This is a genomic window from Methylobacter sp. (genome assembly GCF_023227905.1).
Taxonomy (GTDB): Bacteria; Pseudomonadota; Gammaproteobacteria; order Methylococcales; family Methylomonadaceae; genus Methylobacter_A.
In genome coordinates, this window is the sequence record NZ_JALOCF010000026.1 from 1 (window position 1) to 54,267 (window position 54,267).

Genomic DNA, 54,267 nt, shown 5'->3' on the forward strand with positions numbered 1-54,267 from the left:
GGGTATTTTGCGTGGATTGTCCGCCAACTTGGCGAAGATTCTGATACATCAGGTCTTCAAAGACAGCCCGGCCTCTCTTAAACCCTGTGGTATTGACGTTTGCCAAGTTATTGGAAATAACCGCCATTCTTGTTTGCTGGGCATCCAGACCGGATTTAGCCACCCATAATGCACGTTCTGTCATGATAATCTCCTCAGTGCCAATTTATTGTCTTGCTTAAACTAAAGCATGATCCATGCCAGATTTAATTGAACCTCAGATACCCTCTCAATTTCCAAAAAAAAAGCCGAGCTAGGCTCGGCTTTGTTAGCAATCTTGCGGCAATTGCTATCACATCTGCATCAGCTTGGCTCCTGCCGCAGAGTTTTCATCGACGCTCTTCATCACCTTGGTTTGCATTTCGAAATTCCTTGCCAGCTCAATCATGTCCACCATGGCGCTGATCGCATTGACGTTGCTGCCTTCCAATACGCCCTGCGCCAGTCTGACATCTGCATTGACCGCCACCGGCTGGCCATTTTTAGCGCGCAGCAAGCCATCAGTGGATTTTTCCAGATCCTCTGAGGCCGATTTAACCAGCTTAATCCGACCGACCTCCACCTGGGTTGTCGCATTACCGGAACCCAGCGGGATAATGCTGATAGTGCCGTCACTGCCTATGGTGACTTTTTCCGCCGGTTGAATGGTGATCGGACCATCCTGCCCCAGCACCGGCAAACCAGCGCCGGTCTGCAAAAAGCCTTCCGGAGTAATGTGCAAATCACCGGCACGCGTATAAGCTTCCTTGCCATCCGCGCCCTGTACGGCAAGATAACCTTCGCCGTTAATCGCCACATCCAGGTCTCCGCCCGTTGTCTGCATCGCGCCGGTGGAAAAATCTACTCCCGGCTTGTCGTTCATGGCATAAACCCGGGTAGGAAAACCCGCACCGTAAACAGGTCTACTGCGGAATTGCTCTAAGTCTGATTTAAATCCGGTGGTCTGGGTATTCGCCAAATTATTGGCGTTTGCCGTTTGCGCCAACAACGTTTGCTTGGCGCCGCTCATTGCGATATATAAACTACGATCCATAACAGCTCCCCTTAAACCAGAACTTTAAAACAAAATTAAAGCAAACATCATTCCAACAGCTTCAAGCTATCAAACTATGCATTCAGGATAGTTTGTATCAGGGTTTTTTCGGTAGTAATGGTTTGGGAATTAGCCTGATACGCCTGCTGGGCAATAATCAATTTAACCAACTGTTCGGATAAATCCACGTTGGAGCCTTCCAGAGCTGATGACTGAATGCCGCCAAAATTATTATCGCCGGCCGCACCATAAATAGGCGCCCCTGAAGTGGAAGTCTTCGCCCAGGAAGTATCGCCTAATTTGGCCAAGGATTGATTGCTTTGAAACCGCGCCAGCGCCACCTGCCCTAAAGCCTTGGAACCGCCGTTACTGTACCTGGCAAACACCACCCCTGTGTCATCGACATCGATGCCGGTCAAATTTCCGGCAGGCAAACCATCCTGGTCCAGACCATTGACGCTAAAAGGCGTAGCGAACTGGGTACTGCCAAAAAAGTCTATATCGAACGCCATCGGATCAACACTGATATTAGGATCAATGGACGCTAAGTTAATAGACCCAAAATCCACCTTGGTTGTTTGCGAAGAGCCGGCGGCGGCAGCCGCAACTGCCGCATTATAATTATTGGCCGCAGTCTGGGCGGCAGTTGCCGCTGCTGCCGCAGCAGCGGCAAGAGTGGCAGCACTGTCAGCCGTGGCACCATCAACAACAAGCGCCGCTGCAGTGGCATAGGCTGACGCCGCAGCAGCGGCAGCCGCCGCAGTCGTTTTAGCGGTAGTAGCCAGCCCAGCGGCGGCGCCAGAAGTACTATTAATAGTTGCAGCTGCCGCTGCCGAAGCTGTAGCAGATGCCGATGCCACCAAGGCTTTGGAAAGAGCTGCTGCAGCAAGCGGCGCGGTATATGCTCCGCCATTCGCTGGCGATACAGCGTTAGCTGATACTGTTGCAGCCGCCGTATCGGTAACCGTCGTATTCGCCGTCGTTACAATCGCCGCAGACTTAACAGCGGCAGCACGAGCCCCCACTTCATCAAGCAATCCGGATTCGGTAAAAGACATCGGTATGGGTAAGCCGGGAGTATTAACTGTTGCTGACACTGTCGATGCCGGCGCTGTTGCGGGCGGCACAGCCTGCCCACCCGTCGTAATGCCAAAACCATCGAGAAACAGATAGGCATCCCATACGTTAGCCACCGGTGTTTTCACATAATAAGTCGATGCGATATGCGCATTACCCTGAGTATCATAGGTAGTGACTGATGTTGTATTGTTATAGGACAAAGGATTGGTAGGATCAAATATTGTCGTTGACGGCTGATTGGCAGCTCCGTTGATATTCAATTTCATATTGATATTTTCGGTGGCGTTAGGCAAGCCTTGAGCAGTATCGATCGTCAATGGCCTGAAAACGCCGACGCTGAAGCCCTCCGCGGCGGTCGTGCCGTTTGGCGCAAAAGCCAATAAATACTGGCCCTTGTCATTAACCACATTACCTGAGCTGTTTAACTGAAACGCACCGTTGCGGGTATAGGCGCTGGGAACCGAAGGATCTACCGGTGCGGTTGGGTTGGCAGGATCGGGAAGATTCACGTCGTCGGCCAATACAAAAAAACCATTGCCGCTGACGGCAAGATCGAGGCTGTTCTGGGTAGACTCGATATTGCCTTGATTAAATTGTTGAGCCACTTCGGTGACTTTCACGCCGGAGCCCGGTTGAGTCTTGCTAACGCCACCAATACTGGTGGCATACACGTCCGCGAATTCCGCCCGCGACTCTTTAAAACCGGTGGTTTGCGAGTTGGCAATATTATTACCGGTTACCTGTAAATTTGTTGAGGCAGCTTTTAAGCCGCTTAATGCTGTTGCAAAACCCATGTTACACCCCCAATTCTAAAGAATTTGTTTAATCTCATTAAAATTGACACTGCCCAATCCGGTCAGATCAACCTTTATACCACTTGCGCCACTACCCATGGTTACACCTTCAACGCGCGAGAAAACTTCTGTTTCCAACGCGGTATTTTTTCCATCAATAGCTGTTGTGGCTTGAATTTTGTATACACCTGGGCTAACCATGACCTCATTTGAATTCAGGCCATCCCAAACAAAAGGCAATTTGCCCGCGGCATGAGCCCCCATATCCTTAGTTAAAACAACTGCACCTGTAGCCGCATCGGTTATCGTGACCTTAACGTTGGCTGCGCTGCTCGATAAATTAATATTGCCTGCTATATTGCCTCCGACTTCTAAGTTTCCCTGAGAGCTCGGCACAGATACATGTCGCCCTACTAAACTCGTTGCCTGCAATGCCTGACTAGAGTTGATTGAACTGGCAAAATCACCAAATGATTTTTGCAAATCCTGAATACCGGATACCGTCCCGAACTGCGCCATTTGTGTTATAAACTCACCATTTTGCATGGGTTGCGAAGGGTCTTGATGGGTCATCTGGGCAGTCATTAATTTTAAAAACTGCTCCTGTCCTAATGACGTTTTTTTAGGTGTTCCCGCCGTATCCGATTTGGGTGTGACGGTTAAGCTGCTGTAATCATTTGTTGCGCCTTGGATAGCCATTTTTATCTCCTTACTGCCCCATTTTTAATGTCTGAAGCATCATCTGCTTTGCCGTATTCAACACTTCAATATTATTTTGATAGGAACGCGATGCTGACATCATATTGGCCATCTCTTCGACGGTATTAACGTTCGATTTAAAAATGTAACCGTCGCTATTGGCCATCGGATGGTGCGGGGCATATTCCATCACAGGAGCGTCCTGGCTCTCGACCACGCCCAGCACGTTCACCTTACTGGTAGCGTTCTGCGTATTCATGGCCTTATCTAATTCAGCGGCAAACACCGGCTGTCTGGATTTATAAACCTCCGCCGCGCTACTGGCGACACTGTTCGCATTGGATATGTTGCTTGCGACCAGATTAAGCCTTAAGTTCTGTGCATTCATGCCGCTGCCGGCAATATCAAATATACTTAAACCCGCCATGACTATTGCCCCTTCAGCGCGGTCATCAGACCGGAAAACTTGTTATTGATGAACTGCAAACTGGCCTGGTACTGCACCGCATTTTCAGCGTACTTGGCTTGCTCGACATGCGCTTCGACGGTATTACCGTCCAATGAAACCTGATTGGGGTTCCGATACATGACATTTGCGCCAAATACTGGTTGCTGCTGTGGCGCAATATGTCCCGCATGGGTCCGCTCTATGCTCACGCCAGGAGCCATGCTTTGTTTTAGCACCGACTTAAAGTCCATATCTCGCGCTTTAAAGTTCGGTGTATCGGCGTTTGCCAAGTTAGCGGCCAGTATCTCGCCCCGCTTTTCCCGAAAAGCCAGAGCTTTAGGCTCAATGCCAAGTGCTGCGTCAAAGTTAATAGCCATGATGTACCTCCTGATTATTTATGCAAATACCAAAGCATGTGATATGCCAAATATATATATTCCATAAAGAATCAATAAGATATATTTTTTACAATTATTTATCTCTCCTCCACAGCTGATTATGCTTAAAATACTTTTGAATAATCCGGCAAAAAATAGCCGCTAATAAATAATCGATAAACAGACCGGCAAAAATACAAAGCAGCATGTCAATAAATTGACTGGCACCTAAAAATAACAGCGCATCAATCATGTGTCGCAATATATAAGCCATACAAAGGTCTTAACGATGATAAAAAACATCCTACTCATTTTGGTATTGACCTTTATTTTTTTTACCAAGGCTCATGCGGAACAAGGTTGGCAATCACACGAATCCATTGCTGAGGCCGTTAAAGCTTATATTGCGCAAAATATAAACCTGCTGGGTGAATATGAAGTAAATCTAACTCCGTTGGACAGTCGATTAAATTTGCCTCAATGCGCCGAACCGGTGGAGGTGTTTACAACAACCGGCTTAATTAAGGCGGGCAGAACGACTATCGGCGTGCGGTGTAATACAGAAAAAAAGTGGTCGATTTTTACTTCAGCCATCATCAAGACTTACCAAATGGTCGTGGTCTTATCTCAACCGATACAGCGAGGAGAAACCTTTACCCGACAACATCTTGCAATCGAAAAAAGAGAGGTGTCTAATCTCAGGGAAGATTTTGTCACTCAGCCAGAACAAATCGAAAATAAACAGGCCACACGCCAACTCAATACCGGAGCCATTCTCAGCCTAAAAAATCTTGTCATACCAAGACTTGTCAAAAGAGGAGATAAGGTCGTTATCAGCACGACAAAACCGGATTTTTCTATCAGAATGAGTGGGGTAGCGATGATGGATGGCGCCAAGGGGGAGCTTATCACGGTTAAAAACCAGAACTCGGGACGCGTCATTAATGCAACCGTTATAGAGCCTGGATTGGTCTCTGTTGATTATTGAACTCTCCAACTAACCTATTAAATAAAAGCTAAAGTTTCTTGCCGCACTGCCGATAAAGATTGCAAATGAAGAACACATTGAGGAATCTAACATGGCCATCGAAATAACCGGCAGAACGAACAGCCCAACGCCCATCAAAACGCCCCCAAAAGCTAGCGTTGAGGGTGAAAAAAAAGTAGCTGTTACAACCACCCCTGAAAAAGACGACGTTGTTGCTCTTACGACAACAACTCAGGAAATAAAAAAGGCCTTTGGCTCATCCCCTGCATCGCTCGTGGATATTGACAGGGTCAACTCCATTAAAAAAGCGCTTGCTGATGGAAGTTACCAAGTCGATGCCGAAAAAGTTGCCAAGAAATTAATTGATTTTGAGAAATTAATGCCATAAGTGCATAGCCATGATAAAACAGACCTATCCCATTACAGAGCAACTCATCCTCAATGCGCTACAACTGGCGCAGCAGCTTTACCAGGAGCTCAATCGGGAGGCTGATGCCTTAAAAAACCTGCACCAGGCTGAACTGATCAGCAGTATCGCCGCGAATAAAAAGCAACTGGTTGTGCAACTGGAGCAGTTCAACACGCAAATCGCCCAAGTTTTGGCAACGGAGAAATTGCCTAACGATCAGGACAGTATCAAGGAATATTTTAACCGGGCTGAAACAGCCGGTCTGTCAACCGCCGAATCAGCCGGCAACTGGACTCAACTCATGCTCGTCTGCGCGGAATGCAGAAACCTGAATGAGCAAAACGGTGCGGGCATTGATCTTTTATCTCGTCACACCAAGCGCTCACTGGACATTTTGAAAGGCAAGCCGGAGTTTGCAAATACTTACGGCTCTGACGGTTCAGCCCAAAGCGACCGGTATAGTCGTACCCTGATTTCGGTATAACCACTTCTTCGTGCTCGGCACATTATTAGAATAAATCCTACCGATTTTGACTGAAACAGCCATCCTTGCGCCCAGTCGGCGCACATTAATTTAAGTAACTGTTTAATAACCTCATTATTTAACGACACATCCCGACTGATGTGTTTTCTGGCAATAAAACATCTTCTTTCAACTCATCGATGCACTTCGAAGAGAACAAATGAATTAAATACCCATCTATGGTACAATCTTCTCTGTTTTTGCCCCGATAGCTCAGCTGGATAGAGCGGTCCCCTCCTAAGGGACAGGCCGGTGGTTCAAATCCGCCTCGGGGCACCATTAATATCAACAACTTAAAAACACTCCAGCTTACACCTACCCGCGACAAGAGACCGCACCTAACGCCATACTTAATAAAACGCCAATATTCCAGCAATTAACTAACCCTGTTTTTTGCCGCGTTTTTATTTAATTTTCAACACCCTTTTCACAATGCTGTAAGACGCTTGTCATCAGCAACCTTTTATTGAGACTCTAACTAATATGCCATTTACCACCCTCGGTTTATCTGACCCACTGCTGCGCGCCATTGCCGACGCCGGTTATACCACGCCATCCCCGATCCAGTCGCAAGCTATTCCCGCCGTTTTAAAAGGCCATGATGTCCTGGCTGCGGCACAAACTGGGACAGGGAAGACAGCGGGATTCACCCTACCGATCCTGCACCGCTTATCACAAAAGTCTTATAACAATAACCGGCCGGTCAGGGTATTAATCCTGACCCCAACCAGAGAACTTGCTGCGCAAATAGGCGAATCGGTCAGTAAGTATGGGGCGCATTTGCATCCCCGTTTAAAATCCGAAGTCGTGTTTGGCGGGGTAAAAATCAACCCGCAGATGATGAGATTAAGAGGCGGCGTCGATATACTGGTCGCCACGCCAGGTCGACTTTTAGATTTGGTCAACCAAAATGCGGTCAAGCTCGATCAGGTAGAAACACTGATACTTGATGAAGCCGACCGCATGCTGGACATGGGCTTCATCCGGGACATCCGTAAAATTATCGCCTTACTGCCGAAAAAGCGCCAAAACCTGTTGTTTTCGGCGACCTTTTCAGAAGACATTCGTAAACTCACCACAGGGCTTCTGGTTAATCCGATAAAAATCGAAGTTGCTCCGCGCAACACCGCCGCGGAACTGGTCGAGCAAATCGCTTATCTGGTTAATAAAGCCAACAAAACCGAGCTGCTCTGTCACTTGATAAAACAAAATAACTGGCAGCAGGTTTTGGTATTCACTACCACTAAGCACGGCGCAAACCGGCTCACCGAAAAACTCAACAAAATCGATATCAAGGCCGCCGCAATACACGGCAATAAAAGCCAGGGCGCCAGAACCAGTGCATTGGCTGGCTTTAAGGCCGGTGAAATCAGAGTGTTGGTAGCAACCGATGTGGCGGCTCGCGGCATTGATATTAACCTGTTGCCTCATGTGGTCAATTTTGAATTGCCCCGCGCTGCGGAAGATTACGTGCATAGAATCGGCCGCACCGGACGCGCAGGCGAGGAAGGCCAAGCCATCTCATTGGTATCGCATGATGAATACAGTAGTTTGAGATTGGTTGAAAAACTGATCGGCAAGGAAATTAAACGCGAACAAATTACCGGTTTTGAGGCGTCCGCAATTGCACCGCCGATGCCTCCGGAACCGCCACGAGGCCCGCGTCCTGCCAGAAACTCAAGCCAGCGCCGCAAACCCGCCGGCAACCAAGCCAGTCAAAAGCCTAGAGCAAAAAGCGCTTAGCTTCTTGCTCAAGTCGGGTTACGTTGTGCTAACCCGACAACCTCATCCCCATTGGGATTTGCGAACGTTAAAATTGCGTCCCTTTATTTTGCCGTTCCTTAAGCAAGCCAAGGCCTTGTCGACGCTATCACGTTTGATAGCCACGTAGGCATGGGCATCAAAAATATCAATTTTGCCCACTTCACTGCCTTCGATTCCCGCTTCGCCGGTTAACGCGCCCAATATATCTCCCGGACGTACTTTATTCTTGCGCCCGCCGTCTATCCATAAGGTCACCATCGGCGCTTCGAAGCGCAGCTCTAAGCTCATCTGGAACGGCGCAACTTCATCCCATTTAGCGGGAGTATTTTGATACTCTTCAATCGTCTTAACCCGGTTTAATTCCTTTTCCGTGCATAAGCTTAACGCCAAACCTTTTTTACCGGCGCGGCCGGTGCGCCCGACTCGATGTACGTAAATTTCAGGATCCCAAGGCAATTCATAATTAATCACCGCCTGCATATCCTTAATATCAAGGCCCCGCGCAGCAACGTCTGTCGCCACCAGCACCGAGCAGCTCTTGTTGGCAAAACGCACCAACACCTGATCCCGATGCTTTTGCTCTAAATCGCCATGCAGCGCCTGGACCGAGAAGCCGCTGTTTTCAAGCGCACTCGCCACGTCTTGGCAATCTCTTTTGGTATTGCAAAAGACCACGGTTGATTCAGGGCGGTAATAGGATAAAAGATAGCCCAGCGCGTTTGTCCTTTTCGACTTTTCTACCTGATAAAAACGCTGCTCGATATCGCTGTCGTGATGGCTGGTTTCGATGCTGACGGAAACCGGCTTAAACTGGAATTTTTGACTCATCTCCCGAATAGGATCGGCGTAAGTCGCCGAGAACAGCAAGGTTTGCCGATGTGTCGGTGCGTATGAGATCACGTCGGTAATGGCCTCTTCAAAGCCCATATCCAGCATTCGGTCCGCCTCATCCAGCACCAATACTTTGAGATTACTCAAGCGTAAACTGCGTTTGCGCAGATGTTCCTGTAACCGTCCAGGGGTACCAACAACAACATGGACACCATGCTCCAACGAACCCAGTTGTGGCCCGAAAGGCACGCCGCCACATAAGGTCAGTACCTTAATGTTTTGCGTAAATCGGGCCAATCTACGAATCTCCTTGCAAACCTGATCGGCAAGCTCCCGGGTCGGGCAAACCACCATCGCCTGAACCCTGAAACTGTTCAAGTCCAGCTTGGACAACAGTCCAATGCCAAAAGCGGCGGTTTTGCCGCTGCCGGTTTTGGCTTGCGCTATCACATCCCGGCCCTCAAGAATATGCGGCAGGCTTTCCGCCTGGATAGGCGTTAAATGGGTGTATCCCAGGGATTCGATGTTTTCAAGCAGGGCGGGTTTTAAAGCTAGGGAGGAAAATTTGGCAGTGTTCACAAAGACTCTTTATGTTGACGCAAATGGCGGCGAACTGCCGTCATTCAATCGCTTATGATACCAGATACGGGACATTTAAGCCGGACAAGGTTGATTTTTCAGTATAAATTCAATCTGGGGGATGCAGAGACGGCATTCCCATGCCGAAGAGATTGTGAAAGTATTATCCAAATCAGGCTGAAAGGGTTATTTACCACAGAGAACACGAACGACTGCACGGACGCAGGAGGTAGAGCAACGCATGGAGCAGTTGCCGAGGACACAGAGAAAATAATCTCATTAATTGAATATATTAAAAACTCCGTGTTCTCGGCAATTGCTCCTGCATTGCCTACACGGATGTAGGTACTTAGCGTGAGCACGACTGCACGGATGCAGGAGGTAGAGCAACGCAGGAGCAGTTGCCGAGGAGCGAAAGCTGCGCCTAGAGCGCCTACTGTTGGTGCTCTCGATTGCTGTTCCCGACGCAATTCTACCTCCCCCATCCTTGGGGTCGTACCTCCTGCATAACCCACAGGGATGTGGGGAATGCAGAGAAATGACAGGATCATTTCCTGTCCGTGCAGTCGTCTGTGCCCTCCGTGGTTAGTCTCTTTAATCGAATACTTTCACAGCCTCCGAAACATGGGAATAAAACACAACAATTATTCTAATGATAGCTGGCTAACCCGACACATCGACAAAGCCATGCAAGCCGCGTTTGGACTTAACCGCCAGCCAGTCCTTCAATTGCTTTAACTCTTCGGTTTCTTCCAGACCATCCAGGCTTTGTTTGTTTTTCAACAACCGGAATGCCGACGACAGCACTTTATAGCGCTCACCGGTAATGCCTGCTCGCCTTAGCCCGACGGTATTTAACTTGTAATGCCGGGCGGGGCGTCCGCCAATCAGCATAAAGGGAATGACGTCCATATTCAGGCCGGTTGTACCTTGCACTATCGCATACGAACCGATCCGACAAAACTGGTGTGCGACCACAGCCCCGCCGATGAAAACATTATTGCCGACCTCGACGAAGCCGCCGATCGCGACATTATTGGCAAATATCGTGTTATTCCCAACTATGCAGTCATGCGCGACATGGCTGTTGTTCATAAAAAAACAGCCTGAGCCGATACGCGTCTCGGCATGTTCTTTGGAGGCTCGGTGAGCGGTAAAACCTTCCCTGAAAACATTATTGTCGCCGCAGATAAGCCAGGAAACCGTTTCCGGCTTAAAGCTGGTATCTTGCGGCAATCCGCCCAATACGGCATGCGGATGTAAAATATTGCCGTCACCCATTTTCACATGACTGTGCACTACGGCATGAGCGCCTACTTGACAATTAGCACCCAGCTGCGCACCTGTTTCAATAACGGCAAAAGGCCCTACCGTAATATTGTCCCCCAGTAATGCATCCGGTGCTATATATGCGGTCGGGTGAATATTTTGAGCCATCTTTTATCCTCTTGGATGATATTTTGAATGTAGTTCTTTTAGTCTTTCGCGGGCAATATGGGTATAGATTTGTGTGGTCGATAAATCCGAATGTCCCAACAATAGCTGTACTACGCGCAAGTCGGCACCATGGTTTAACAAATGCGTGGCAAAAGCATGCCTTAAGGTATGCGGCGACAACTCTTTGTTGATCCCGGCTTTTTTCGCATGACGTTTGATAATATGCCAGAAAGCCTGCCTTGTCATACTGTCGGCCCGGTTGGTGACGAACAAATAGTCGCATTGATGTTCGCCTAGAATGGTCTTTCTAGCCTGGCTCATATAACTCTCCAGCCAGCTCATGGCTTCCTCGCCGACCGGCACTAACCGTTCCTTGTTGCCCTTGCCGATGATTCTGACCACGCCTTGCCGGAAGCTGATCTGTTCAAACTTTAAATTGACCAGTTCCGATACTCTAAGCCCTGTAGCATAAAGCATTTCCAACATGGTTCTATCCCTGAAGCCCAGCGCATTGGTAATCTCAGGTGCATCCAGCAATAATTCAACATCCTGTTCAGATAGCGATGTCGGCAATGGTTGACCGATGTGGGGCGATTCTATCAATGCGGTTGGATCGATTTTGATGTTGTTTTCGCGGATGTAATAGCCATAAAATCGCCGCAAGCTGGACAAAATACGCGCTGAAGACCTATTGCCTATGCCTTCTTTATAACGACTGGCAAGAAAGCTTGATAATTCTGCGCCATCAACTTCCAGCATGGATTTTCCGGCCAACCATTTGGCAAAAATCCTTAAATCACTACCGTAGGCCGAGAGCGTATTCTCACTCAAACCCTGCTCTACCCAGACTGCGTCTAGAAACTGGTCTATCAAAACGGTTGCGTTCATTTCTTATGGCTTGCTTCAAATTCCAGTAATTTGCATTTTATTGCCATCAAATCGCCTTCGGTTTTTCCGCAATAGCCGCCCATACCTGAAGCGGAAACCACTCGGTGACAAGGAATGATGAGCGCAAATGGATTGTCTCTACATGCATTACCGACTGCCCGAGCTGATGAGCCTATTTTTTTTGCCAATTCAGAATAAGTTACAGTCTCACCCAAAGGTATTTGGCAAAGCGCAGCCCAAACCCGGTTTCTGTAGTTACTACCTTGCTTTAACAGTTTAACGTTAATGGGTTTATCGACATCCCGCCAATACTGATTTAATTCATGCTCATCGGATTGATTCGAATAATCATCCAGCACCCAGTCCGTTTTGGTAATTACACCTTGCTGGCTATATAACACAAGCTGTCCTGCCGGCGTCTGAAGCCTTGCAATCTCTTCAACTCCCGAGCATTTTTCTACCCATTGAATTACAAATGACATCGAGCGAATCCTGAATGAGTTTAAGCATTCGGTAAGTATAAAATAAATCTGTAATTTTAAGCTTAAGCAATCAAACTATAAACCGCCAGCCATAAAAAAAGGCAGCTTAAGCTGCCTTTTTTATTTCATGTAAATCAGCTTGATTAAAGTTTTTCTTTAATACGAGCCGCTTTACCAGTCAAATCACGCAAGTAATATAGCTTGGCACGACGAACATCGCCGCGGCGCTTAACATTAATCTCGCTAATCATTGGACTGTGCGTTTGAAATACACGCTCAACACCGGTACCGTGAGAAATTTTTCTTACTGTGAAAGCTGAGTTTAATCCGCGATTACGTTTTGCAATTACGATTCCTTCAAAAGCCTGAATTCTTTCACGCTCGCCTTCTTTTACCTTAACTTGCACGACAACTGTGTCACCTGGACCAAAGTCAGGAATCTGTTTCAGTTGTTCCGCTTCCAATTCATCAATAATATTGCTCATACCACACCTTAATTTAAACCAACTCCACAATAAATTCTTTAAGCAAATTTTCCTGCTCTGCGCTCAAATTCTTTTCTTTCAATAAATCCGGCCGTCTCTGCCAAGTTCGCCCCAAAGCCTGCTTCATTCGCCAGCGGTCTATATCAGCGTGGTTGCCACCTAATAAAACCTCCGGCACCGAATGACTATCAACCTGTTCCGGCCGGGTATAGTGCGGGCAATCCAGCAAACCATCGCTGTGCGAATCCTGCTGGGCTGAATCCTCATCACCAAGTACGCCTGGCAGTAACCGCGTCACCGCATCAATCACTATCAACGCTGCAAGTTCACCACCGCTGATTACATAGTCGCCGATAGACCATTCCTCGTCGCAATCCAGCTCAACAAAGCGCTCATCAATGCCTTCGTATCGGCCCGCAACTAAAATTATCTGCGATACTTTACAAGCTTCGGCTAACAATGCCTGCGTAATCGGCTTGCCTTGTGGACTCAAATAAACCACTTTAGTGGTCTCAGAGTCTGCCTGTTTTGCATCACTAACCGCATCGTGCAACGGTTGATACTTCATGACCATGCCTGGACCGCCGCCATAGGGACGATCATCAACAGTTCTGTGTCTGTCATGGGTATAATCCCGAGGGTTCCATACCGACAAACTGACTATCCCGCGTTCAATTGCTCTTCCAGTTACACCGTAACCCGCAGCCGCTGTCACCATTTCCGGAAATAATGTTACAACGTCAAAACGCATGCTGTTAATTAAAACTCAGGATCCCAATCGACAATAATTTTACCGACATTCAGATCAACGTTAATTATCGTTTGTCCCTGTAAAAACGGAATGACCCGCTCTCGCTCTCCCTGGACAATGATCACATCATTAGCGCCTGTTTCCAGAAGGCTATCAACCACACCCAACTGAACGCCATCAATGGTTTCAACATTCAAACCAATCAAATCGGACCAGTAATATTCGCCTTTAGCAGCTTTGGGCAACTGGTCTTGGGAGATAAAAATGTCCCAGCCCGTCAGGCTTGCAGCTTGATCCCTATCATTAACACCAGCCAGTTGAGCGACTATCGTCTTGCCCTGCAGCTGTCCGTCAACAACATTAATTGTTTTCGTCTCGTCGTCTTTTTTCAACAACCAAGGAGAATAGGTTAAAATATTTTCCCTAGGATCAGTGAAGGAAAATACCTTAACCCATCCTTTTACACCAAAAACGCCGGAAATCTTTCCAACGCTTACATGCTGTTGCTTTGACAACGTAGTTTATGCTGCCGCTTTACGTGCGTCTTTAATTAATTTTGCAACGCGTTCAGAAGCCTGTGCGCCATTGGCCTTCCAATAATCAACGCGGTCGCTATCTAAACGCAATTTTTCTTCATTGCCACGCGCCAACGGATTAAAAAAACCAAGACGTTCAATATAACGACCGTCACGACCGCTTCTGCTATCGGTTACTACAACATGGTAGAAAGGACGATTTTTCGCGCCACCTCTAGAAAGACGAATGGTTACCATCTAAGTTCCTCAAAAAACATTTAGTCAAAATTTAATCGGCCTATTTTACTCGATTTTCTCTATAAGTAAAGAACAACACACATCCCATTGAATAAGCCGCCATTAACGCAACAATAATTATCTTCTCATGCCCATGCCGCGCACATTATTTTTTATGCCCCGCATCATATTTGCCATATTACCCGCTTTGAAGCGCTTCATCATTTTCTGCATCATCATAAACTGCTTCAAAATACGATTGACATCCGATAACTGCTGTCCGCAACCATCGGCAATACGCTTTTTCCGATTCCCTTTAATCAAATCAGGATAACGCCTTTCTTTCATAGTCATGGAGTTAATCACCGCGATCTGACGCGATAATTCCTTGTCATTAACCTTATCTTTCATTTCTTGGGGGATGCTACTCATGCCAGGCAATTTATCCAACATAGAGCCGACCCCGCCCATATTTTGCATTTGCAGCAATTGTTCCCGAAAATCTTCCAGATCGAATGACTTGCCTTTTTGCAGTTTTTTGACCAGCTTCTCAGCCTTAACCTTATCAACCTTCTGCTCGATCTCTTCAATCAAACCCAGTACGTCACCCATACCCAAAATACGGGAGGCAATACGGTCGGGATAGAAGGGCTCCAAAGCATCGGTTTTCTCGCCCATACCGATGAACTTGATCGGCTTGCCGGTAATGTGACGTATAGACAACGCCGCACCGCCTCGCGCATCGCCATCTGCCTTGGTCAGGATAATCCCGGTCAACGGCAAGGCATCATTAAAGGCTTTTGCAGTAATCGCGGCATCCTGCCCGGTCATGCTGTCAACAACAAACAAGGTTTCGACAGGATTGATTGCCGCATGCAACTCTTTAATCTCGCCCATCATCTCCTCATCAATATGAAGACGACCTGCGGTATCAATAATAATTACATCAAGAAATTTTTTCTTAGCGGCTTCAATCGCATTTTTAGCGATATCAACCGGTTTTTGGGAAATATCACTTTCAAAAAACTCTAACGAAAGATCATTTGCCAACATCTGCAACTGCTTAATAGCCGCAGGACGATAAACGTCAGCACTGACTACGCCGACTTTTTTCTTTTGGTTTTCTTTTAACCATCGACCTAATTTTGCCACCGTCGTGGTTTTACCAGCACCTTGCAAACCTGCCATTAAAATAATCGCAGGCGGGACAGCATTAAGGTTCAGCTTTTCGTTTGCCTCGCCCATCACGGAAACCAGCTCAGCTTGAACGAGTTTAATCAATGATTGGCCGGGTGAAAGACTCGACTGAACCTCTTGCCCTACCGCGCCTGCTTTGATACGTTCAATGAAGTCCGTAACCACCGGCAAAGCGACATCAGCTTCAAGCAGAGCCATGCGCACTTCGCGCAGGGTGTCCTTGATATTGTCTTCAGTCAAGCGCCCCTGACCTTTAATTTTTTTAAGCGTGCTACTTAATCGATCGGCTAAATTATCAAACATATCAGTGTCTTTATTAAATCTGAAGGAAACTATTCGCTAACACAAATGCGCTAGGACTATTTAACGGGTTATATTAACATAGCCTTCAAGGCCTTTGCATTAAACTCAAGGGAATTTAGGCGCACTGAGGAAGCGGATCATCGCCTTATATGAGAACAAATACTGCTTACTTACGCCCTACAGACAATAAATGCACACCTGACAGCGGTGTTATATATTGATCACAAACCAATAAAAGCGATCCTAATGAACACCCTATTCGCCACTCTTTCAATTTGTACTTATCTGGCAAGCGCACTGTCTATCGCCAGAGATACTCACCAGAACCAAAGACAACGCAGATCGCTTTACTTGGCTTGGGTAGCCGTATGTGCACACCTTTTATATACCACTATCGCTTTCGAACAAAATAATAGCTTCAATTTTAGCTTTATCAGCACCGCGTCCTTGATTTCACTAATTGTCGCCTTGCTGCTGCTCATGGCGACACTTAACAAACCTGTCGAAAAACTGGGGCTTGTAATATTTCCCATTGCCGCCATCATGCTGACATTGGAACTTAGCCTGCCTGAAAGACCGCATCCACTACATACCCACAATTGGCAGATGAGCGTTCATATATTAACCTCGATTATCGCGTTCAGCCTGCTAAACATTGCCGCCTTGCAAGCCGTTTTGCTCGCCATCCAAGACCAACAACTTAAAAGCCATCCGCCCAAGCGCTTCATCCAGTCGCTGCCTTCACTGCAAACCATGGAATCGCTGTTATTTCAAATGCTCGGCACAGGGCTTTTTTTCCTGACCATTTCATTGGTCAGCGGCTTCATTTTTATTGAAGATTTATTTGCCCAGCATTTAGCGCACAAGACCGTTTTATCCATTATCGCCTGGATTATTTTTTCCAGTTTATTGATAGGCCGGTTGCGCTACGGGTGGCGAGGAAGAACCGCAGTCCGCTGGACGTTAACAGGTTTTATTTTACTGCTGCTGGCTTACTTCGGCAGCAAACTGGTGCTGGAATTAATTCTAAATAAGACGTGATCTTCGGTATTTAACTTTGCCGATCTCAAAAGATTGACGCAGCTGAACCGATAAACGATGCACATCTATTGAATCTACCAAATGCGTGCTGCTTATCCTGTCTACCAACCACGTATCAATCATAAACTGAACCGCTACAAAAGAGCCTGACAAAAAAGAGCGACTTTTACGCCGCTCTTTTTCTTTATCTACATATCCAAGTTTTTCTTTTCAAGCCTGCCTAGTTAAGCATGCACATCAATATGCCCTGACCCCGTCACACCAGACGCAGAGTCTATAAGTTTTAAGGCCGATTCCCCTTTTGCCTTTTCAATATCCTGAGCTTTCTTAACCAGAGAAACTTCCACATCCTGCACCGCCGTTTTCTCTTTCATAAGAGCCGTTGCCAATCCTGCCGCACCTGCGCCACCTACTGAACCTACCATAAGAACCTCCTCAATTTAAATTTCAAAACTTTATCGACCTATTTGAGCAATACTTTAATGCTATCTACTAATCTCCCAAGCATCACTCTCAGCTTTAATATAAACGCCTTATTGTCACCGGTTAGATTTAGTGGCAAAAAACTGCCACTCATTCGAAAAAACCTACCGAACCCTCCGTCAAAAAACCGACCCCAGCCATTAAATATAAAATTATTTAATTTAATTTCAACAACTTAATTTTATTCATCTAGTGTTGGCACAAAAATAGCTTATTAAATTCCGACAAATATATTTTTTCTTCCAGGAGATAACTATGAGCATGATAATTAACACAAATATTGCCGCACTCAACAGTCAACGCAAGTTAAACCAAACCAACGATAGTCTATCGACTTCCATGGAACGTTTATCATCCGGTATGCGGGTTAACTCCGCCAAAGACGATGCGGCCGGGTTGGCGATCAGTAACAAGATGACCTCACAGATCCGCGGCATGACCGTGGCGGTCCGCAATGCCAACGACGGCATTTCCTTGGCGCAAACCGCCGAATCGGCGATGGGCACCATGACCGAAACCATGCAGCGGATGCGCGACCTGGCCGTGCAATCGGCTAACGATGCCGCAGTAACAACCTCAGACAGAGAAAAGATCCAGACCGAATTCAAGCAGCTGAATGACGAACTGGCCCGGATTATTGCCAACACCGAATTCAACGGCAAGAAAATCATCAATGGCTCGTTGTCCGGCGGCGCAGTTGTTCATGTAGGCGCCAATACCGATGCGGATAACCATATCTCGATCGATATTGCCAATTTATCAACTACTATCTCTAACGTTACCGTAGCCAGTATCGGCAGTAACGCCGGTCCGGCAGGTGCTTCAGCGGCGATCGATGCTATCGATACGGCTATTAAAGCCATTGATACCGCCAGAGCGAGTTTGGGCGCGATCCAAAACCGGTTTACCACCACCATCAGCAATTTGCAGTCTTCGATAGAGAACCAGTCAGCGGCCCGCTCACGGATCACCGATGCTGACTTTGCGGCGGAAACAGCCAGCTTGAGCCGTGCGCAGATCTTGCAGCAAGCCGGTACCGCGATGTTGGCGCAAGCCAATCAATCCACTCAGTCTGTTTTGAAATTACTGCAATAACGTCTACACTGTATGACAACACAGACACTGCCTGGCGGATACGTGGTCTAGGCAGTGTGTTCTCTTAGCAACCCCGACACAAAACCCCCATGACCACAGCTAATTTCACTCAAGCATCCGCTGCAGGCGCCTTAAAAACCAATGCCTTCGGTGACAGATACCTGTATAACATTAGTCGCGGTAGTTTTGACAGGGTTAGTGCGCAAGCAATATTCGATGCTGAATTCAGCATATCGCTGTTCAAGGAAGACGTCCTTAACATTATCATCGGAACAGATTCCGGTCTGTTGCCTAAATATGTTCAACAGCGGGGCATTCCTATTGGCTCACGCTTCCTTTTTATTGAGCCCGATCCAATTCTGGAACAATTACATCAAAACCAGTTACTTGACGACCTCCCGCCGGAAATTGTTTGCACCACGGCCTCGCAGTGGGAAGAGCATGCCAACGCATTCAAAATAAAAGAATACTCTTATATTGGCGGCATTAAGTCATTCAACGCCATTTGTGCGCAGCAGGTCGTTCTTGACGACTATGCCGAGCTAAACTGGCAACTGAGAGAATCCATAAATATCTTGAACTTTCGTTACTTTACAGCCATCGGCTGCGAAAGTTTTATTGTTCGCCAACTGGAGAATATTGCCGAAAATATTTTGCCGGTCACATTGCTAGCCGATGCGTATCAAGGCAAAGCCGTCATCATCCTTGCCGGAGGTCCCTCATTAACAACAGTGTTCCCGTGGCTACTGGAAAATCGGCACAAACTGGTAGTTTTTTCGGTCTCACGTATATCCCGGCAACTTATTGCCGCCGGGATTGAGCCGGATTTTGTATTTTCAGTCGACCCACAAGAAGAAAACATAGATGTAAGCAGAGAGATGTTTTTATTTAGCGACAAAACCATTTTTATAAATGGCTATCATGTTCAAGCGACCTTGCTTAACCAATGGCACGGCCGAAGCCTATATATGGGACCAAGATTGCCGTGGCAATCGGACCTCAATATTCACAATATGGGCGGCGTCGGCCCAACGGTAACCAACGCCGCATTGTCAATAGCGCACTATTTCGGTTTTAGCAAAATATTATTGGCCGGCTTTGATGTGTGCTATACCAAAGACGGCATTACTCATGCCAAAGGTAGCGACGAACAATTGGCAGGCCCAAAATACGACTTGATTCCTTTACAGGTTGAAACCTATAGCGGCGAATTCAGACCCACAAGCCATGGCTTTGCCATGCTTCTGTCAACGTTAGAGCAACAGGCAAAAATGATTACCGCCGATCATTGCGAAATCATCAATCTTGCTCCTTATGCCGCCAAAGTCGCACATATCGCCCATATTCCACCTGCAGAAATTACTCTCTCTGATATTCAAGAAGACGACATAACCGGCATAATACAGCGCATACCTCAGTTAACCAATGCTGCATTGAACAAGCATTATCAGGCAGTGATTGATGAACTGGAAAAAGCTGACTTTCAAATGAAAGCCATTACCAAATTAGCAAAAAAAGCGTTGGACATAAATCAACGCATGTATAACTCCGAAGGCAGGATTGAAAATTACAAGGAAAAACGAGAGTTAGACGACATTGAAAAACTGCTCAAAAGAAAACATCGACACTACAGCAAATTGGTAAAAAAGATTGGTGTACGGCATTTTATAAAAATGACCTCACCGCATGACTCCGATGATTGCAATGCGGAAAAAGCAAAAAAGCTGGGCAACATCTATTACCAGGCCTACCAATCGGGTGCGACAACCCTATCGAACCTGATCAATGCTGCGATAACCCGCACTAAAACCAGGCAGCAAGAGCTGAAAGAAACGCCCGACGTTGATTTTCTTCTTGAGCAGTGGAAGCAAGACAAAAGCTATCGAAGAGCTGCAATATGGTTAAAAAAGCATCCCTCCACCCATTATTCGGAACAAACTGTCATGGCATTACAAGCCATGCAAGATCAGTTCAACCAAGTGCTGATCAATCAGGAGACAGCTTTCAAGGCCAACACGGCCAAACACTCCACGCTGCCAATTTTAAAAAGCAAAATAAGCTTATTATTTAAGCACAAAAAAATCGATGATTTGAAAGACCTGAAAACCGGTTTTATCAACGATCCCAATCACGAAAACAAAGAACCTTATCTATTGCTGATAGATGCCTATCTTGCTGAACTGGAAAATGACGTAGAAACCGCCCTGGCCCATTACGACAGCATCATCAACCTGGATCAATCACCGCTACTTGAAGAAGCGCTGCTCAGGATTACCTCGATCAGCCTTGAACAGCATAACCAGAAAAATGCCCTCTTGGCGATGGATTGCCTTAGCCAGATATCGCCTACTTACCTACCCTATAAGGCAGAATTGGCTAGAATTCTCGGCGATTTCATACTGGCCATTGACAGCTATAATGCCTACATCAATTTTTTCCCGGAAGATATCTTAAATAAACTAAAATTGACTGCCCTCTATATCGACATCAAGGTTTATGAAGCGGCAGAGTTGATGCTGGAGCATCTTTTACAAGTCGCTCCAGACCTGGAATCGGCAATCGGCTTAAAAAATAGGCTTGCACAGATAAAACAGCAGCAGCTAAATCAGTCCGTTACAAATTAATAGGCACATCAACCTCAGAATCATCTACTTCATAAGCGGCTTGAAGCCATTATTTAGCTAATTTTAGTGATAGAACATGGATGAATTGATTGGATGAGTTTAAACGGATTTTCAAAGCCAGAAAAAACAGTCCGTTGGCCTTCTTAATAGAGAATAGAACTTCTTAATCTGTTAACAGCAATATCTCGATGAAAGACTATGAAACTGTTATGCGGAAGTGCTTACATCTGAAGCTCAACATGCACTAACAAAACTGGCGATTAATATAGTCTTATTAAAATTCCTCTATCTGTGCCAATCAATCAGTCAATTCAATGCCATTGGCGTGTTATTTCCCAATCGCTGAAGAGTTACATTTTTTGGCGAGACATCCGCAAGCATGCGCCACATTATTCAATTAAATACCCAAGGATTGTAGTCAATGAATAATCATCAATCGAATCACGCAAAACCCAGAATCCTGCTGGTTCGGGTACCCGAGGTGGAACTTAACTCCAGCGACGACATGCGTGCCACTGCCGTTTCAGGATTAGCAGTACCGCTTGGCCCGGCCTATATCGCATCAACCATTCGCCATCACGGGCAATATGATGTGCAAATATTGGATCTATATCTCGATCTCTTCGAAATATATGCGCATTCGCTTGATCACGACAAATCCCACGTGTTGGAAATTACCCGTAAAACCCTTCTGGATTCGATTGAAGATTACAATCCTTTGATTGTCGGCTTTTCTGCCCTGTTTTCGTTTCAGCACAATTTTGTTCAAGAACTTGCTGATTCGGTCAAAACACATTACCCGGAAATAAGAATCTATCTGGGAGGCTATGCGACCATTTTTCCGCAAATGGTCATGGAACAAATACAGAGCTTGGATGTATTGTTTATCGGAGAAGCAGAATCGACAGTACTAAAGGTTTTGGAAGAGGAAAACAACTTAAGAGACTTCGCCCAAATTTCCGGCATAGCCTACCGCGATCGTGACAAAATCGTCATCAATAACACGCTTTCCCGGGTTATGGATTTGGAAGAGATTCCCTTGCCTGCCTTTGACTTACTGAACACTGCCAAATACCGTCAAATATTAGGGCGTAGCGAATTCCCCATTCTGACCAGCAGAAGCTGTCCCTTTTCGTGCAATTACTGCTCATCCAAATTGTATTCAGGAAGAGGACTTCGGCTACGAAACACGGACTCCATTCTGAATGAAATTTCCTATTTAAAAAAAGAATATCAACTGGATTTGCTATATATCCGGGACGAATTATTCAATGGCAACAGAAAGCACGCAAAAACTTTGCTCCGAGGCATGATCGATCGGCAACTGAACATATCATGGTTTGATACCAACGCTTTCCATGTAAACAGCCTTGATGAAGAGTTCCTTGATTTATGCAAGGCCAGTGGCTGCATCGAAGCGATCTTTGCCATAGAATCCGGCTCCCCTCGAGTTTTAAAGGAGATCATGAACAAGCGCGTCGACCTTGATCATGCAAAAAAAATGGCGGAACACTGTCGCAAGATCGATTTGCCGATTCAATGCTATTTTGTGATTGGCAACCCCGGTGAGACGAAAGAAGAAATCCATATGACCATTGATTTTGCCGCTTCACTTTCTGCTGAAGGATGCGTTTTTTCAATTGCCACGCCATTTCCCGGGACGCAGTATTACGAGCTTGCGCTCGAAAAAGGTTTCCTGGTTCATGCTCCGGAAGACATTCTGCGCATGAAGTACATGGACGTGAATATGGAAACCGATAATTTCACTGCGCAGTGGCTGAAAGATACACAATATGATGCGAATATCCGAGTCAATTTTCTGGAAAATACATGCCTTTCAAGCAACAGAGAGGGGCTTGAAAAAGCACGCATTAAGTATGGAAGAATATTCCAGCAATATGATTTCCATGTAATTGCAGCCATCATGATGGGATATATTGACATCAAACTTGGCGATGTGGAAAAAGGGTACACAATATTCGCAAAAGCAGAAACCCTCTTACAAAATGAACATGTAAAGAAAGCTTTCTACAAATACCTATCGTGGAATACTTTGCCTACCGATACATTTAATAAATGGATGCAGTCCAAGATTTCTGGTGACGTTTTTTGATCTGCTTAATGCGTTGTTTCGAAAGCTGGAACACTGGTGAGGAATCAGTCAGATTGACTTCCTCCTTCAATAGCGGATTACTCGGTTTGATACGCCTGAATGGCTTTTCTGTCATGTGCAAGCGAAGCAGCTTGCTTCTGTAGTAGTTCTTTTTGGCTTTGCACCAATGCCACGAACTGACTGTCTGTGGCCTGCATCGAAGCAATCATATCTCCAATTGCTTGGCGTTCGAGCGGTGACGGAGATGACGCACGCAGCCGCTCCAGTACCTCCTGCCGATTAGCCAGCAGCTCATTCAAGTCTTCCCAATCCTTAGATTCAACAGCGGAAGCAATGAGCTCAACAAAGCCCTCAAGCTGTTGCACTAATTCAGGGACAGCGTTCATTAATATTAACCGCTACTGATACATTTCAGGCATGGAATCCCAAGCTTGCTTAATTTCCTTCATCAAAGCCTGAACTTCATCAAGTATTTCAATGCTATTTTCGGCGCTGGCTTTAAACAGCTGGGTGTTGATGTACTCATACAAGCTCATTAAGTTAGCTGCAATATCGCCGCCTTTTTCAATATCCACACCATCTATTAAGCCACCGACAATAGCAGCAGCCTTGGAAATCTGCACACTCTTATCTTGAAAATCGCCTCGCTCAATACCGCCTTTTGCAGCATTGACTCGCATCAAAAAGCCGCTCATCAGCATCTGTATCAACTTATGCGGCGATGCACCATCTATCACAGACTCGGCATGTACGGCCGCATATTTATTCGCATTATTTCTATACGCTGCAGATATCATCTTTTACCTCACCCGTTTAATTGTGCTACATAGCTGCTCAAAAAAGAGCCCGTTGATTGAAACCGGCCCACTGCCGTATCCATCGCGATAAACTGCTTCAGCAAACTTTTTTGCACGTTATCTAAATGTAGTTGAACAGTACTGCGTTTGTCGCTGAGCGCTTTTAACTGCTTACTCAGCGAAGTTTGTCGGGAATCCAGAGCCCCTCCGGTTTGCAAGTATTGCGTCACCTTCGCTTTTAACCGGGTAGCCACCCCATCAGTTGATGAAAACACATCGCTTACCGATGACAGATTGGCCGCTAAGGCTTTATCAAGCTTGGCGCTATCCAACGTCATTACGCCGTCTTTATCTATATCGATGCCAATGGTTTTCAGGGTATTATAACTATTGCTTGCTGAAGTGACTGGGCTGCTGGCCAGTTGCCGTAAGTCATTCCTAATGGTTCGCAGAGTCGAATCACCTAATAATGCGCCGTTGCTGCCGCCCGACGTACCTGCAAACTTGCCAAGGCTAGCGGTCGTGCTATTCAAGGTGTTATACGCCGTCACAAAACCTGAAATAGTTTCTTTGATTGCCGCATTGTCTAATTGAATGTCCACATTTACATCCGTGTTTAACGCTGCTGTCGATTGCAAATTCAGCGTCACGCCCTGCAACACATCAGTAATAATATTGCTACTGCGTGTGGCGGCCTGCCCATCTATTAAAATTTTAGCATCCGCTGCTGCCACACCGGTAAAGTTTGCCGGCACCGACGTATCCAATCGGCTTAAACCTGCGTCACCAGTAACCGCCACAGAAAACCCATTGGCCAGGCCGGTATCTTTGGACGTCAATACCAGTTTTGATATGGTGCCGGTATTGGTTGCATTATTAACGTTGATAATACTCGCAGTCACACCATTATTATCTGCCGCACTATTGATGGTGTCTCGGATACCTGCCAGAGTGTTGTTGCTTGCATCAATTGTTACCGAAAATGGTGTTTTAGCCCCCACTGAAAATGTCATTGTACCCGAGCCGACCACCTCGGTAGCTCCAGCAAATTCAGTCGCAGCAATGGAGCTCTGCGCCTTGGCTAATTGAGTTACTTGCATCACATGCGAGCCTGCTATCGAACCCGAACCAGTTGTGACTTTTACAACGGATTCATTGCCGGATACCGCCTTGGTAGTTTTGAACAGATTTATGTCATTAAGTTTTTGCACGGCTGTCTGAAAAGTTGATAATGCACTTTTTAGACTACCCAGACCACTCACTATGGCTTTTGTGGCGGTTTCCTGCCGGGCAATAGCATTAAATTGAGGCTGACCTTCCGCGGCAACCAACTGGCTAACAATGCCATTGATATCCATACCACTGCCAATGCCTAACGCCGATGAAATAGCCATAACTCTCTCCTACCTTTAGTTATTCAAACCGCTAAACCCTGTCCTGAAGCAGGGTACCCTGATCACCGTCCATCTCCTGCATTCTTTTAATGAATGCCAGCATTTCCTCGGTAGGTATTTGCCGCACTACATCGCCGCTTTTGCTATCGACAATCTTGACCACAACCTTTTGAGTCGAATCATCAACCTGAAACTCCAAGTTACGATTGATCTCCTGCAGTATTGAGTTGCCCTTTGTCGCAGCCGTTTTCACTAACTCCAGAGAAGTTTCTTGAGCATCGGCTTTTGATGCGGCAGCCTGCGTTTTTATTCCTTCATCAGACACGGCTACGGCGGCACTCTTCACATTAGCATTGTCTGAAACAACTTCCCGGTCATTTTGCTTATTTCTCAGGGCTGTCACAGGAACAAGCTTAGATACATTAGTAATTTCACTGTTCATGACACCAACCTAATTTCTATGTGTTCAAAAAGGGAGGCCAAAGCCTCCCCGATTATTACCATGAAGCCTACCTGAGCAAACTAAGCACTGATTGTCCTGACTGATTGGCTTGCGCCAACATCGCGGTACCGGCTTGCTGCAAGATCTGGTTGCGGCTCAAGCTGGCTGTTTCCGCCGCAAAGTCAGTATCGGTGATCCGTGAGCGGGCTGCCGCTTGGTTCTCGATAGAAGACTGCAAGTTGCTGATGGTGGTGGTAAACCGGTTTTGGATCGCGCCCAAACTCGCTCTGGCGGTATCAATGGCTTTAATAGCCGTATCTAAGGCATCAATCGCTGCCGAAGCACCGGTCGCAGTCGCGTTGCTTCCTATGCTCGCTCCAGTAACGCCGGATATGGTCACGGACAGATTGGCAATATCGATCGAGATATGGTTATCCGCATCGGTATTGGCGCCTACCTGAATAGCCGCGCCGCCGGACAACGAGCCATTGATGATTTTCTTGCCGTTGAATTCGGTGTTGGAAATAATCCGGGTCAACTCATCATTCAACTGTTTGAATTCGGTCTGGATTTTTTCCCTATCTGCTGACGTTATTGCGGCATCGTTAGCCGATTGCACGGCCAGGTCGCGCATCCGCTGCATGGTTTCGGTCATGGTGCCCATCGCCGATTCGGCGGTTTGCGCCATGGAAATGCCGTCGTTGGCATTGCGGACCGCCACGGTCATGCCGCGGATCTGTGAGGTCATCTTGTTACTGATCGCCAACCCGGCCGCATCGTCTTTGGCGGAGTTAACCCGCAAACCGGATGATAAACGCTCCATGGACGTAGTCAGGTTATTACTAGTCGAGGTCAACTGACGCTGACTATTAATGGACCCTATATTTGTGTTAATTACCAATGCCATGATCTTATCCTCTTAAAATACCCAATAAATGCAGTTTGTTAAAACTGCTTTTTTAAACTCGTAATAGTTATCGGCGTATTAATAAATTCCTTTAATTATTTTTTGCGAAATTTCCTGATCATTTTAAGCATTGTTCATCGGCAAGCATTATCGCCATTTATCCACTATGCACTCGCAAAAGAAGTTATGAAATAATTTTTTAATTCAGCGTTAAGACTGATTTTGTAATCACCACGGCTAGGCGAATTTACCCCCACAAAATCGATCTCCTTCATTCCCTGCTCAAACGCACCTTTTATCATCTGTAACAGCAAAAAACTGCCTGCACCAGTGTTCCTGTAAACAGGATCATTCGCACCAAACAAATAATAAGCGGTTCTATCGTCGTAGAGGAATAAAACGGCGGATACCGGCCTCTCATCCAGCAACGCGACGCTCATTTTTCCATAACTACCTGCAATGGCATGCTTACAAATGGACCTAACCAACACTGAATCCTGATTGCCTCTTTCTATACTTTGACGTTCAAAAGTCATGGCATGAAGAGAATCAAGCATGCCTTCATCGCTACTAAAGTCAAGCTTCAGCATCTGAGATGCTTTTTTAAACTCCTGTCTTCTGCACGATCTTATCGATGACAGATAAGCATCAAAATTATCGTATTTCTCTAAATCCAGAACACCCGTATAGCGCAAATCTAATTTAAATAGCCCTTTATCCGGCTCGTGATAATTATGCCACAGAAACGGGCGGAGATCGCTTAATCGCCATGTCTGACACAGGCAGCATTTCTTGTAATGTTCGGTTAACTGGCTTATGAAATATTCGACAACCTTAAACTCATGGGTAATTTGAGAGTGCGCCGACTGGCCTGCGCTACCAGTCAGCAAAACTCCCTGGAATTGGGTAAAGGGATAGGGCCTAGCTATGGGTTCGCCAGCCTCTGAATATATCAGCACCGCACCCGCAACAATTTGGCCTTTCTCGTAACAAGTCACTAAGTCATAATCGGCATTCAGAGAATCCAGAAACTTAGTGTAAACGAATATACTCCGTTGCGGAGATGTCAATACAAAAGCATCCCATGCTTGCTTACTCTCTTTAAAATTAATTTCCCAAACACTCATTTATGAAACAGTCTCCCTGATGGAATCCCATAATTCATCCTTGAAAACAGCAACGGTATAGTTATAGGGTAAATTATGATGAACCAAGGTCGTACGCCTGGAGAGATTTTCTATGCAAAATGACAGCATCTCGGCGGGGTTCATGTAAAACATGTGATCATCTCGATAGCTGACATGAGTTGAAATCATGTTAAAAACCATGACTTCGCCAGACAATGCATACATCTTTTTTAAAAATGCATGCACCCAATCCTGAGTCTGGCCGACATTGACGTTAAAGAGGCCGCTCAGAACCACGTAATCAAAACGTTGATCAAAGTCTTCACCCATAATGTCTACATTTTCGACGCTAATATTCCGGAATCGCTTTCGCGCCTGGGCAAGCAGCATCTCATTGATGTCATAGCCGGTATAGCTCCCTCTGAATCCAAGAAAATTTAAGAACTTGTAAAACTCTCCATTGCCGCAGCCCAGATCGAGCAGCGCTTTCTTGCTACTATTCAAATCCAGATGTTTGGCAATTTCATAAAACCTGAGATATTGCGTCTGAGGATCGTCCCATAGAACCGATTTGCTGCTAATACCATGCTTTCCTGCGGCAGCGTTATATTTCTCAATTTGCCGTGCGTTTATATTATCGTTTTCTGTCATAAATAATGGCCTGAAGCAGTTACTTCTTCACAAGCTCTCTGAGGTGCAGAATATCCGTTTGCGGAAGCCGACAAATTGGCCCACTGGGCGGGATACAGCTAATCACCTTCTTGTGCGCCAATATCCCATTGACTAAAGCCATACTTTCGCAACCAACAACCACATCAGACTCTACAATTTCCTCGATCAACGGCTTGCCGCCGCTCAATTTAACAATGCCGGCGTATTCATCCAAAATCCAATCATACTTACCCGAAATATCGGAAGGATGCGGGCGGATCACGACTCTATCAACAAGATCGCCGAGCACTTGTATATTTTTCAAAAAGTATTCGATTGCATCAAATTCGGTGTACCCCCAATAACGCTCATCGCCATACCGCAGACGGGCGTGATCTGAAATATTGTCGCAAACAAACAAAACTTTTTTTCCTCCTCCCTTTTGCGAACCTTTGCTTGCCTCAAGATCAGCAATTTTTTGCTTGAGTTCAAGAAAATACGGATTAGGAACAAGCTGAATGGGAATACCCGGAAAATGTTCTCGAGCCAGCCTTTCCGCATCACCATCGCCCACCCATAGCTCGCTAGGAAGATGTTGAACTCCATTACGCTCAAAACGCTGCCGATAATTGACCCAGTGATCCAAAAAGGCGACGACATGCTTTTGCGCATTATGCGCTTGTTCTATCGCGCGCCACTCTAAATCCGATTGCCAACCAGTTCCACATAGGCACCAATCGCAAGCTGATATAGCCTCTTCCAGCGTACATATCTCAACAGTCTCAAACCCGCGCTTGAAAACATTGACTGCCGGCCCCTCTAGCACCAATTTACAACAAATATTGTTCTGCGCGACATAGCTGGCGAGTATTTCCGCCCCACCCGCATCATGCGAAACGATGGCGACGATTCCGGAATGACTCATAAACTTTCCTACTTTAATAGCTCGAGGCTTTTCCACACCTTCTGGAAAGCCGTGACAATCAAATCGACGTCATCCTCGGTGAGATCAAATACGCACATGCCGAAACCCAGATAAGTTGAATCGTTGAGCTGTTCCGCCACCGGGCAGATGCCCTTGCTGTAATCGACCTCCCGTCGGCAAAGGCTCGATGTCCACGGAAACCCCATGGAACCGTAGGCTATTTTGCGCTGATATAGCGGTAATAGGTGAATATTCTGGTAGTGTTGACTCACTGCAACGCCTTCGGCCTGCAGGGCGGCATGAATGCGCTCCCGGCTAACGCCCAATTTCTCAATATCCAACACCATCGGGTAGACGTAATAAACATGAGTGCAGCCCGGTTTCACCACCGGTGTACGAAGACCTCGCAATTCAGCCAATCCTTCCGTCAGCCGATTAGCCAATACTTGCCGGGACTGGACAAACCGGTTGAGCTTTTTGAGCTGCTCAATCCCGATCGCACATTCAATCTCTCCCAGCCGGAAGTTATGGCCGATCATATTTGAAAGGTTGGTCACGCCTTTGTCACCCACGACGACTTCTGCATGGTTGCGAATCAGCTGCAATCTCTCGGCGATCTCGTCATTATCGGTGACCAGTATCCCGCCCTCGCCGGTGTGGATATGCTTATGATAATTAAGACTGTACCCGCCCACATCGGCGAGAGTGCCGGCGTATTTGCCCTTGTAAAGAGCGCCGGGCGCTTGCGCGGTATCGGAGATGACCTTGAGCCCGTGTTTGGCCGCGATTGCCATCAACGCATCCATATCGGCCGATTGACCGAATATGTCGGCCACGATAATTGCCTTGGTGTAAAGCGTGATGTTTGCCTCGACTGACTTGGGGTCCAGATTAAAAGTCTCGGGATCAATATCTGCAAACACCGGGATTGCATTCCAGTGCAATATGGCTGTTGCAGTTGCACTCATGGTCCAAGGCGTCACAATGACTTCGTCGCCCGGTTCTATACCAATCGCGCCTACCGCAGCGATAAGGCCCGAGGTCCAGGAATTTACCGTGACAGCGTGCTTTACTCCAAAATACTCGGCGCACTGACGTTCAAATTCCCTTACCTTGGGACCGCCGTAAAAATCCTCATGCCATGCGCCCATAAATTGGGAGAGCACGCCGCTTTCAATCACCTGTTTAGCGGCTTCAACTTCCTCTGAACCGATGGGGTTGTAGCGTTTAAAAGTCGATTGGATGGTTTTGGGGCCACCCAACAGCGCGAGTTTCGGATTGCTCATATTGATCGTTGTTATTTGTTATAGTTCTTGTGCATCTTGCCTGGCGTCCTGCTTAATTTGCTCGCAAACACATTGCGCGGCAAGCGCCGATTCCCCTGTGCTCGCCAGCGGATCGCCATCTGTGATAGCACGGTAAATATTATCGACAGCATTGAGCATAGCACCTGAATATTGCCCCGCTCGGCGAACGCCCGCGTCAAGCGTGCGATAACCTTTGAAGGTTTCGCTATCCTGGGCGCGGCGCTCGCGCCAGAACAGTCCGCCCTCTTCAATCGTCAATGTGCCTTGCGAAAAAACCAATTGCAGCTCAAAGATGGCATAGTCCTCGGCATGGCCGCAAGCAAGCAGCACCGGTATGCCTTGAGGTCCCTCCAGCCAGACCGGTAGCGTCGGGTCATCGGCAAAAAAATCATTGATGGGCTTGCCAGCCTTGACAATATCCATAGGACCGATAAGCAAGTGCAGAAGATCCAGCATATGGGAGCCGTTGTTCGCTATGCCCTTATTATAATAGCCAACGACTGAGCGCAACGCTCCCCATCGGCCTGACTGCATATCGGCTTGAAGTTTTATAACCTCAGCATCCCAACGGCGCGTGTAGTTTACCGCCAGCGGAATATTCAATTGCGCGCATTCTGCGACCAGCCTTTTAGTTTCTGCGACCGATGCTGTCAGCGGTTTTTCGCAGAAAATCAGCTTGGGACTCAATCGCGAAGCAATTTCCAGATCATGGGCATGACAATCCGTTGGCGAGCAGATGCTAATCACATCAAATTGATTGCAGGCTCCCAAGGCCTCTTGAATGGAGCGGAAACCGACGGGCACGCCCCAAGCGGCCATGAATTCGCTACGCCGATTGTCGTCCGGCTCGACACAGGCCGCCAACCTGAATCGCTCATCACGGCTATATGCGCCTGCATGGGTATATGGCAAATATCCCGCTTGGCGGCCCTGATCAAAACCGCCGGCAATGTTGCCACAACCCACAATCAGAACCTGCAAAGGCGCTAAATCAGTGCTTGCCGCGTTCATTTGATCAGCTCCCATCCCAATGCCGTTCCCTTCTTTACATCGTGCTTCAAGGACTTGCCCAGCAGCTGTTCCTGATATTTTGTCGGTAATCCCAAACCCGGCCGGATTGCGCGCACATTGTCGCGCGTCAACACATCGCCGGCCTTCAGGTCTTGCACAATATAAAGTGAGCGGCGGAACTGGAGAGACTTCTGTTCGGCCTCAGTCGGGCCGTAGCTCACATGCCCCAACGCCTGCCGGGCACGTTCGGTTTCAATCACTAGCTGCGCCATTTCATCGGGTTCCATTGAAAAAGTACTGTCCACGCCACCCTCGGCACGATTGAGAGTAAAGTGCTTTTCAATGACAGTCGCCCCCAACGCCACACTGACCACCGATACGCCTATTCCCATCGTGTGATCGGAAAGCCCCACTTCGCAGCCGAACAGCTCACGCATATGGGGGATGGTCAGAATATTGGTGTTTTCGGGCGTGGCCGGGTAAGTGCTGGTGCATTTGAGCAGGACCAAGTCCTTGCAACCTGCGCCTCGTGCCGCGCGCACGGTTTCATCGAGCTCGGCGACCGTCGCCATGCCGGTTGAAATGATCAGCGGCTTTCCGGTAGCCGCCACGCGGCGGATTAACGGCAAATCGGTATTTTCGAAAGACGCAATTTTGTAGCAAGGCGCACCCAGGCTTTCGAGAAAATCCACTGCCGTGCCGTCGAACGGCGTGCTGAAAGCGATAATGCCCCGCTCACGCGCCCTATCGAAAATGGGTTTGTGCCATTCCCATGGTGTGTAGGCTTCTCCGTAAAGCTGGTATAAAGACGCTCCCGCCCACAGACTCTTAGGGTCGCTAATATGGAACTCGCGCTCGTTCAGATCCAGCGTCATCGTATCCGGGGTGTAAGTCTGAATTTTCAGTGCATGCGCACCGGTTCTGGCGGCGGAGTCCACGATCTCAAGGGCGCGCTCAAGCGACTGGTTATGGTTGCCCGACATCTCGGCGATGATAAAGGGAGCATGGCCTCGTCCGATTGATCTCCCGGCAATCTTGAATACATTATTCATATTATTTAAGTTTCTTAAAATACGAAGTGGACTCAACCTCATATCCAGCGGATAGAAACAGTTGATGTGAACGCTCGTTAGCCCCAAGCACATCGGCATGGAGTATGTTTATTTCTTGGCGATTTTGGGCGAACCACATTTCCGCACTGTGCAATAGGTCACGTCCGCAACCTGTAATGCCGGGTACGAGATAAATGGAGACTTCCGCCTGATGATGCTGAATATCAAAGCGCACAACGCCAATCGGAACGCCGTCTCGCTGACCGATGAGCAGCGCTTTATTCGGATCGGTCAACAACGAAGCAAACCAGCGGCGGTGCTCTTCCCAATTGATGGGATCGGAATTTCGTGAAACCGTCCTGATCGCCGGATGATTGCGCCAAGAAAACAAGCTCTCTGAATCGTCCGCTTTTGCAGTCCGGATCACAATCCCGCTGCAACCCATCCTACTAACGACACGTAATGCCCCCCGAGTATCCACGGTCCGCATAGCATTGCGGGAAATCAGTTGCCTCAGGCAATTATTTTCAATCAAGGCGTTAATATGCCGCCCGATTACCCGATCAAACTGATGCTTTAGATCGGGGGCATACACTAATCCATCTGATGCGGCATCAACAATCTGCTTGCGCTGATTTTCGGCCGTACAGATGGCTATTGTCGGCAAGCCGAGGCAGCAACGCTCCCAGGTTGCGCCACCTCCTGCGCCAATCGATAAGTCAGCTGCCGCCATCAACTCCGCCATCCGGTTCGTTTGCACATGACACGCAAAATGATGGCTAAGACAAGCAACCTCAATTGCCTCGCGACAAGGGTGCTGCGCGCCAATTACCACGTCCACCTGCATATCCGCAACGCCAATATCAGTCAGCACCTGGATGGCTCGGCCGGTATAGTTATCGGCATCCATACCGCCGAAGAAGATTAGGATGCGTTGAACCGCACCTTTACGGGGGCCGACCTGTTCATGGAGTTGCCGGAACTCTTCGCGCAGCAATGCATAGCGTAGGCCAAGCAGTAGCAGGCAATGATCAGGAACTTTACCGACATATCGAGTGCTCATGTCCGCATAATTGTTTTGGTCGAGCAGTATGTCACAGTCATGCCGGCGATCGGCAATGTCGTCAATCGCCAGAATTCTCCGGGCGGCTTGCCTAAGCTTGGATTCCCAGCGTGAATCCAAGGCATAGTGATCAACGATGAGCCAATCCCAGGCCCTATCTGACAAGGCTTTAACCGAATCCCTCGCATCCTCTACTTGACTGCAACCGAGCCAATGCGCATGAGCCAGCTCATCTAAGTCAGCATCATTTTCAGCGCTATCGAGCATTGCCAACTCATAGCCCCTTGCTTCAACAATGCTTCCCAGGTATTCCGGCAGGTGACGGCTGACGAAACGAATCAGCGCTCCGCGATGCGCCAATTCATCCGCCAAAGTCAGGCAACGCATGAAGTGACCTGTACCGATGTGAATAGAAGCATCGACACGGAAGGCAATCTTCATGTTTATCTAAGCTTTTTGCAGCAAAAACCAAGTGCCATCGTCCCCAGGAAAAGCCGGATCGCGTTGATAACAAAAACCGTAATCCACGAGCTTCAAGTCGGGGTATTTATCCAGCATTTCACCGGCAAAGTCCCTTTTGAACAAACGATCCGCGTGCCCCCGATACGGAATAGCCACGGGTGTCGGATTGTAATACTCGGATATTAAAATCAGCCGGTTGGATGCCTGATATAGTTTTTCGTAAACACTATCCAGCCCGTCTGGATTGATATGGATCAGCACGCCTTTGATCAATGCGAGATCTGCTTTCCCGGCTACAGGATAGTCGAAGATGGAACCTTCAAATACGTTACTCTCGCCAATCAAGCTTTTAACTTGCGTTGCGGCATCGTGGTTGATTTCCACGGCTTGCAGATGAATATCCGGATAAAGCAGTTGCAGCGCCTTCAGGTTCATCCCGATGTTCGCGCCAAATTCAAGACAGGATGTCACTGGCCCCGCCTGTTTAAGCGCCGCCGAGAAAAAACTCAGTTTGGAGGCCAAGAGGTGGGAACTATTGTTTCGGTCAATGTAATCGGCACCAAACTCGCCCGCCCAGAATTCCTCCTGCGGTGTTTTAAATCTTTCAACCATCTTTATCTCCGGCAATCAGTTTCGTATAAGGTCTTCAGGTAGAGCGATTCACACCATTAAACGCCGCAACCATCAATTCGGCCCGCTGCCAATCCTCTTCGTTATCAATGTCCGCCACGCGCCAATTGGGAATCACCAAACCTATACCGTGCTGATGAATATTTTTCCCCTCCAGCCAAGTCTGCGCACGCCCCCAATAAAACTGTCCGGCATCGTAATAAGCCGGCTCAAGGTCTTGGGTCCGAGTCGAGGCATATTGGCTATCAAACGGTTCCATCAGACCACTCGGCAATTGCCGAAGCGCGCGCTGAATCGCAGAAGGATAGGCGGCAACAGGAAAAACATAATCCGCATTTTTCTCCTCTAGCATCTGCAATGCGGCAACCAGATCGCCACATTGCATAAATGGCACTGCGGGATAAATACAGCAGACTTGATCGACTTGCCAACCCAGCGCTTGGCACGCGCCAATGGCATGCGCAACGACGGGAACGGTGGGGGTGTAATCGTCCGCCAGTTCTGCCGGACGGACAAAGGGAACCTCCGCCCCCCACACCTTTGCCAGCTTTGAAATTTCGGCATCATCGGTGGTTACGACAATATGGTCGAACAATCCCGCCGCCTTCGCAACCTCAATGGCCCCGGCGATCATAGGCTTTCCACAGAAATCCTTGATATTCTTGCGGGGGATGCGTTTGCTGCCGCCTCTGGCAGGAATAATGGCAATATTCATACGCTAATCGCCCTCCTCAAAGCGTTAACGACCTGATCTTGTTCATCCGCTGTCAACGCGGGAAACATCGGCAAGCTGATAATTTCCGCATAATATTGCTCGGCTTCCGGACAGTAGCCCGGTTTGAAGCCCAGCTGTTGATAATAGGGCTGCAGATAGACCGGTATGTAATGCAAATTAACACCTATGCCTTGCGCTCTGAGCGCTTCGAAAACATCCCGGTGGGTTTTGCCGATGTGTTCGAGTTTTAAGCGAATGATATATAGGTGGAAGGAGGAATAATTGTCTGGATGTTGCCACGGAATCACTATCGGCAAATCGCTCAATATTTCATCATATCGCAGAGCAAGCGCATGGCGTAGGGTGACGAATTCATCGAGCCGTTGCATTTGGCTAAGCCCCAATGCGGCATGTATGTCAGTCATGCGATAGTTAAAACCAAGATCAATCTGCTGGTAGTACCAAAGTTGTTCAGGTGGGCGGAGGACCATATCTGCCGCATCACTGCTGATGCCATGGCTGCGCAGCAATTTCATACGTTTGGCCAACTGTGCATCGTTAGTCAGCGCCATGCCGCCTTCGCCAGCGGTGATGATTTTTACCGGATGAAAACTGAACACTGTTATATCGCTATAACGGCCATTGCCGATGATTTCGCCACGGTATTTTCCACCGATGGCGTGCGAGGCATCCTCAATAATTTTGAAACCGTATTGCTTACTTAGCCGATGAATGGCTTCCATATCGCAGGATTGACCACATAAATGCACCGGGATCACAACTTTGGGCAGGCAGCCATTTTTTTCCGCCTGAGCCAATTTATCGGCCAAACATTCCACGCTCATGTTGTAAGTATGCGGATCAATGTCCACAAAATCGACACTGGCACCACAATACAGCGCACAATTGGCGCTGGCTACAAAGGTAATAGGAGTGGTCCAGACACTGTCGCCCTTGCCTACGCCCAACGCTAAGCAGGCGATATGCAAAGCCGAAGTGGCGCTATTCACGGCAAACGCATATTGCGCGCCGCAATAATTCATCACTGAGTTTTCAAAACCAGGAACCGCCGGGCCTTGCGTCAAAAAATCCGAACGCAACACATCCGCTACGGCCTGAATGTCGGCCTCGCTAATTGTTTGACGACCATAAGGAATCATAAGCTGCTCGTTTGGCTCAGCTGAGCCTGCGCCGCTATATCTACATTTGCAAGAATCCTGCGTAAAATGTCTTGATCACGAACATCATCAATAGAATAGGGCATGCAGGAAACTTGGACTTTTTGGCTCATTCCAAATTGCTTAAGTTCGTCACGTAAATAAATAATCAGTTTTTTGAGCTTATCGTTTTCAAGAATTGTTTTAGTCCACTGTTTACCAAAAGAGCCCGTTCTACCCGTGATCAAAATAGACTTGTTATCAAACATTATTCTTCCTTAACTCGAATATATATTCCAACAACTTGAATATGAGTGCATTTTTTATCAGACTGCTTAAATAGCAGTTTCGTTTTCCTTAAACAGTTTAGCACCTAAAATCAACTACGCTTGTCATCCAGGCCCATTTCTTAGCACTCCCCAAGCTTTTTCGCCATCTCACGCTGTCAGGCGCTAGTTATCAGTCCAGATTGATTTTAGTTTTCAATAATTTGCACACGCTGGGTAATGCCGCATACTAGAGCATAAGGTATGGTCTCCGCCCCTAGTGCAATTTCTTCTACCGGCAAGCCTTCGCCCCACAAGGTTACTTTATCGCCGGGCTTTGCGTCGGGTTGAGTCGCCAAATCGACCGTAATCATGTCCATTGAAACCCTGCCGATAAGCGGTACACGCTTGCCGTTAACCAGCACCGGCGTTCCGGTATTGGCGTAACGGGGATAACCATCACCATAACCTATCGCAACGACGCCCAGTGCTGTGCTTTTATCGCACATCCATCGGCCGCCATAGCCGACTGTCTCACCTGCTTCGATTTGCTTGACTGCAATCAGCCGTGAATGCAGACTCATGACCGGCTTAAGCCCTAATTCTTGGCCCGTGCTGTCTGGAAATGGAGAAATGCCGTATAGCATGACGCCAGGCCGCACCCAGTCAGTCAATGATTGCGGCCAGCCCAATATACCGGCCGAGTTGGCGATGCTGCGCTGGCCTGGATAGGCCGCCACGGTTTGATTGAACTGAAGGATCTGCTTCAGCGTCATATCGTCATTTTTATCGTCGGCGTTAGCCAAATGCGTCATCAGATTGACTGGTTGTCTGACAATGGCACAACGTTTCAAACGCTCATAAACGGCGCTAAAATCCTTGGCTTTAAAACCCAACCGATTCATGCCTGTGTCAATTTTCAGCCAAACCGTAAGCGCTTCCTGCTCTTTCCGAGCTTCTAGGATTTCAAGCTGGGAGAAAGAATGCAGTACAGGCTCCAGCTGATACTCCAACAGATCATTCACTTCTGCGGCACAGATAAATCCCTCTAAAACGGCAATCCTGTTTTTTAACCCCGCTTTGCGCAATCGGATACCTTCATCAGCCCTGGCCACTGCAAAGGCATCAGTATTATGTAACGCTTCGGCAATACGCAGCATGCCATGTCCATAGCCATTGGCTTTGACGAGCGCCATCACTTTCGCGCCCGGCGCACAACTTCGTACTTTGGCTAAATTATGCTGAACAGCATCCAGATCGAGCACCGCATACGCAGCCGGGCTCATTCATAATCCCCGCCGGTATAGGTTCCCGCAAAATTTTCAAAGCGGGTATATTGTCCCAAAAAGGTGAGCCGAACTGTTCCCAGCGGGCCATTACGCTGCTTGCCGATAATAACTTCTGCGATACCTTTATCAGGGCTGTCTTCGTTATACACTTCGTCCCGGTACACGAACACGATCAAATCGGCATCCTGCTCGATAGCACCCGACTCGCGCAAATCCGACATCATCGGACGTTTATTGGGGCGCTGTTCAAGATTACGGTTAAGCTGGGACAAGGCAACTACAGGGACATTCAATTCTTTGGCTAGCGCTTTTAAGCCTCTGGAAATATCGGAAATTTGCTGCACCCGATTATCGCCGCTGGAAGGCGATTGCATCAACTGTAAATAATCCAATACTATTAAACCCAGCGGCCCATGTTCACGCACTAAACGCCTGGCTCTTGAACGCACTTCAGTCGGCGTTAATGCCGGCGTATCGTCAATGAATAATTTGGTTTCAGCCAACAAATTGATGGCCGACGTCAAACGCGGCCACTCATCATCCTCCAGCTTTCCGGTTCGAATTTTATGTTGATCGATACGCCCTAATGAGGACATCATCCTCATCGCTAACGCATCTCCCGGCATTTCCATACTGAATACCGCAACCGGTTTATCGCCTTTAATCGCAATATTTTCCGCCATGTTCATGGCGATAGTAGTTTTACCCATGGAAGGTCGACCAGCCACAATAATTAAATCGGCCGGCTGCAAGCCTGAGGTCAGCTCATCAAAATCAGTAAATCCTGTGGCTGCCCCCGTGATAGAGCCTTCCTGTTCGAACAGCGTTTCAATTTTATCGACAGCGCGGGCCAAAAGGGATTTAATCGAAGTAAATCCTCCCTGCCCCCGTTGTCTTTGTTCGGCTATTTTAAATACCTGTCGTTCGGCGTTTTCAAGTAAATCGGCAGTCTCACGGCCCTCGGTATTGAACGCGGAATCCGAAATCTCTGTGCCGACATGAATCAACTGACGCAGCACCGACCGGTCTCTGACGATATTGGCATAGGTCACGATATTCGCTGCACTGGGCGTGTCTTTTGCCAGCATGCCTAAGTAAGGCAATCCTCCGGTGTTTTCAAGCTCACCTATAGATTCCAGGGCTTCCGATATGGTGATCACGTCAAATGGAATCTGTTTTTCGGCGAGCTGTTCAATCGTCTTGAAAATCAGTCGGTGATCTCTCCGATAAAAATCGCCTTCCGAAACTTTGTCCGACACGGAATCCCAAGTTTGATTATCCAGCATTAATCCGCCCAAAACCGATTGTTCGGCCTGAATGGAGTTGGGAGGAATTTTTAGAGAATCCAGCGAATAATCACGATCAAACGAAAAATTTTCAGACATAGCTCACAGCAATAGAAACGGTAGTTACAAAACACGACATAAATTTTTTAAAAGCCTAGAAAGATTAACGAAGAAGATGTAACACTGGAAATAATGTGAAGAGAAAAATGTTAGCATTCACTAATACAATTCTAGCGCGGTTGCTTAACAAATATACAGCATTGTTAGCATTATAATTAACTTGTATTCGCTAATTCCGACAAAAATATTCAAATGATTCCGAATAAATCTAAGTACTTGTAGGTGTTTATGATTGATACTTGCAGAGTGCCCGGTTGGTCTCTCACCCATAAGGCAATTTATGCTACTTGAATAAAATCCTGGCAATTAAGTGCTCAGGATTAACCGTAAAGTACTCAAGTATAGCCTCGAAAGGCGGTATGCGTCCAAGAGCAGGCAATTTGAGGTTGAAGTTAAGTTTAGGATATACACATATAAATGCGCCTCCACGCCGTCATGCGGTTTCCGTCCGCTTGCTGTCGTGCAATTTTACACAGACATGGCGTGTGGCTCGATCAATGGCGACAAAGATGTACCCTTTGTCCTTGCCCAAGTTGATTGACGCGGTGTCAATGTATAGATAGCCAAGGCATAGACTATGATGTGGTTACACTAATCCGGACACACATTTTAAAATACCCTGAAAAGAGTGTGGTCCCAAATGAACCGAGAAAAACCCCAAACTTATACAGCCGAATTTAGAGCCTCAGCGGTTAAGCTGGCGAATCAATCCGATAAGCCCATCACCCAAGTCGCCAAAGACCTTGGGATTAATGTGAATACCCTGCATACTTGGATAGCAAAATATAGCCGCCCCAAAGAGAGCGATAAAACGGTTCGGACTGACGACCATCTTTATGAAGAATTAAAGCGCCTAAAGAAAGAAAATGCCCGACTGACAGAGGAGCGCGATCTGTTAAAAAAGGCGGCAGCGTACTTTACCAAGGAGCACCGGTGACTGCATGGATGCAGGAGGTAGAGTACCAACAGTAGGCGCTTTAGGCGACGCAGGAGCAGTTACCGAGAAGTACGCCTGGATCAAACAGCATATGACCGAGTTTCCAACTGATTTGATGTGTCGCTTTATGCAGGTTTCCCGAAGTGCTTATTATGCGTGGTTGCATCGCGCCCAAACAGCGATTGAAACGGATGATATTGAATTGACGACTATTATCCAAGCCTTGTTCAAGAAGAGCCGCGCTACCTATGGAACTCGGCGACTCCAAAAAATCGTTATTAAACCGAAATCGGGCAGCCAGTCGGTGACGGATAGGCTGGTTGATGCGGGAAGCCGATTTAGTTTGTAAAACGAAACGTAAATTCAAGGCCACGACGAACTCCAAGCATGACCAGCCGATTGCACCTAATCATCTGGTCGTCAATTCACAATGAACCAGCCCCATCAGGCTTATGTCGGCGACATCACTTATATCTCTACCCAGGAAGGCTGGTTGTATTTAGCGGTCGTGATTGATCTGTATTCCCGGCAAGTGGTCGGCTGGTCCAATGGCGGAGCATATGCGGACTAAGTTGGTGAACGATGCGCTACTGATGGCCATTTGGAAACGAAATCACGGGAAAGACTTGTTGTGGCATAGTGGCCGAGGTAGTCAATATGCGTCGGAAAGCCACCGAGCGCTATTAGCCCAGTATGGCATCCGGCAGAGCATGAGCCGTAAAAGGCAAATGTTGGGATAACGCGGTACCAGAAAGCTTCTTCCACATCCTGAAAACCGAGCTGATACATCATCAAACCTATCAAACCCGTGCCGACGCAAGACAGGCGGTGTTTGAGTATATTGAGGTCTTTTACAACCGCGAACGCCTACATTCTGCAAATGGCTATTTATCACCGCTTGACTATGAATTGCAGCTTAAAGCTGCTTAGCCGTATGCCCGGAAAAGTGTTGACACATCATAGTTCCAGTGTCCGTGAAATTAGGGCAAGATCAATTTGCTGATTTAAAGAAACAAACCTGAAATATCAGCTACTTTAAATACCAGATGGGATTGGAGTGAAATGATAAAGTACCTAGGACTTTTCATAATTCAGTCCTTAAAGCGATACTAAGATTTATAAAGCTCTAAGGACTGAGGGTATATCCTGCAAATAGTTTTTTACAGGCTTTAAACTTGAATTAATCTTCTATATTAGCGATAGGTCTATCGACTAACTCCACATAAGCCATCGGCGCATCATCGCCAGGTCTAAATCCGCATTTCATAATACGCAAATAGCCACCAGCTCTATTTTTATAACGTGGACCAAGTTCGTTAAAAAGCTTAGTTACCGTATCACGATCACGTAACCGAGAGAAAGCAATACGTCTTTTAGCTACGCTATCTTCTTTAGATAGTGTAATTAAAGGTTCAGCGTAGCTTCTTAATTCTTTCGCTTTTGGTAAAGTTGTTTTTATTAATTCATGCTTAAATAATGAACTAACCATATTACTAAATAAAGCCTTACGGTGGCTACTATTTATATTGAATTTTCTACCGGATTTACGATGTCTCATTGTAAGAAGACCTAATGTTAATGTGTTATTGCGTGAGTTTGATCTGCAAGGTTTTCAGGAGGCCAGTTTTCTAACCGCATTCCTAAAGATAAACCTTTTAAAGCAAGAATGTCTTTTATTTCTGTTAAAGATTTTTTGCCAAGATTAGGAGTTTTCAATAACTCAACTTCAGTACGTTGAATTAAATCTCCAATATAAAAAATATTCTCAGCTTTTAAGCAATTAGCAGAACGCACTGTTAACTCGAGATCATCTACAGGACGAAGAAGAACAGGATCAAATATCTCCTCAACTTCAACTTCTTCCTCTGTTTGTTGGTCATTTACTTTTTCAAAGTCAACAAAAACAGACAACTGATCATGAAGTATAGTTGCAGCTAACTTGATGGTTTCTTCCGGATCAACAGTTCCATTTGTTTCCAGTTCGATTATTAATTTGTCTAAATTAGTTCGTTGCTCAACACGTGTACTTTCAACATGATAAGCAACTTTGATAACCGGACTATAAGAAGCATCAAGTTGAAGCGCCCCAACAATTAGACCATGTTCAGAGTTTGACTTACGAACACTTACTGGTTCATAACCTCTTCCTCGACGAACTCTGATCTTCATATTTAAAGCGCCGACTTGCGTCAAATTAGCTATTACCAAATCAGAATTAATAATCTCCACGTCATGTGGGACTATAATATCAGCAGCAGTAACACAGCCAGCTCCATGCTTTGAAAGCGTAAGCTCAACCTCATCTTTAGAATGAAGCACAACCGCTAACTTTTTAAGATTAAGCAAAATATCAATCACATCTTCTTGAACACCCTCAATAGTGGTATATTCATGAAGAACGCCTTCAATTTCAACATCTGTAACTGCACAACCAGGAATTGTAGACAGCAGCACCCGGCGCAATGCATTACCAATAGAGTGCCCAAACCCTCTTTCAAGAGGTTCAATAACAATCCTAGAATGATTAGGTGTTTTACTTACGACCTCAACTAAGCGAGGCTTCAGCAAGCCAGAAATAGAATTCTGCATTTATATCCCTCAAAACTACGATTATTTAGAGTAGAGCTCAACTACCAACTGCTCATTTATATCACTACCCAAATCTACACGATCTGGCAGCGAGCTAAAAGTACCTGACATTTCTTTAGAATTAACATCAACCCAAGAAGGGAAACCGTACTGTTCAGTTACACTCAAAGCATCAACAATTCTTTGTTGCTTTTTCGCTTTCTCTCTAACAGAAAGAACATCGCCTGGCGAAACCTGATAAGATGGGACATTAATTAAAACATTGTTAACTTGAATAGATTTATGACTAACCAACTGACGCGCTTCGGCACGAGTAGAAGCAAAGCCCATACGATAAACAACGTTATCTAATCTTGACTCTAAAAGGTTCAACAAGTTTTGACCTGTTGCTCCTTTTTTAGAATCTGCTGATTTATAGTAATTTCTAAATTGTTTTTCTAAGATGCCGTATATTCTGCGTAGGCGTTGCTTAGCTCTCAACTGAGTAGCATAATCAGAACTTCTTGTGCGCTTGGTACCATGCTGCCCAGGGCGCTGATCTAACTTACACTTGTTTTCTAAAGACTTTCCTCTGCTTTTCAAAAACAGATCTGTGCCTTCTCTTCGACTTAATTTACATGTAGGCCCAAGATATCTTGCCATAACAAACTACTCCAGATTTTTATACGCGGCGTTTTTTTGGCGGACGACATCCATTATGCGGAATTGGCGTCACATCAACAATATTGTTTATTTTGAATCCCAAATTATTCAGAGAACGCACTGCAGACTCGCGACCCGGACCAGGACCCTTAATCATGACATCAAGATTTTTCATGCCGAACTCTAAAGCAACTGTTCCTGCTTTTTCAGCCGCAACCTGAGCAGCAAAAGGCGTGCTTTTTCTGGATCCACGAAAACCAGACCCGCCTGACGTTGCCCAAGAAAGAGCATTACCTTTTCTATCTGTGATAGTTATGATTGTGTTATTGAAAGAAGCATGTACGTGCACAATGCCGTCTGCAACTTCTTTTTTTATACGTTTTCTAGAACGATTTTGACTCGCCATTTACTTCAACCTCTTAAAGGAATATCTTATTTTCTAATTGCCTTACGCGGGCCTTTTCGAGTACGAGCATTCGTTCTCGTTCTCTGCCCTCTTAAAGGCAATCCTCTACGATGTCTTATTCCGCGATAGCAACCCAGATCCATCAAACGCTTGATATTCATAGAAACCTCACGACGCAGATCACCTTCTACTGTCATCTTCGAAACCACATTACGAATGGTTTCCAACTGCTCTTCAGTCAGCTCTTTTATTTTAATCGAAGGTGCTATACCCACTTCAACGCAAATTTCACTTGCAGTTTGACGACCAATACCATATATAGCAGTCAATGCGATCACTGCATGTTTATGATCTGGTATATTTATCCCGGCAATACGTGCCATCTAGATACTCCCACTTAATAGTGCTCTAAAGTTAAGCGCCAAATTATAGCATTACACAAATAATGGCGCAACAATTATTATCCTTGTCGTTGCTTATGTTTTCCGTCTTCACAGATAACCCTGACAACACCATTTCTTTTTACAACTTTACATTTTCTACAAATTTTTTTTACAGAGGCACGAACTTTCACAATTAACTCCTAGACTGCTCTTGTGCAATAATTTATTTTTTTAGATTAGCTTTTTTCATTAAGCCATCATACTGTTGGGACATAACATGAGTTTGCATCTGTGAAATGAAATCCATTACAACCACTACAATAATCAATAAGGAGGTTCCACCAAAATAAAAGGGGACATTCCAGTAGACAATCAAAAACTCAGGCAATAAACATACAAGTGTTATATAAAAGGCTCCGATTAAAGTTAAGCGAGTCATCACTTTATCAATATAAGAACTTGTTTGAAGACCTGGTCTTATTCCAGGTAAAAATGCACCCGATTTTTTTAAGTTTTCAGCAGTTTCTTTTGAGTTGAATACTAAAGCCGTATAAAAAAAGCAAAAGAAAATAATAGCTGTTGCATAAAAAATAACATAAACCGGCTGACCGGGAGATAACATCGTAGCAACGTCCTGTAGCCAAGAAAAGCCATCACTATTTCCAAACCAGCCAGCTATTGTCGCAGGGAACAGAATGATACTCGATGCAAAAATAGGCGGTATTACACCCGCCATATTAAGCTTTAATGGCAAAAAACTACTTTGCCCCGCATACATCTTACGGCCTTGCTGTCTTTTTGGATAATTGATAAGAATTCTTCTCTGCCCTCTCTCAACAAAAACAACTAATGCAGTGACAGAAATAGATAATAAAAACAATAAAATTATAAATGCCCCGTTCATTTCACCGGTTCTTGCCAGCTCCAAAGTCCCACCGATTGCTTTAGGCAAACCAGAAACTATACCAGCAAATATAATCAGCGAAATACCATTACCAATTCCCCGCTCAGTAACCTGTTCGCCAAGCCACATCAAGAAAATAGTACCAGTAACCAGAGTAACTGTCGTAATGACAATAAAACTTATACCTGGATTCAAAACAACGGAAAGACCACCAGCAGTCTGATTTTGCAATGCCAAAGAAATTCCAATAGCTTGAAAAGTCGCTAAAACGACGGTACCAAACCGTGTGTACTGAGATATTTTACGACGACCGGATTCACCTTCTTTCTTTAGCTGCTCCATTGCAGGAATAACTACTGTCATCAATTGCATGATAATTGACGCTGAAATATAAGGCATTATACCCAAAGCAAATAGACTTAAACGCATCAAAGCGCCACCCGAGAACATGTTAAACATATCCAAGATTGAACCGCTTTGCTGTTCAAACATAACTGCAAGTGCTTTAGGATCTATCCCGGGCACAGGAATATGAGCACCGACTCTATATACGAAAAAAGCCCCTAAAACAAAAAGCAATCTTGCTTTAAGCTCTGAAAAACCGCCGACCTTCCCAGACACCTGCGCTCTTGATGTACTCACTTAGACCTCTACTTTGCCGCCAGCAGCTTCAATAGATTCTTTGGCTCCACCAGTTACTTTAATACCTTTGACCGTAACAGCTTTACTTAATACGCCAGACTTAATTACTTTAGCTTTTTTGGTAAACATTGGAACGATATTCGCATCAATTAAAGCTTTAAGATCAATTACATCAACGTTTAATCCATCGAGTTCATTTAGCCTAACCTCGGCTGAATATTTACTGATTAATGAGGTAAATCCAACCTTTGGTAAACGACGCTGTAAGGGCATCTGACCGCCCTCAAAACCAACTTTATGAAAGCCACCACTACGAGCTTTTTGCCCCTTATGCCCTCTTCCACAAGTCTTGCCAAGAGTACATCCAATACCTCGCCCCACTCTTTTAGACTTCTTTCTGGACCCTTCACTTGAACGGATTGTATTTAAAAACATTACACTTCCTCAAATTTTAGCATGTATGATATTTTGTTTATCATTCCACGGTTTTCAGGTGTATTGACCACTACAACCGTCTGGTTGATTTTGCGCAATCCAAGTCCTTTCAAACAAGCTTGGTGCGCTGGCAAGCGCCCAAATTTGCTTTTTATCATCGTTACACTTAATTTATTGCTAGCCATTGCTACTACCCAATAATTTGTTCAACTGACAAGCCACGTTTTGCAGCTATTTGGTTAGCGCTGTGCATTCCAGTAAGACCGTTAATAGTTGCCCTAACAACATTGATAGGATTACTGGTACCTATGCATTTAGCTAATACGTTATGAACCCCAACCACTTCAAATACCGCTCTCATTGCACCACCAGCAATGATACCTGTACCCTCAGAAGCAGGCTGCATATAAACCTTAGCTGCCCCCGTTGTATTCATAATAGGATATTGCAAGGTATCGCCTTTTAGAGAAACTTTACGCATATTTTTGCGCGCTTGCTCCAGTGATTTTTGGATCGCAATAGGTACTTCACGTGCTTTACTAACGCCGTACCCAACTCTACCTTCACCATCACCAACAACTGTTAGTGCTGTGAATCCAAAAACCCTACCGCCTTTTACAACTTTGGCAACACGTCTTACATTAACTAATTTTTCTTGCAAACCATCTGCACTAACCTGTGAAGGTGCTGTAGACATTTTATTCCCCTAAAATTTCAAACCGGCTTCACGTGCAGCATCAGCCAATGCTTTAACGCGACCATGATATTTAAATCCTGAACGATCAAAAGCAACTTCGGAAACTCCAGCAGCAATTGCTTTTTGTGCAATAAATCTTCCAACCTCAGCAGCTGCAATCACATTACTTGTATTTTTTAATGTCGATTTAATTTCAGCCTGTGTAGTTGATGCACTTGCCAAAGTTTTCGTTCCATCAGCACTTATAACTTGGGCGTAAATATGTTGCGAAGTTTTGTGAATTGACAGTCGCGTTGTACTTAATTTTTTAATTTTACTACGCAATTTTAATGCGCGCTTCATACGAGCTTGTTTCTTATCCATTTCGCTACCTTACTTCTTCTTAGCTTCTTTTCTTGCAACATGTTCATCAGCATATCTGACACCTTTACCCTTATAAGGCTCAGGCGGACGATATGCTCTAATTTTCGCAGCAACTTCGCCGACTAATTGCTTATCGCTTCCTTTGATCAAAATTTCAGTTTGACTAGGCGTCTCTACCAAAACTCCTTCAGGAACTTCAAAATCAATCGGATGGGAAAAGCCAAGGGCCAGATTGAGTATATTTCCTTTAGCTTGCGCTCGATAACCAACACCAATCAGAGTTAATTTCTTTTCAAACCCTGCAGATACACCAACAATCATGTTGCTTACAATCGCTCTAGCTGTTCCAGCTTGAGCAGTAGCTTTTTTATCATCTCTATCCCACTGCACTTGGATTACGTTTTCCGCAATACCAAAACTGACAGCTGAGTTTGTATCATAAGATAATTGACCATTACTTCCTTTTACGGTCACATTATTACCTTCTAGCTTTATATCCACACCGCTTGGGATAATGACTGGAGCCTTAGCAATTCTTGACATAACCTGACCTACACTTTAACAAACAGTACAAATGACTTCACCGCCGTGTCCAATTGAACGAGCAGCTCTATCTGTCATAACACCATTCGATGTTGATACGATAGCAATCCCTAACCCGCCAAGAACTTTTGGCAATTCATCCTTAGATTTATAAATACGTAAACCAGGTTTACTAATTCTTTTAATATTTTCAATTACAGGAGCTCCTTTATAGTACTTCAGCTCAATAGTCATTTCTGTATGACTACCTACTGTCTCTAAGGAATAACCTGTTATAAAACCCTCTTCTTTTAATACCTTGGCAATGGATACTTTCAGTTTTGATGAAGGTTGCTTAACAATTTTTTTGCCAGCAGATTGACCGTTTCTGATTCGGGTCAGCATATCTGCGACTGGGTCTGTCATACTCATGTTATAATCTCTCTAAACTTGATCTAAAAGATCTTACCAACTTGCCTTTACCAAGCCTGGCACATCGCCACGCATTGTCGCTTCTCTTAGTTTATTTCGACTAAGGCCAAACTTACGGTAATAACCATGCGGACGTCCGGTTAAATTACAACGGTTACGGACTCTTGACGCACTTGAGTCTCTCGGTAGTTTTTGAAGTTGTAAATGAGCAGATTCTTTATCTTCAAATGTGGCACTCGGATCTCTGATAATTTCTTTCAGAGATTTACGTTTGACATCATATTTTTGTACTAGTTTTTTACGCTTATCTTCACGCGCAATCATTGATTTTTTTGCCATTTTAAAGTTGCCCTTTAGTTCTTAAATGGAAAATTAAAAAGCTTTAACAACGCCAAACCTTCTTCATTAGTTTGAGCTGTCGTTGTGATAGTTATATCCATGCCGCGTAAAGCATCAATTTTGTCATAATCAATTTCTGGAAAAATGATTTGCTCTTTAACGCCCATAGAATAATTACCACGCCCATCAAAGCTTTTAGGGCTTAATCCTCTAAAATCGCGGATCCGAGGAATGGAAATATTTATTAATCGGTCTAAAAATTCATACATTCTATCGCTACGCAAAGTAACTTTACAACCAATAGGCATATCATCACGAATTTTAAACCCTGCGATAGATTTTCTTGCCAGGGTAACAACTGGTTTTTGACCTGAAATCTTTTCCATGTCACTAACTGCAGATTGTAGAACCTTTTTATCGGCAACTGCGCCGCCAACACCCATATTAAGTGTGATTTTTGTAATTCGCGGCGCCTGCATTACAGAGCTGTAACCAAACTGCTCAACCAATGCTGGAAGGATTTTTTCTTTATATACGGTTTCTAGTCTAGCCATGATTTTTATCTACACCTACACATCAACAACTTCATTTGTTGACTTAAAATATCTGACTTTTTTTCCATCTTCTAGAAACTTAAAGCCGACACGATCCGCTTTTTTAGTTGCGGGATTATATAACCCAATATTGGAAATATTAATCGGCATATCCTTGACAATTATGCCACCTGAAACCCCTGCATTTGGGTTTGGTTTTTGGTTCTTTTTTACTTGATTAATTCCTTCAATCAAAACTTTATTATTCTTTAAAACCTTACTTACTCTACCACTCTTACCTTTATCCTTACCGGTACGAACGATAACTTCATCGCCTTGTTTAATTTTTTGCATTTTTAAACCCTACCTTATAAAACTTCAGGAGCTAACGAGATTATTTTCATAAACTTCTCGCCTCTAAGCTCACGTGTTACAGGGCCAAAAATACGCGTACCGAGTGGCTGTAAATTATTATTCAAAATAACTGCAGCGTTGCCGTCAAAGCGGATGACTGAACCATCCGGCCTGCGAATACCTTTACAAGTTCTAACGACCAATGCGTTATAAACTTCGCCTTTTTTTACTCTGCCGCGCGGGATGGCATCTTTAATACTGACTTTAATAATATCACCAATGCCAGCATAACGCCTATGAGACCCACCCAACACTTTGATACACATGACCCTTTTTGCACCGCTATTATCGGCGACGTCAAGGTTAGTTTGCATCTGAATCATGATTTATTCCTAATTATCTGTTTATTAAATAGCTTGGTAATGCTATTTGTTGGCGCTTTCTAAGACCTGAACCAACATAAAGGTTTTATTCTTAGACATAGGCCTGCATGATGTAATGGATACTACGTCGCCTTCATGGCAAACATTTTGTTCGTCATGAGCCATCATTTTAGTCGAACGCTTAATGTATTTTCCGTAAACAGGATGCTTTACAACACGCTCTACTAAAACTGTAATAGTTTTATCCATCTTATTACTAACAACCCGACCAGTAATCGTCCGCAACTTAGTTACATTCTCACTCATTTTATGCGCTCGCCATTTCGTTTAATATGGTATGGATACGTGCAACATCACGCCTAACCTTTTTCACCTGATCGGGCTTGGACAGCTGACCTGTACCTTTTTGCATTTTAAGATTAAATTGTTCACGAGACAATTCGAGCAACATTGCCCCTAATTCGTCTTTAGATTTTTGGCGTAATTCATTTACTTTCATTACATTATTGTCCGAGCAGTAAAAAGTGTCTTTAAAGGTAGTTTAGCAGCGCCTAAAGCGAATGCTTCACGAGCCAATTCCTCAGAAACACCCTGTATTTCATACAACATTGTTCCAGGCTTAACTTGTGCAACCCAATATTCTACACTACCTTTCCCTTTTCCCATACGAACTTCTAATGGTTTTTTTGTAATTGGCTTATCAGGGAAAATTCTAATCCATATTTTACCGCCACGCTTGACGTGCCGAGTGATTGTTCTTCGCGCCGATTCAATCTGACGGGCAGTAAGTCTACCTCGCTCAACTGACTTAAGGCCAAAATCACCAAAACTTACTGATGATCCACGTACGGCAGTACCGTTATTTCTGCCTTTATGTTGTTTACGGAACTTGGTTCTTTTAGGTTGAAGCATTTTCTCTATCCCTTCAACTATTTCTTAGATTCTGAATTAATAGATGCTATATGTGCATCCATATCGAATACCTCACCCTTGAATATCCACACCTTGATGCCGATAATTCCGTAGGTAGTATGTGCTTCAGCAGTTGCATAATCTATGTCTGCGCGTAACGTATGAAGAGGAACTCGACCCTCTCTATACCATTCGCTTCGAGCAATTTCAGCGCCGTTTAATCGACCCCCAACATTGATTTTAATACCTTCGGCACCTAAACGCATTGTGTTGGTTACAGCACGTTTCATTGCACGGCGATACATAATTCTTTTTTCTAGTTGCTGAGCAACACCTTCAGCAACGAGCTGAGCATCAAGTTCTGGCTTTCTAATCTCTTCAACGTTAAGTTGAACAGGGATGCCCATCATCTTTGATACTGCTTGCCTTAATGTTTCAATATCTTCGCCTTTTTTACCTATTACAATACCCGGTCTTGCGGTATGCACCGTAATATGCGCGTTATTTGGCGGACGATTAATCTGAATACGACTTACAGAAGCATGAGCTAACTTTTTCTTGATAAATTCTCTGACTGTCAAGTCTTGGTGCAGGAAAACTGAATAATCCTGACTACTTGCATACCACCTTGAATTCCAATCTTTTACAATACCAAGGCGTATACCTGTTGGATGTACCTTTTGACCCATTTTCTGCCCCTACTCGTATTCTGCGACTTTAACTGTAATATGGCAGGTTCTTTTAAGGATGTGATTTGCACGCCCTTTAGCTCTTGCCTTGAATCTTTTCATGGTCGCACCTTCATTTACATAAACGGTCGACACTTTTAATTCATCAATATCTGCGCTTTCATTATGCTCTGCATTAGCAATAGCAGATTCAAGAATTTTTTTAATAATCGCAGCAGCTTTTTTTGAGCTGAACTTCAATGTGTTCAACGCCTTTTCAACTGGCATGCCACGTATCTGATCACCTACTAATCGCGCTTTTTGCGCAGACAGCGGAGCATTTTTTAATTTTGCTGAAACTTCCATAATACAACCTATCTAGATTTCTTATCAGCCACATGGCCTTTATATGTGCGAGTTGGCGAAAACTCACCTAATTTATGCCCGACCATATTCTCCGAAATCAGAACAGGTATGTGCAGGCGCCCATTATGGATTGCAATAGTTAAACCTAGCATATCAGGTATAATCATTGATCTTCTTGACCATGTTTTAATCGGTTTCCGATTATTTGTACTTACAGCATCTTCAACTTTTTTAAGTAGATGATGATCAATAAACGGACCTTTTTTAATTGAACGCGGCACAATAATTCCTCTCTATTTGAGCTTACGACGTCTGATAATCATATTATCAGTACGTTTGTTATTTCTGGTTTTATACCCTTTAGTTGGCATACCCCAAGGTGATACCGGATGTCTTCCGCCAGATGTACGTCCTTCACCACCGCCATGCGGGTGATCAACTGGATTCATTACAACACCTCGAACAGTAGGACGAACACCGCGCCATCTTGATGCACCAGCCTTTCCAAGAGATATCAAGCTGTGCTCTGAATTAGAAACCTCTCCGATTACAGCTCGACAATCGGCCATAACTTTACGCATTTCGCCTGATCTTAATCTAAGAGTGGCATGAGCGCCGTCTTTGGCTACTAATTGCACAGATGTGCCAGCACTTCGAGCAACTTGCGCCCCTTTACCTGGCTTCAATTCCACACAATGTACGGTGGTACCCATAGGTATATTTCTTAACGGCATGCAATTGCCCGGCTTAATTGCGGTCGCTTCCGAAGAAAGGATTTCCTGTCCAACTTCAAGCCCTTTAGGAGCAATGATATATCTGCGCTCGCCATCTTTAAACAAAACCAAGGCAATATTAGCTGTTCTGTTTGGATCATATTCAAGACGCTCAACAACGGCAGGAATGTCAACTTTATTTCTCTTAAAATCGATCATCCGATAGTGTTGTTTGTGACCACCACCTACATGACGCGTTGTAATACGCCCCTGATTATTACGACCGCCACTTTTGCTATTTTTACTTAACAAAGGCGCATAGGGTTTTCCTTTATGCAAATCATCATTTTTGATCCGCACTACAAACCGTGAACCCGGTGACGTCGGTTTAGACTTTACAATAGCCATGCTTTCTACCGTTTCCTATTGATCTTTTAAAACTTAAATTATTAAGCAGCAGAGAAATCTATATCATGACCGGGCTTTAGTTTTACATAAGCCTTTTTCCAATCAGATCGCTGTCCCAATGAACCGCCAAATCTTTTTTGCTTGCCTTTAACGTTTAAAACCTGAACTGAGTCAACCTCAACGCTAAACATTAGTTCCACTGCATTTTTTACTTGTTTTTTTGTTGCATTTTTCTGCACCTTAAAAACAAATCGATTGTTTTTTTCTGCAGCAATCGTGCTCTTCTCAGATATAATCGGAGCTTGTAACACACCTGCTAAGTGATATTTATTTAAACTCACGCCAAGCGCTCCTCTATTTGCTTCAACGCACCCGGCGTAGCAATAACTTTATCAGCTGATACCAATAGTAATGGACTTAAATTGGTTGCCTCAATCACTTCTACGTAAGGTATGTTTCTTGACGCCAAAGCTAAATTCACATCAACACTCTCAACAATAATCAGAATGCGCTTTGCGCCAATTTCTTTTATTTTTGCATTTAGTTCTTTGGTTTTTGAACTAGAAGGCAAAATATCATTACTAACAACTAACCGATGTTGCCTAACCAGCTCAGACAAAATGGATCGAACTCCAACTCTAAACATTTTTTTGTTCAGTTTTTGCTCGTAATTTCTTGGCCTTGCTGCAAAAGTAACACCACCAGTTCTCCAAACCGGACTACGTGTTGTACCAGATCTTGCTCGACCTGTTCCTTTCTGTCTCCATGGCTTTGTACCACCACCACTCACATCGGACCGCGTCTTCTGAGCCTTTGTTCCAGC

General features: G+C 45.5%; 72 protein-coding genes, 1 tRNA gene and 1 pseudogene (1 of these 74 only partly in view). 14 read left to right on the forward strand and 60 right to left on the reverse strand.

All coding sequences use genetic code 11. From position 1 onward, the window contains the following. From M0R47_RS11495 to flgB, 6 genes are all read right to left on the reverse strand, one after another. A partial coding sequence (locus M0R47_RS11495) for a flagellar basal body protein (protein ID WP_292554698.1) occupies positions 1-184 on the reverse strand: 184 nt, incomplete at its 3' end. A 147-nt stretch (positions 185-331) separates the two neighbouring features. After that, positions 332-1,072, reverse strand: coding sequence for a flagellar basal-body rod protein FlgF (gene flgF / locus M0R47_RS11500; RefSeq protein ID WP_292554701.1), 741 nt, complete (start codon positions 1,070-1,072; stop codon positions 332-334). Positions 1,073-1,146: 74 nt separating this feature from the next. Continuing rightward, positions 1,147-2,946, reverse strand: coding sequence for a flagellar hook protein FlgE (locus M0R47_RS11505; protein ID WP_292554703.1), 1,800 nt, complete (start codon positions 2,944-2,946; stop codon positions 1,147-1,149). 15 nt (positions 2,947-2,961) lie between these two features. Continuing rightward, positions 2,962-3,645, reverse strand: coding sequence for a flagellar hook assembly protein FlgD (locus M0R47_RS11510; RefSeq protein WP_292554706.1), 684 nt, complete (start codon positions 3,643-3,645; stop codon positions 2,962-2,964). A 10-nt stretch (positions 3,646-3,655) separates the two neighbouring features. After that, positions 3,656-4,072: a flagellar basal body rod protein FlgC gene (flgC, locus tag M0R47_RS11515; protein WP_292554708.1), complete on the reverse strand. Its 417-nt coding sequence runs from the start codon at positions 4,070-4,072 to the stop codon at positions 3,656-3,658. A 2-nt stretch (positions 4,073-4,074) separates the two neighbouring features. Further along, a complete protein-coding gene (gene flgB / locus M0R47_RS11520; protein ID WP_292554711.1) occupies positions 4,075-4,470 on the reverse strand; it encodes a flagellar basal body rod protein FlgB in 396 nt (131 codons plus the stop codon). Between the two features lie 289 nt (positions 4,471-4,759). On the opposite strand from flgB, the gene flgA reads away from it, so the two are divergent. From flgA to M0R47_RS11545, 5 genes are all read left to right on the forward strand, one after another. Next, positions 4,760-5,458, forward strand: coding sequence for a flagellar basal body P-ring formation chaperone FlgA (flgA, locus tag M0R47_RS11525; RefSeq protein WP_292554714.1), 699 nt, complete (start codon positions 4,760-4,762; stop codon positions 5,456-5,458). A gap of 91 nt (positions 5,459-5,549) precedes the next feature. After that, positions 5,550-5,846, forward strand: coding sequence for a flagellar biosynthesis anti-sigma factor FlgM (gene flgM / locus M0R47_RS11530; protein WP_292554717.1), 297 nt, complete (start codon positions 5,550-5,552; stop codon positions 5,844-5,846). A gap of 10 nt (positions 5,847-5,856) precedes the next feature. Next, positions 5,857-6,351, forward strand: a complete 495-nt coding sequence (locus M0R47_RS11535) for a flagella synthesis protein FlgN (RefSeq protein ID WP_292554719.1) — start codon at positions 5,857-5,859, stop codon at positions 6,349-6,351. 241 nt (positions 6,352-6,592) lie between these two features. Then, positions 6,593-6,669 (forward strand) — tRNA-Arg (locus tag M0R47_RS11540). Positions 6,670-6,873: 204 nt separating this feature from the next. After that, positions 6,874-8,133 carry a DEAD/DEAH box helicase gene (locus M0R47_RS11545; protein WP_292554722.1) on the forward strand — a complete coding sequence of 420 codons (1,260 nt, stop codon included), beginning with the start codon at positions 6,874-6,876 and terminating at the stop codon, positions 8,131-8,133. A 42-nt stretch (positions 8,134-8,175) separates the two neighbouring features. On the opposite strand, the gene dbpA is transcribed toward M0R47_RS11545, so the two are convergent. The 9 genes from dbpA to ffh all read right to left on the reverse strand — a co-directional run bounded on the left by dbpA (position 8,176) and on the right by ffh (position 15,859). Next, complete coding sequence (gene dbpA / locus M0R47_RS11550; RefSeq protein ID WP_292554725.1) at positions 8,176-9,564, reverse strand: ATP-dependent RNA helicase DbpA; 1,389 nt, start codon at positions 9,562-9,564, stop codon at positions 8,176-8,178. Positions 9,565-10,227: 663 nt separating this feature from the next. Further along, the gene (gene lpxA / locus M0R47_RS11555) at positions 10,228-11,001 is read right to left on the reverse strand and encodes an acyl-ACP--UDP-N-acetylglucosamine O-acyltransferase (RefSeq protein WP_292554727.1); all 774 of its coding nucleotides are present in this window, start codon (positions 10,999-11,001) and stop codon (positions 10,228-10,230) included. A 3-nt stretch (positions 11,002-11,004) separates the two neighbouring features. Then, positions 11,005-11,889, reverse strand: a complete 885-nt coding sequence (xerD, locus tag M0R47_RS11560; RefSeq protein ID WP_292554730.1) for a site-specific tyrosine recombinase XerD — start codon at positions 11,887-11,889, stop codon at positions 11,005-11,007. After that, complete coding sequence (locus M0R47_RS11565; protein WP_292554733.1) at positions 11,886-12,371, reverse strand: MGMT family protein; 486 nt, start codon at positions 12,369-12,371, stop codon at positions 11,886-11,888. Before M0R47_RS11565 ends, xerD begins: the two co-directional genes overlap by 4 nt. Before the next feature lie 143 nt (positions 12,372-12,514). After that, complete coding sequence (gene rplS / locus M0R47_RS11570; protein ID WP_292432912.1) at positions 12,515-12,856, reverse strand: 50S ribosomal protein L19; 342 nt, start codon at positions 12,854-12,856, stop codon at positions 12,515-12,517. Between the two features lie 13 nt (positions 12,857-12,869). Beyond that, on the reverse strand, positions 12,870-13,607 hold the full coding sequence (trmD, locus tag M0R47_RS11575; protein WP_292554736.1) for a tRNA (guanosine(37)-N1)-methyltransferase TrmD: 738 nt from the start codon (positions 13,605-13,607) through the stop codon (positions 12,870-12,872). Positions 13,608-13,615: 8 nt separating this feature from the next. Continuing rightward, positions 13,616-14,122 (reverse strand): ribosome maturation factor RimM, encoded by a 507-nt coding sequence (gene rimM / locus M0R47_RS11580; protein WP_292554739.1) that lies wholly within the window; start codon positions 14,120-14,122, stop codon positions 13,616-13,618. Positions 14,123-14,128: 6 nt separating this feature from the next. Beyond that, positions 14,129-14,380: a 30S ribosomal protein S16 gene (rpsP, locus tag M0R47_RS11585; RefSeq protein WP_292554741.1), complete on the reverse strand. Its 252-nt coding sequence runs from the start codon at positions 14,378-14,380 to the stop codon at positions 14,129-14,131. Between the two features lie 117 nt (positions 14,381-14,497). Beyond that, entirely contained in the window at positions 14,498-15,859 is a 1,362-nt protein-coding gene (ffh, locus tag M0R47_RS11590; RefSeq protein WP_292554742.1) for a signal recognition particle protein, read from the reverse strand. Between the two features lie 246 nt (positions 15,860-16,105). Between ffh and ccsA the strand changes: the two genes are divergently transcribed. Then, entirely contained in the window at positions 16,106-16,900 is a 795-nt protein-coding gene (gene ccsA, locus M0R47_RS11595; protein WP_292554745.1) for a cytochrome c biogenesis protein CcsA, read from the forward strand. A 224-nt stretch (positions 16,901-17,124) separates the two neighbouring features. Here ccsA and M0R47_RS11600 read toward each other — a convergent pair whose 3' ends face one another. Next, positions 17,125-17,325 (reverse strand): hypothetical protein, encoded by a 201-nt coding sequence (locus tag M0R47_RS11600; protein WP_292554748.1) that lies wholly within the window; start codon positions 17,323-17,325, stop codon positions 17,125-17,127. Positions 17,326-17,638: 313 nt separating this feature from the next. On the opposite strand from M0R47_RS11600, the gene M0R47_RS11605 reads away from it, so the two are divergent. From M0R47_RS11605 to M0R47_RS11615, 3 genes are all read left to right on the forward strand, one after another. After that, positions 17,639-18,478: a flagellin gene (locus tag M0R47_RS11605; protein WP_292554751.1), complete on the forward strand. Its 840-nt coding sequence runs from the start codon at positions 17,639-17,641 to the stop codon at positions 18,476-18,478. 89 nt (positions 18,479-18,567) lie between these two features. Next, positions 18,568-21,102 (forward strand): 6-hydroxymethylpterin diphosphokinase MptE-like protein, encoded by a 2,535-nt coding sequence (locus tag M0R47_RS11610; RefSeq protein ID WP_292554754.1) that lies wholly within the window; start codon positions 18,568-18,570, stop codon positions 21,100-21,102. Positions 21,103-21,523: 421 nt separating this feature from the next. Then, a complete protein-coding gene (locus M0R47_RS11615; protein ID WP_292554757.1) occupies positions 21,524-23,215 on the forward strand; it encodes a radical SAM protein in 1,692 nt (563 codons plus the stop codon). Between the two features lie 77 nt (positions 23,216-23,292). Here M0R47_RS11615 and M0R47_RS11620 read toward each other — a convergent pair whose 3' ends face one another. The 18 genes from M0R47_RS11620 to dnaB form a co-directional block, all read right to left on the reverse strand. Next, positions 23,293-23,601 carry a flagellar protein FliT gene (locus M0R47_RS11620; RefSeq protein ID WP_292554760.1) on the reverse strand — a complete coding sequence of 103 codons (309 nt, stop codon included), beginning with the start codon at positions 23,599-23,601 and terminating at the stop codon, positions 23,293-23,295. 12 nt (positions 23,602-23,613) lie between these two features. Continuing rightward, positions 23,614-24,012, reverse strand: coding sequence for a flagellar export chaperone FliS (fliS, locus tag M0R47_RS11625; RefSeq protein WP_292554762.1), 399 nt, complete (start codon positions 24,010-24,012; stop codon positions 23,614-23,616). Between the two features lie 8 nt (positions 24,013-24,020). After that, positions 24,021-25,406 (reverse strand): flagellar filament capping protein FliD, encoded by a 1,386-nt coding sequence (fliD, locus tag M0R47_RS11630; protein WP_292554765.1) that lies wholly within the window; start codon positions 25,404-25,406, stop codon positions 24,021-24,023. A gap of 31 nt (positions 25,407-25,437) precedes the next feature. Continuing rightward, a complete protein-coding gene (locus M0R47_RS11635) occupies positions 25,438-25,848 on the reverse strand; it encodes a flagellar protein FlaG (RefSeq protein ID WP_292554768.1) in 411 nt (136 codons plus the stop codon). A gap of 67 nt (positions 25,849-25,915) precedes the next feature. Further along, positions 25,916-26,755 carry a flagellin gene (locus tag M0R47_RS11640; RefSeq protein WP_292554771.1) on the reverse strand — a complete coding sequence of 280 codons (840 nt, stop codon included), beginning with the start codon at positions 26,753-26,755 and terminating at the stop codon, positions 25,916-25,918. A 164-nt stretch (positions 26,756-26,919) separates the two neighbouring features. Next, complete coding sequence (locus tag M0R47_RS11645) at positions 26,920-27,882, reverse strand: GNAT family N-acetyltransferase (RefSeq protein ID WP_292554773.1); 963 nt, start codon at positions 27,880-27,882, stop codon at positions 26,920-26,922. Further along, a complete protein-coding gene (locus M0R47_RS11650) occupies positions 27,883-28,533 on the reverse strand; it encodes a class I SAM-dependent methyltransferase (RefSeq protein WP_292554775.1) in 651 nt (216 codons plus the stop codon). A 19-nt stretch (positions 28,534-28,552) separates the two neighbouring features. Next, the gene (locus M0R47_RS11655; protein WP_292554778.1) at positions 28,553-29,458 is read right to left on the reverse strand and encodes a hypothetical protein; all 906 of its coding nucleotides are present in this window, start codon (positions 29,456-29,458) and stop codon (positions 28,553-28,555) included. Positions 29,459-29,466: 8 nt separating this feature from the next. Beyond that, a complete protein-coding gene (locus M0R47_RS11660; protein ID WP_292554781.1) occupies positions 29,467-30,744 on the reverse strand; it encodes a DegT/DnrJ/EryC1/StrS family aminotransferase in 1,278 nt (425 codons plus the stop codon). 18 nt (positions 30,745-30,762) lie between these two features. Further along, positions 30,763-31,776, reverse strand: a complete 1,014-nt coding sequence (locus M0R47_RS11665; protein ID WP_292554784.1) for a Gfo/Idh/MocA family oxidoreductase — start codon at positions 31,774-31,776, stop codon at positions 30,763-30,765. Beyond that, positions 31,773-32,828 carry a pseudaminic acid synthase gene (pseI, locus tag M0R47_RS11670; protein WP_292554787.1) on the reverse strand — a complete coding sequence of 352 codons (1,056 nt, stop codon included), beginning with the start codon at positions 32,826-32,828 and terminating at the stop codon, positions 31,773-31,775. The genes M0R47_RS11665 and pseI overlap by 4 nt, the downstream gene beginning before the upstream one ends. A gap of 1 nt (position 32,829) precedes the next feature. Then, positions 32,830-34,332: a UDP-2,4-diacetamido-2,4,6-trideoxy-beta-L-altropyranose hydrolase gene (gene pseG, locus M0R47_RS11675; RefSeq protein ID WP_292554790.1), complete on the reverse strand. Its 1,503-nt coding sequence runs from the start codon at positions 34,330-34,332 to the stop codon at positions 32,830-32,832. Between the two features lie 6 nt (positions 34,333-34,338). Beyond that, positions 34,339-34,965, reverse strand: coding sequence for a pseudaminic acid biosynthesis-associated methylase (locus M0R47_RS11680; protein ID WP_292554792.1), 627 nt, complete (start codon positions 34,963-34,965; stop codon positions 34,339-34,341). A 34-nt stretch (positions 34,966-34,999) separates the two neighbouring features. Beyond that, complete coding sequence (pseF, locus tag M0R47_RS11685) at positions 35,000-35,698, reverse strand: pseudaminic acid cytidylyltransferase (protein WP_292554795.1); 699 nt, start codon at positions 35,696-35,698, stop codon at positions 35,000-35,002. Continuing rightward, positions 35,695-36,858 carry a UDP-4-amino-4,6-dideoxy-N-acetyl-beta-L-altrosamine transaminase gene (pseC, locus tag M0R47_RS11690; RefSeq protein WP_292554797.1) on the reverse strand — a complete coding sequence of 388 codons (1,164 nt, stop codon included), beginning with the start codon at positions 36,856-36,858 and terminating at the stop codon, positions 35,695-35,697. Before pseC ends, pseF begins: the two co-directional genes overlap by 4 nt. Then, the gene (locus tag M0R47_RS11695; RefSeq protein WP_292554798.1) at positions 36,855-37,124 is read right to left on the reverse strand and encodes a polysaccharide biosynthesis protein; all 270 of its coding nucleotides are present in this window, start codon (positions 37,122-37,124) and stop codon (positions 36,855-36,857) included. The genes pseC and M0R47_RS11695 overlap by 4 nt, the downstream gene beginning before the upstream one ends. 206 nt (positions 37,125-37,330) lie before the next feature. After that, the gene (alr, locus tag M0R47_RS11700) at positions 37,331-38,407 is read right to left on the reverse strand and encodes an alanine racemase (protein ID WP_292554801.1); all 1,077 of its coding nucleotides are present in this window, start codon (positions 38,405-38,407) and stop codon (positions 37,331-37,333) included. Continuing rightward, positions 38,404-39,795 carry a replicative DNA helicase gene (dnaB, locus tag M0R47_RS11705; RefSeq protein ID WP_292554803.1) on the reverse strand — a complete coding sequence of 464 codons (1,392 nt, stop codon included), beginning with the start codon at positions 39,793-39,795 and terminating at the stop codon, positions 38,404-38,406. Before dnaB ends, alr begins: the two co-directional genes overlap by 4 nt. A 661-nt stretch (positions 39,796-40,456) precedes the next feature. Here dnaB and M0R47_RS11710 point away from each other — a divergent pair. The 5 genes and pseudogenes from M0R47_RS11710 to M0R47_RS21935 all read left to right on the forward strand — a co-directional run. Beyond that, the gene (locus M0R47_RS11710; RefSeq protein WP_292554806.1) at positions 40,457-40,753 is read left to right on the forward strand and encodes a transposase; all 297 of its coding nucleotides are present in this window, start codon (positions 40,457-40,459) and stop codon (positions 40,751-40,753) included. A 4-nt stretch (positions 40,754-40,757) separates the two neighbouring features. Beyond that, positions 40,758-41,102, forward strand: coding sequence for a hypothetical protein (locus M0R47_RS11715; protein WP_292554809.1), 345 nt, complete (start codon positions 40,758-40,760; stop codon positions 41,100-41,102). Between the two features lie 81 nt (positions 41,103-41,183). Beyond that, positions 41,184-41,324 (forward strand): DDE-type integrase/transposase/recombinase, encoded by a 141-nt coding sequence (locus M0R47_RS11720; RefSeq protein ID WP_292554811.1) that lies wholly within the window; start codon positions 41,184-41,186, stop codon positions 41,322-41,324. A 22-nt stretch (positions 41,325-41,346) separates the two neighbouring features. After that, positions 41,347-41,493 carry a DDE-type integrase/transposase/recombinase gene (locus tag M0R47_RS21930; RefSeq protein ID WP_366513204.1) on the forward strand — a complete coding sequence of 49 codons (147 nt, stop codon included), beginning with the start codon at positions 41,347-41,349 and terminating at the stop codon, positions 41,491-41,493. Further along, positions 41,489-41,683 (forward strand): annotated as a pseudogene (locus tag M0R47_RS21935) (IS3 family transposase); the annotation flags it as partial. The gene M0R47_RS21930 and the pseudogene M0R47_RS21935, both read left to right, overlap by 5 nt. 250 nt (positions 41,684-41,933) lie before the next feature. Here the strand turns inward: M0R47_RS21935 and rplQ are convergent. The 26 genes from rplQ to rplD all read right to left on the reverse strand — a co-directional run. Further along, positions 41,934-42,311 (reverse strand): 50S ribosomal protein L17, encoded by a 378-nt coding sequence (gene rplQ / locus M0R47_RS11725; protein WP_292554813.1) that lies wholly within the window; start codon positions 42,309-42,311, stop codon positions 41,934-41,936. A 17-nt stretch (positions 42,312-42,328) separates the two neighbouring features. Further along, on the reverse strand, positions 42,329-43,342 hold the full coding sequence (gene rpoA, locus M0R47_RS11730) for a DNA-directed RNA polymerase subunit alpha (RefSeq protein WP_292554816.1): 1,014 nt from the start codon (positions 43,340-43,342) through the stop codon (positions 42,329-42,331). Between the two features lie 21 nt (positions 43,343-43,363). Beyond that, positions 43,364-43,984 carry a 30S ribosomal protein S4 gene (rpsD, locus tag M0R47_RS11735; RefSeq protein WP_292554818.1) on the reverse strand — a complete coding sequence of 207 codons (621 nt, stop codon included), beginning with the start codon at positions 43,982-43,984 and terminating at the stop codon, positions 43,364-43,366. A 19-nt stretch (positions 43,985-44,003) separates the two neighbouring features. Beyond that, entirely contained in the window at positions 44,004-44,390 is a 387-nt protein-coding gene (gene rpsK / locus M0R47_RS11740) for a 30S ribosomal protein S11 (protein ID WP_127028018.1), read from the reverse strand. A gap of 26 nt (positions 44,391-44,416) precedes the next feature. Beyond that, positions 44,417-44,773, reverse strand: a complete 357-nt coding sequence (gene rpsM, locus M0R47_RS11745; RefSeq protein WP_292554825.1) for a 30S ribosomal protein S13 — start codon at positions 44,771-44,773, stop codon at positions 44,417-44,419. Positions 44,774-44,850: 77 nt separating this feature from the next. Then, entirely contained in the window at positions 44,851-44,964 is a 114-nt protein-coding gene (rpmJ, locus tag M0R47_RS11750) for a 50S ribosomal protein L36 (RefSeq protein WP_081466878.1), read from the reverse strand. 32 nt (positions 44,965-44,996) lie between these two features. After that, positions 44,997-46,319 (reverse strand): preprotein translocase subunit SecY, encoded by a 1,323-nt coding sequence (gene secY / locus M0R47_RS11755; protein WP_292554828.1) that lies wholly within the window; start codon positions 46,317-46,319, stop codon positions 44,997-44,999. Next, complete coding sequence (gene rplO, locus M0R47_RS11760; protein ID WP_292554830.1) at positions 46,320-46,754, reverse strand: 50S ribosomal protein L15; 435 nt, start codon at positions 46,752-46,754, stop codon at positions 46,320-46,322. Next, positions 46,754-46,939, reverse strand: a complete 186-nt coding sequence (rpmD, locus tag M0R47_RS11765; RefSeq protein ID WP_292554833.1) for a 50S ribosomal protein L30 — start codon at positions 46,937-46,939, stop codon at positions 46,754-46,756. Before rpmD ends, rplO begins: the two co-directional genes overlap by 1 nt. Positions 46,940-46,944: 5 nt before the next feature. Next, positions 46,945-47,451, reverse strand: a complete 507-nt coding sequence (gene rpsE, locus M0R47_RS11770) for a 30S ribosomal protein S5 (RefSeq protein ID WP_006890472.1) — start codon at positions 47,449-47,451, stop codon at positions 46,945-46,947. A 9-nt stretch (positions 47,452-47,460) separates the two neighbouring features. Beyond that, entirely contained in the window at positions 47,461-47,814 is a 354-nt protein-coding gene (rplR, locus tag M0R47_RS11775) for a 50S ribosomal protein L18 (RefSeq protein WP_292554835.1), read from the reverse strand. Between the two features lie 9 nt (positions 47,815-47,823). Next, positions 47,824-48,357: a 50S ribosomal protein L6 gene (gene rplF / locus M0R47_RS11780; protein WP_292554837.1), complete on the reverse strand. Its 534-nt coding sequence runs from the start codon at positions 48,355-48,357 to the stop codon at positions 47,824-47,826. Positions 48,358-48,372: 15 nt separating this feature from the next. Then, positions 48,373-48,768 (reverse strand): 30S ribosomal protein S8, encoded by a 396-nt coding sequence (rpsH, locus tag M0R47_RS11785; protein ID WP_292554839.1) that lies wholly within the window; start codon positions 48,766-48,768, stop codon positions 48,373-48,375. A gap of 33 nt (positions 48,769-48,801) precedes the next feature. Further along, a complete protein-coding gene (gene rpsN / locus M0R47_RS11790; RefSeq protein ID WP_006890476.1) occupies positions 48,802-49,107 on the reverse strand; it encodes a 30S ribosomal protein S14 in 306 nt (101 codons plus the stop codon). Positions 49,108-49,121: 14 nt separating this feature from the next. Further along, complete coding sequence (gene rplE, locus M0R47_RS11795; RefSeq protein ID WP_292554844.1) at positions 49,122-49,661, reverse strand: 50S ribosomal protein L5; 540 nt, start codon at positions 49,659-49,661, stop codon at positions 49,122-49,124. Positions 49,662-49,676: 15 nt separating this feature from the next. Beyond that, complete coding sequence (gene rplX, locus M0R47_RS11800; RefSeq protein ID WP_292554847.1) at positions 49,677-49,994, reverse strand: 50S ribosomal protein L24; 318 nt, start codon at positions 49,992-49,994, stop codon at positions 49,677-49,679. A gap of 14 nt (positions 49,995-50,008) precedes the next feature. Further along, on the reverse strand, positions 50,009-50,377 hold the full coding sequence (rplN, locus tag M0R47_RS11805) for a 50S ribosomal protein L14 (RefSeq protein ID WP_292554850.1): 369 nt from the start codon (positions 50,375-50,377) through the stop codon (positions 50,009-50,011). A 42-nt stretch (positions 50,378-50,419) separates the two neighbouring features. Beyond that, positions 50,420-50,683, reverse strand: coding sequence for a 30S ribosomal protein S17 (gene rpsQ / locus M0R47_RS11810; RefSeq protein WP_292554853.1), 264 nt, complete (start codon positions 50,681-50,683; stop codon positions 50,420-50,422). Between the two features lies 1 nt (position 50,684). After that, entirely contained in the window at positions 50,685-50,876 is a 192-nt protein-coding gene (gene rpmC / locus M0R47_RS11815) for a 50S ribosomal protein L29 (protein WP_292554856.1), read from the reverse strand. Further along, on the reverse strand, positions 50,876-51,289 hold the full coding sequence (rplP, locus tag M0R47_RS11820) for a 50S ribosomal protein L16 (protein ID WP_006890482.1): 414 nt from the start codon (positions 51,287-51,289) through the stop codon (positions 50,876-50,878). The genes rpmC and rplP overlap by 1 nt, the downstream gene beginning before the upstream one ends. A 17-nt stretch (positions 51,290-51,306) precedes the next feature. Continuing rightward, complete coding sequence (rpsC, locus tag M0R47_RS11825; protein WP_292554858.1) at positions 51,307-51,978, reverse strand: 30S ribosomal protein S3; 672 nt, start codon at positions 51,976-51,978, stop codon at positions 51,307-51,309. A gap of 9 nt (positions 51,979-51,987) precedes the next feature. Continuing rightward, complete coding sequence (rplV, locus tag M0R47_RS11830) at positions 51,988-52,323, reverse strand: 50S ribosomal protein L22 (protein ID WP_104422825.1); 336 nt, start codon at positions 52,321-52,323, stop codon at positions 51,988-51,990. An 8-nt stretch (positions 52,324-52,331) separates the two neighbouring features. Next, on the reverse strand, positions 52,332-52,604 hold the full coding sequence (rpsS, locus tag M0R47_RS11835) for a 30S ribosomal protein S19 (protein WP_006890485.1): 273 nt from the start codon (positions 52,602-52,604) through the stop codon (positions 52,332-52,334). Positions 52,605-52,616: 12 nt separating this feature from the next. After that, the gene (gene rplB / locus M0R47_RS11840; RefSeq protein ID WP_292554862.1) at positions 52,617-53,444 is read right to left on the reverse strand and encodes a 50S ribosomal protein L2; all 828 of its coding nucleotides are present in this window, start codon (positions 53,442-53,444) and stop codon (positions 52,617-52,619) included. Positions 53,445-53,485: 41 nt separating this feature from the next. After that, positions 53,486-53,785, reverse strand: a complete 300-nt coding sequence (gene rplW / locus M0R47_RS11845) for a 50S ribosomal protein L23 (RefSeq protein ID WP_292554864.1) — start codon at positions 53,783-53,785, stop codon at positions 53,486-53,488. After that, positions 53,782-54,267, reverse strand: partial view of a 50S ribosomal protein L4 gene (gene rplD, locus M0R47_RS11850; RefSeq protein ID WP_292554867.1) — the 3' portion only. The gene runs 135 nt beyond the window's last position; 486 of the gene's 621 nt are visible here — the last part of the coding sequence; the start codon falls outside the window, past its right edge; the stop codon is at positions 53,782-53,784. The genes rplW and rplD overlap by 4 nt, the downstream gene beginning before the upstream one ends.

What these genes read in the sequence shown, in the direction of transcription:
- M0R47_RS11600 (WP_292554748.1), bottom strand. Translation starts at nt 17,325, where the DNA reads ATGGTAGGTTCAGTAGGTGGCGCAGGTGCGGCAGGATTGGCAACGGCT.
- rplN (WP_292554850.1), bottom strand. Translation starts at nt 50,377, where the DNA reads ATGATTCAGATGCAAACTAACCTTGACGTCGCCGATAATAGCGGTGCA.
- rplX (WP_292554847.1), bottom strand. Translation starts at nt 49,994, where the DNA reads ATGCAAAAAATTAAACAAGGCGATGAAGTTATCGTTCGTACCGGTAAG.
- M0R47_RS11660 (WP_292554781.1), bottom strand. Translation starts at nt 30,744, where the DNA reads ATGAGCAATCCGAAACTCGCGCTGTTGGGTGGCCCCAAAACCATCCAA.
- xerD (WP_292554730.1), bottom strand. Translation starts at nt 11,889, where the DNA reads ATGAACGCAACCGTTTTGATAGACCAGTTTCTAGACGCAGTCTGGGTA.
- rpsM (WP_292554825.1), bottom strand. Translation starts at nt 44,773, where the DNA reads ATGGCACGTATTGCCGGGATAAATATACCAGATCATAAACATGCAGTG.
- M0R47_RS11615 (WP_292554757.1), top strand. Translation starts at nt 21,524, where the DNA reads ATGAATAATCATCAATCGAATCACGCAAAACCCAGAATCCTGCTGGTT.
- M0R47_RS21930 (WP_366513204.1), top strand. Translation starts at nt 41,347, where the DNA reads ATGGCCATTTGGAAACGAAATCACGGGAAAGACTTGTTGTGGCATAGT.
- rplP (WP_006890482.1), bottom strand. Translation starts at nt 51,289, where the DNA reads ATGCTTCAACCTAAAAGAACCAAGTTCCGTAAACAACATAAAGGCAGA.
- alr (WP_292554801.1), bottom strand. Translation starts at nt 38,407, where the DNA reads ATGAGCCCGGCTGCGTATGCGGTGCTCGATCTGGATGCTGTTCAGCAT.
- ffh (WP_292554742.1), bottom strand. Translation starts at nt 15,859, where the DNA reads ATGTTTGATAATTTAGCCGATCGATTAAGTAGCACGCTTAAAAAAATT.
- pseI (WP_292554787.1), bottom strand. Translation starts at nt 32,828, where the DNA reads ATGAATAATGTATTCAAGATTGCCGGGAGATCAATCGGACGAGGCCAT.
- rplE (WP_292554844.1), bottom strand. Translation starts at nt 49,661, where the DNA reads ATGGCTAGACTAGAAACCGTATATAAAGAAAAAATCCTTCCAGCATTG.
- M0R47_RS11645 (WP_292554773.1), bottom strand. Translation starts at nt 27,882, where the DNA reads ATGAGTGTTTGGGAAATTAATTTTAAAGAGAGTAAGCAAGCATGGGAT.
- M0R47_RS11680 (WP_292554792.1), bottom strand. Translation starts at nt 34,965, where the DNA reads ATGGTTGAAAGATTTAAAACACCGCAGGAGGAATTCTGGGCGGGCGAG.
- rplV (WP_104422825.1), bottom strand. Translation starts at nt 52,323, where the DNA reads ATGGAAGTTTCAGCAAAATTAAAAAATGCTCCGCTGTCTGCGCAAAAA.
- M0R47_RS11715 (WP_292554809.1), top strand. Translation starts at nt 40,758, where the DNA reads ATGGATGCAGGAGGTAGAGTACCAACAGTAGGCGCTTTAGGCGACGCA.
- rplR (WP_292554835.1), bottom strand. Translation starts at nt 47,814, where the DNA reads ATGGATAAGAAACAAGCTCGTATGAAGCGCGCATTAAAATTGCGTAGT.
- pseG (WP_292554790.1), bottom strand. Translation starts at nt 34,332, where the DNA reads ATGAAGATTGCCTTCCGTGTCGATGCTTCTATTCACATCGGTACAGGT.
- rpsC (WP_292554858.1), bottom strand. Translation starts at nt 51,978, where the DNA reads ATGGGTCAAAAGGTACATCCAACAGGTATACGCCTTGGTATTGTAAAA.
- M0R47_RS11510 (WP_292554706.1), bottom strand. Translation starts at nt 3,645, where the DNA reads ATGGCTATCCAAGGCGCAACAAATGATTACAGCAGCTTAACCGTCACA.
- rpsQ (WP_292554853.1), bottom strand. Translation starts at nt 50,683, where the DNA reads ATGAGTGAGAATGTAACTAAGTTGCGGACGATTACTGGTCGGGTTGTT.
- rpsK (WP_127028018.1), bottom strand. Translation starts at nt 44,390, where the DNA reads ATGGCGAGTCAAAATCGTTCTAGAAAACGTATAAAAAAAGAAGTTGCA.
- flgM (WP_292554717.1), top strand. Translation starts at nt 5,550, where the DNA reads ATGGCCATCGAAATAACCGGCAGAACGAACAGCCCAACGCCCATCAAA.
- rpsD (WP_292554818.1), bottom strand. Translation starts at nt 43,984, where the DNA reads ATGGCAAGATATCTTGGGCCTACATGTAAATTAAGTCGAAGAGAAGGC.
- rpmD (WP_292554833.1), bottom strand. Translation starts at nt 46,939, where the DNA reads ATGGCTAGCAATAAATTAAGTGTAACGATGATAAAAAGCAAATTTGGG.
- trmD (WP_292554736.1), bottom strand. Translation starts at nt 13,607, where the DNA reads ATGCGTTTTGACGTTGTAACATTATTTCCGGAAATGGTGACAGCGGCT.
- fliS (WP_292554762.1), bottom strand. Translation starts at nt 24,012, where the DNA reads ATGATATCTGCAGCGTATAGAAATAATGCGAATAAATATGCGGCCGTA.
- rplO (WP_292554830.1), bottom strand. Translation starts at nt 46,754, where the DNA reads ATGTTTTTAAATACAATCCGTTCAAGTGAAGGGTCCAGAAAGAAGTCT.
- ccsA (WP_292554745.1), top strand. Translation starts at nt 16,106, where the DNA reads ATGAACACCCTATTCGCCACTCTTTCAATTTGTACTTATCTGGCAAGC.
- rpsN (WP_006890476.1), bottom strand. Translation starts at nt 49,107, where the DNA reads ATGGCAAAAAAATCAATGATTGCGCGTGAAGATAAGCGTAAAAAACTA.
- M0R47_RS11505 (WP_292554703.1), bottom strand. Translation starts at nt 2,946, where the DNA reads ATGGGTTTTGCAACAGCATTAAGCGGCTTAAAAGCTGCCTCAACAAAT.
- rplF (WP_292554837.1), bottom strand. Translation starts at nt 48,357, where the DNA reads ATGTCAAGAATTGCTAAGGCTCCAGTCATTATCCCAAGCGGTGTGGAT.
- M0R47_RS11565 (WP_292554733.1), bottom strand. Translation starts at nt 12,371, where the DNA reads ATGTCATTTGTAATTCAATGGGTAGAAAAATGCTCGGGAGTTGAAGAG.
- rpoA (WP_292554816.1), bottom strand. Translation starts at nt 43,342, where the DNA reads ATGCAGAATTCTATTTCTGGCTTGCTGAAGCCTCGCTTAGTTGAGGTC.
- M0R47_RS11655 (WP_292554778.1), bottom strand. Translation starts at nt 29,458, where the DNA reads ATGAGTCATTCCGGAATCGTCGCCATCGTTTCGCATGATGCGGGTGGG.
- M0R47_RS11545 (WP_292554722.1), top strand. Translation starts at nt 6,874, where the DNA reads ATGCCATTTACCACCCTCGGTTTATCTGACCCACTGCTGCGCGCCATT.
- rplQ (WP_292554813.1), bottom strand. Translation starts at nt 42,311, where the DNA reads ATGAGACATCGTAAATCCGGTAGAAAATTCAATATAAATAGTAGCCAC.
- M0R47_RS11605 (WP_292554751.1), top strand. Translation starts at nt 17,639, where the DNA reads ATGAGCATGATAATTAACACAAATATTGCCGCACTCAACAGTCAACGC.
- flgC (WP_292554708.1), bottom strand. Translation starts at nt 4,072, where the DNA reads ATGGCGGGTTTAAGTATATTTGATATTGCCGGCAGCGGCATGAATGCA.
- M0R47_RS11620 (WP_292554760.1), bottom strand. Translation starts at nt 23,601, where the DNA reads ATGAACGCTGTCCCTGAATTAGTGCAACAGCTTGAGGGCTTTGTTGAG.
- M0R47_RS11650 (WP_292554775.1), bottom strand. Translation starts at nt 28,533, where the DNA reads ATGACAGAAAACGATAATATAAACGCACGGCAAATTGAGAAATATAAC.
- lpxA (WP_292554727.1), bottom strand. Translation starts at nt 11,001, where the DNA reads ATGGCTCAAAATATTCACCCGACCGCATATATAGCACCGGATGCATTA.
- rplS (WP_292432912.1), bottom strand. Translation starts at nt 12,856, where the DNA reads ATGAGCAATATTATTGATGAATTGGAAGCGGAACAACTGAAACAGATT.
- rplB (WP_292554862.1), bottom strand. Translation starts at nt 53,444, where the DNA reads ATGGCTATTGTAAAGTCTAAACCGACGTCACCGGGTTCACGGTTTGTA.
- pseC (WP_292554797.1), bottom strand. Translation starts at nt 36,858, where the DNA reads ATGATTCCTTATGGTCGTCAAACAATTAGCGAGGCCGACATTCAGGCC.
- rpmC (WP_292554856.1), bottom strand. Translation starts at nt 50,876, where the DNA reads ATGAAAGTAAATGAATTACGCCAAAAATCTAAAGACGAATTAGGGGCA.
- flgF (WP_292554701.1), bottom strand. Translation starts at nt 1,072, where the DNA reads ATGGATCGTAGTTTATATATCGCAATGAGCGGCGCCAAGCAAACGTTG.
- M0R47_RS11535 (WP_292554719.1), top strand. Translation starts at nt 5,857, where the DNA reads ATGATAAAACAGACCTATCCCATTACAGAGCAACTCATCCTCAATGCG.
- flgA (WP_292554714.1), top strand. Translation starts at nt 4,760, where the DNA reads ATGATAAAAAACATCCTACTCATTTTGGTATTGACCTTTATTTTTTTT.
- M0R47_RS11710 (WP_292554806.1), top strand. Translation starts at nt 40,457, where the DNA reads ATGAACCGAGAAAAACCCCAAACTTATACAGCCGAATTTAGAGCCTCA.
- M0R47_RS11610 (WP_292554754.1), top strand. Translation starts at nt 18,568, where the DNA reads ATGACCACAGCTAATTTCACTCAAGCATCCGCTGCAGGCGCCTTAAAA.
- rpsH (WP_292554839.1), bottom strand. Translation starts at nt 48,768, where the DNA reads ATGAGTATGACAGACCCAGTCGCAGATATGCTGACCCGAATCAGAAAC.
- fliD (WP_292554765.1), bottom strand. Translation starts at nt 25,406, where the DNA reads ATGGCTATTTCATCGGCGTTAGGCATTGGCAGTGGTATGGATATCAAT.
- M0R47_RS11640 (WP_292554771.1), bottom strand. Translation starts at nt 26,755, where the DNA reads ATGGCATTGGTAATTAACACAAATATAGGGTCCATTAATAGTCAGCGT.
- M0R47_RS11665 (WP_292554784.1), bottom strand. Translation starts at nt 31,776, where the DNA reads ATGAACGCGGCAAGCACTGATTTAGCGCCTTTGCAGGTTCTGATTGTG.
- rpsE (WP_006890472.1), bottom strand. Translation starts at nt 47,451, where the DNA reads ATGTCTACAGCACCTTCACAGGTTAGTGCAGATGGTTTGCAAGAAAAA.
- M0R47_RS11720 (WP_292554811.1), top strand. Translation starts at nt 41,184, where the DNA reads ATGAACCAGCCCCATCAGGCTTATGTCGGCGACATCACTTATATCTCT.
- M0R47_RS11635 (WP_292554768.1), bottom strand. Translation starts at nt 25,848, where the DNA reads ATGAACAGTGAAATTACTAATGTATCTAAGCTTGTTCCTGTGACAGCC.
- dnaB (WP_292554803.1), bottom strand. Translation starts at nt 39,795, where the DNA reads ATGTCTGAAAATTTTTCGTTTGATCGTGATTATTCGCTGGATTCTCTA.
- M0R47_RS11695 (WP_292554798.1), bottom strand. Translation starts at nt 37,124, where the DNA reads ATGTTTGATAACAAGTCTATTTTGATCACGGGTAGAACGGGCTCTTTT.
- flgB (WP_292554711.1), bottom strand. Translation starts at nt 4,470, where the DNA reads ATGGCTATTAACTTTGACGCAGCACTTGGCATTGAGCCTAAAGCTCTG.
- pseF (WP_292554795.1), bottom strand. Translation starts at nt 35,698, where the DNA reads ATGAATATTGCCATTATTCCTGCCAGAGGCGGCAGCAAACGCATCCCC.
- rpsP (WP_292554741.1), bottom strand. Translation starts at nt 14,380, where the DNA reads ATGGTAACCATTCGTCTTTCTAGAGGTGGCGCGAAAAATCGTCCTTTC.